This window comes from Victivallis vadensis, assembly GCF_003096415.1.
Taxonomy (GTDB): domain Bacteria; phylum Verrucomicrobiota; class Lentisphaeria; order Victivallales; family Victivallaceae; genus Victivallis; species Victivallis vadensis.
In genome coordinates, this window is the sequence record NZ_QEKH01000030.1 from 1 (window position 1) to 57,671 (window position 57,671).

The 57,671-nt window shown below is 59.2% G+C and carries 48 protein-coding genes, 1 tRNA gene and 1 pseudogene (1 of these 50 running past the window's edge); 32 read left to right on the forward strand and 18 right to left on the reverse strand.

What is annotated here, in order from left to right:
- Window positions 1-728: 728 nt before the first annotated feature.
- On the forward strand, window positions 729-878 hold the full coding sequence (locus C8D82_RS21340; protein WP_165833126.1) for a hypothetical protein: 150 nt from the start codon (window positions 729-731) through the stop codon (window positions 876-878).
- Window positions 879-885: 7 nt separating this feature from the next.
- Here C8D82_RS21340 and C8D82_RS15820 read toward each other — a convergent pair whose 3' ends face one another.
- From C8D82_RS15820 to C8D82_RS15830, 3 genes are read right to left on the reverse strand one after another with little or no spacing between them, the layout of a single operon-like run.
- Window positions 886-2,247 carry an NCS2 family permease gene (locus C8D82_RS15820; protein WP_116885261.1) on the reverse strand — a complete coding sequence of 454 codons (1,362 nt, stop codon included), beginning with the start codon at window positions 2,245-2,247 and terminating at the stop codon, window positions 886-888.
- A 56-nt stretch (window positions 2,248-2,303) separates the two neighbouring features.
- Window positions 2,304-2,756, reverse strand: a complete 453-nt coding sequence (gene arfB / locus C8D82_RS15825) for an alternative ribosome rescue aminoacyl-tRNA hydrolase ArfB (protein WP_207776156.1) — start codon at window positions 2,754-2,756, stop codon at window positions 2,304-2,306.
- Entirely contained in the window at window positions 2,720-3,484 is a 765-nt protein-coding gene (locus tag C8D82_RS15830) for a hypothetical protein (protein ID WP_133245236.1), read from the reverse strand. The genes arfB and C8D82_RS15830 overlap by 37 nt, the downstream gene beginning before the upstream one ends.
- Window positions 3,485-3,877: 393 nt before the next feature.
- Between C8D82_RS15830 and C8D82_RS15835 the strand changes: the two genes are divergently transcribed.
- From C8D82_RS15835 to adiA, 7 genes and pseudogenes are all read left to right on the forward strand, one after another.
- Window positions 3,878-6,193, forward strand: a complete 2,316-nt coding sequence (locus C8D82_RS15835; protein ID WP_116885264.1) for an Orn/Lys/Arg family decarboxylase — start codon at window positions 3,878-3,880, stop codon at window positions 6,191-6,193.
- A gap of 63 nt (window positions 6,194-6,256) precedes the next feature.
- Window positions 6,257-7,702, forward strand: coding sequence for an amino acid permease (locus C8D82_RS15840; RefSeq protein WP_116885265.1), 1,446 nt, complete (start codon window positions 6,257-6,259; stop codon window positions 7,700-7,702).
- A gap of 67 nt (window positions 7,703-7,769) precedes the next feature.
- Window positions 7,770-9,206, forward strand: a complete 1,437-nt coding sequence (locus C8D82_RS15845; protein ID WP_165833127.1) for a hypothetical protein — start codon at window positions 7,770-7,772, stop codon at window positions 9,204-9,206.
- A gap of 13 nt (window positions 9,207-9,219) precedes the next feature.
- On the forward strand, window positions 9,220-10,944 hold the full coding sequence (locus C8D82_RS15850) for a type II secretion system protein GspD (RefSeq protein WP_116885267.1): 1,725 nt from the start codon (window positions 9,220-9,222) through the stop codon (window positions 10,942-10,944).
- A 20-nt stretch (window positions 10,945-10,964) separates the two neighbouring features.
- Window positions 10,965-11,408, forward strand: coding sequence for a hypothetical protein (locus C8D82_RS15855; protein WP_116885268.1), 444 nt, complete (start codon window positions 10,965-10,967; stop codon window positions 11,406-11,408).
- 126 nt (window positions 11,409-11,534) lie between these two features.
- Window positions 11,535-12,983: pseudogene (locus tag C8D82_RS15860) on the forward strand (basic amino acid/polyamine antiporter); the annotation flags it as partial.
- A 177-nt stretch (window positions 12,984-13,160) separates the two neighbouring features.
- The gene (gene adiA / locus C8D82_RS15865; RefSeq protein ID WP_116885270.1) at window positions 13,161-15,446 is read left to right on the forward strand and encodes an arginine decarboxylase; all 2,286 of its coding nucleotides are present in this window, start codon (window positions 13,161-13,163) and stop codon (window positions 15,444-15,446) included.
- 67 nt (window positions 15,447-15,513) lie between these two features.
- Here adiA and C8D82_RS15870 read toward each other — a convergent pair whose 3' ends face one another.
- The gene (locus tag C8D82_RS15870; RefSeq protein ID WP_116885271.1) at window positions 15,514-15,915 is read right to left on the reverse strand and encodes a secondary thiamine-phosphate synthase enzyme YjbQ; all 402 of its coding nucleotides are present in this window, start codon (window positions 15,913-15,915) and stop codon (window positions 15,514-15,516) included.
- A gap of 177 nt (window positions 15,916-16,092) precedes the next feature.
- On the opposite strand from C8D82_RS15870, the gene C8D82_RS15875 reads away from it, so the two are divergent.
- Window positions 16,093-16,560 (forward strand): LURP-one-related/scramblase family protein, encoded by a 468-nt coding sequence (locus C8D82_RS15875; protein WP_116885272.1) that lies wholly within the window; start codon window positions 16,093-16,095, stop codon window positions 16,558-16,560.
- A gap of 34 nt (window positions 16,561-16,594) precedes the next feature.
- Here the strand turns inward: C8D82_RS15875 and C8D82_RS15880 are convergent, their stop codons facing one another.
- Both C8D82_RS15880 and C8D82_RS15885 read right to left on the reverse strand, forming a co-directional pair.
- Window positions 16,595-17,695 (reverse strand): phosphotransferase enzyme family protein, encoded by a 1,101-nt coding sequence (locus C8D82_RS15880; RefSeq protein ID WP_116885273.1) that lies wholly within the window; start codon window positions 17,693-17,695, stop codon window positions 16,595-16,597.
- Between the two features lie 22 nt (window positions 17,696-17,717).
- The gene (locus tag C8D82_RS15885; protein WP_116885274.1) at window positions 17,718-18,632 is read right to left on the reverse strand and encodes a nucleotidyltransferase family protein; all 915 of its coding nucleotides are present in this window, start codon (window positions 18,630-18,632) and stop codon (window positions 17,718-17,720) included.
- A 268-nt stretch (window positions 18,633-18,900) separates the two neighbouring features.
- Between C8D82_RS15885 and nagA the strand changes: the two genes are divergently transcribed.
- The 5 genes from nagA to C8D82_RS15910 all read left to right on the forward strand — a co-directional run bounded on the left by nagA (window position 18,901) and on the right by C8D82_RS15910 (window position 22,119).
- Window positions 18,901-20,040, forward strand: a complete 1,140-nt coding sequence (gene nagA / locus C8D82_RS15890) for an N-acetylglucosamine-6-phosphate deacetylase (protein WP_116885275.1) — start codon at window positions 18,901-18,903, stop codon at window positions 20,038-20,040.
- A gap of 97 nt (window positions 20,041-20,137) precedes the next feature.
- Window positions 20,138-20,227: transfer RNA gene (locus C8D82_RS15895), tRNA-Ser, on the forward strand.
- Window positions 20,228-20,708: 481 nt separating this feature from the next.
- Window positions 20,709-20,942 carry a hypothetical protein gene (locus C8D82_RS15900; RefSeq protein WP_116885276.1) on the forward strand — a complete coding sequence of 78 codons (234 nt, stop codon included), beginning with the start codon at window positions 20,709-20,711 and terminating at the stop codon, window positions 20,940-20,942.
- Window positions 20,943-20,965: 23 nt separating this feature from the next.
- Window positions 20,966-21,739, forward strand: a complete 774-nt coding sequence (locus tag C8D82_RS15905) for a prolipoprotein diacylglyceryl transferase (RefSeq protein WP_116885277.1) — start codon at window positions 20,966-20,968, stop codon at window positions 21,737-21,739.
- Complete coding sequence (locus C8D82_RS15910) at window positions 21,715-22,119, forward strand: NINE protein (protein ID WP_207776158.1); 405 nt, start codon at window positions 21,715-21,717, stop codon at window positions 22,117-22,119. Before C8D82_RS15905 ends, C8D82_RS15910 begins: the two co-directional genes overlap by 25 nt.
- 232 nt (window positions 22,120-22,351) lie before the next feature.
- On the opposite strand, the gene C8D82_RS15915 is transcribed toward C8D82_RS15910, so the two are convergent.
- Window positions 22,352-23,242, reverse strand: a complete 891-nt coding sequence (locus C8D82_RS15915; RefSeq protein WP_116885310.1) for a dihydrodipicolinate synthase family protein — start codon at window positions 23,240-23,242, stop codon at window positions 22,352-22,354.
- A gap of 224 nt (window positions 23,243-23,466) precedes the next feature.
- Here C8D82_RS15915 and C8D82_RS15920 point away from each other — a divergent pair, with 224 nt between their 5' ends.
- Together C8D82_RS15920 and C8D82_RS15925 are read left to right on the forward strand one after the other, a co-directional pair.
- The gene (locus tag C8D82_RS15920; protein ID WP_165833128.1) at window positions 23,467-24,501 is read left to right on the forward strand and encodes a GntR family transcriptional regulator; all 1,035 of its coding nucleotides are present in this window, start codon (window positions 23,467-23,469) and stop codon (window positions 24,499-24,501) included.
- 600 nt (window positions 24,502-25,101) lie between these two features.
- On the forward strand, window positions 25,102-25,713 hold the full coding sequence (locus tag C8D82_RS15925; RefSeq protein WP_116885280.1) for a hypothetical protein: 612 nt from the start codon (window positions 25,102-25,104) through the stop codon (window positions 25,711-25,713).
- A gap of 24 nt (window positions 25,714-25,737) precedes the next feature.
- On the opposite strand, the gene C8D82_RS15930 is transcribed toward C8D82_RS15925, so the two are convergent.
- Window positions 25,738-26,604, reverse strand: coding sequence for a helix-turn-helix domain-containing protein (locus C8D82_RS15930; protein WP_116885281.1), 867 nt, complete (start codon window positions 26,602-26,604; stop codon window positions 25,738-25,740).
- Between the two features lie 174 nt (window positions 26,605-26,778).
- Between C8D82_RS15930 and C8D82_RS15935 the strand changes: the two genes are divergently transcribed.
- Both C8D82_RS15935 and C8D82_RS15940 read left to right on the forward strand, forming a co-directional pair.
- Window positions 26,779-27,561: a ThuA domain-containing protein gene (locus tag C8D82_RS15935; protein ID WP_116885282.1), complete on the forward strand. Its 783-nt coding sequence runs from the start codon at window positions 26,779-26,781 to the stop codon at window positions 27,559-27,561.
- A 30-nt stretch (window positions 27,562-27,591) separates the two neighbouring features.
- Window positions 27,592-28,650, forward strand: a complete 1,059-nt coding sequence (locus C8D82_RS15940; RefSeq protein WP_116885283.1) for a Gfo/Idh/MocA family protein — start codon at window positions 27,592-27,594, stop codon at window positions 28,648-28,650.
- 393 nt (window positions 28,651-29,043) lie between these two features.
- Here C8D82_RS15940 and C8D82_RS15945 read toward each other — a convergent pair whose 3' ends face one another.
- Window positions 29,044-29,565, reverse strand: a complete 522-nt coding sequence (locus C8D82_RS15945) for a ferritin (protein WP_206212694.1) — start codon at window positions 29,563-29,565, stop codon at window positions 29,044-29,046.
- A 448-nt stretch (window positions 29,566-30,013) separates the two neighbouring features.
- On the opposite strand from C8D82_RS15945, the gene C8D82_RS15955 reads away from it, so the two are divergent.
- Window positions 30,014-31,693: a 2-isopropylmalate synthase gene (locus tag C8D82_RS15955; protein WP_116885285.1), complete on the forward strand. Its 1,680-nt coding sequence runs from the start codon at window positions 30,014-30,016 to the stop codon at window positions 31,691-31,693.
- Window positions 31,694-31,933: 240 nt separating this feature from the next.
- Here C8D82_RS15955 and C8D82_RS15960 read toward each other — a convergent pair whose 3' ends face one another.
- The 4 genes from C8D82_RS15960 to tmk are packed head-to-tail and all read right to left on the reverse strand — an operon-like array spanning window position 31,934 to window position 35,906.
- The gene (locus C8D82_RS15960) at window positions 31,934-32,800 is read right to left on the reverse strand and encodes a hypothetical protein (RefSeq protein ID WP_116885286.1); all 867 of its coding nucleotides are present in this window, start codon (window positions 32,798-32,800) and stop codon (window positions 31,934-31,936) included.
- An 18-nt stretch (window positions 32,801-32,818) separates the two neighbouring features.
- The gene (gene glmM / locus C8D82_RS15965; protein WP_116885287.1) at window positions 32,819-34,171 is read right to left on the reverse strand and encodes a phosphoglucosamine mutase; all 1,353 of its coding nucleotides are present in this window, start codon (window positions 34,169-34,171) and stop codon (window positions 32,819-32,821) included.
- Between the two features lie 30 nt (window positions 34,172-34,201).
- Entirely contained in the window at window positions 34,202-35,263 is a 1,062-nt protein-coding gene (locus C8D82_RS15970) for a hypothetical protein (protein WP_116885288.1), read from the reverse strand.
- Window positions 35,247-35,906, reverse strand: coding sequence for a dTMP kinase (tmk, locus tag C8D82_RS15975; RefSeq protein WP_116885312.1), 660 nt, complete (start codon window positions 35,904-35,906; stop codon window positions 35,247-35,249). The genes C8D82_RS15970 and tmk overlap by 17 nt, the downstream gene beginning before the upstream one ends.
- Window positions 35,907-36,030: 124 nt before the next feature.
- On the opposite strand from tmk, the gene C8D82_RS15980 reads away from it, so the two are divergent.
- The 4 genes from C8D82_RS15980 to C8D82_RS15995 all read left to right on the forward strand — a co-directional run bounded on the left by C8D82_RS15980 (window position 36,031) and on the right by C8D82_RS15995 (window position 40,243).
- Window positions 36,031-37,149 (forward strand): IMP cyclohydrolase, encoded by a 1,119-nt coding sequence (locus tag C8D82_RS15980; protein ID WP_116885289.1) that lies wholly within the window; start codon window positions 36,031-36,033, stop codon window positions 37,147-37,149.
- A gap of 39 nt (window positions 37,150-37,188) precedes the next feature.
- Window positions 37,189-37,884 (forward strand): tetratricopeptide repeat protein, encoded by a 696-nt coding sequence (locus C8D82_RS15985; protein WP_116885290.1) that lies wholly within the window; start codon window positions 37,189-37,191, stop codon window positions 37,882-37,884.
- Window positions 37,885-37,888: 4 nt separating this feature from the next.
- Complete coding sequence (locus tag C8D82_RS15990; RefSeq protein ID WP_116885291.1) at window positions 37,889-38,650, forward strand: TrmH family RNA methyltransferase; 762 nt, start codon at window positions 37,889-37,891, stop codon at window positions 38,648-38,650.
- A gap of 447 nt (window positions 38,651-39,097) precedes the next feature.
- Window positions 39,098-40,243 (forward strand): MraY family glycosyltransferase, encoded by a 1,146-nt coding sequence (locus C8D82_RS15995; RefSeq protein WP_207776160.1) that lies wholly within the window; start codon window positions 39,098-39,100, stop codon window positions 40,241-40,243.
- A gap of 35 nt (window positions 40,244-40,278) precedes the next feature.
- On the opposite strand, the gene C8D82_RS16000 is transcribed toward C8D82_RS15995, so the two are convergent.
- Window positions 40,279-41,664 carry a sodium-dependent transporter gene (locus C8D82_RS16000; RefSeq protein ID WP_116885313.1) on the reverse strand — a complete coding sequence of 462 codons (1,386 nt, stop codon included), beginning with the start codon at window positions 41,662-41,664 and terminating at the stop codon, window positions 40,279-40,281.
- A 158-nt stretch (window positions 41,665-41,822) separates the two neighbouring features.
- A complete protein-coding gene (locus C8D82_RS16005; RefSeq protein WP_116885293.1) occupies window positions 41,823-42,101 on the reverse strand; it encodes a hypothetical protein in 279 nt (92 codons plus the stop codon).
- Between the two features lie 206 nt (window positions 42,102-42,307).
- On the opposite strand from C8D82_RS16005, the gene C8D82_RS16010 reads away from it, so the two are divergent.
- From C8D82_RS16010 to C8D82_RS22185, 7 genes are all read left to right on the forward strand, one after another.
- Entirely contained in the window at window positions 42,308-44,089 is a 1,782-nt protein-coding gene (locus C8D82_RS16010) for an alanine--tRNA ligase (protein WP_116885294.1), read from the forward strand.
- A 45-nt stretch (window positions 44,090-44,134) separates the two neighbouring features.
- On the forward strand, window positions 44,135-44,638 hold the full coding sequence (locus C8D82_RS16015) for an STAS domain-containing protein (RefSeq protein WP_116885295.1): 504 nt from the start codon (window positions 44,135-44,137) through the stop codon (window positions 44,636-44,638).
- Between the two features lie 134 nt (window positions 44,639-44,772).
- Window positions 44,773-45,405, forward strand: a complete 633-nt coding sequence (locus C8D82_RS16020; protein WP_116885296.1) for a DUF6655 family protein — start codon at window positions 44,773-44,775, stop codon at window positions 45,403-45,405.
- A gap of 180 nt (window positions 45,406-45,585) precedes the next feature.
- Window positions 45,586-46,356 carry an inositol monophosphatase family protein gene (locus C8D82_RS16025; RefSeq protein ID WP_116885297.1) on the forward strand — a complete coding sequence of 257 codons (771 nt, stop codon included), beginning with the start codon at window positions 45,586-45,588 and terminating at the stop codon, window positions 46,354-46,356.
- A 442-nt stretch (window positions 46,357-46,798) separates the two neighbouring features.
- A complete protein-coding gene (locus tag C8D82_RS16030) occupies window positions 46,799-47,866 on the forward strand; it encodes a LacI family DNA-binding transcriptional regulator (RefSeq protein ID WP_116885298.1) in 1,068 nt (355 codons plus the stop codon).
- A gap of 37 nt (window positions 47,867-47,903) precedes the next feature.
- Window positions 47,904-50,309, forward strand: coding sequence for an endo-1,3-alpha-glucanase family glycosylhydrolase (locus C8D82_RS16035; protein ID WP_116885299.1), 2,406 nt, complete (start codon window positions 47,904-47,906; stop codon window positions 50,307-50,309).
- A 127-nt stretch (window positions 50,310-50,436) separates the two neighbouring features.
- Window positions 50,437-51,180, forward strand: a complete 744-nt coding sequence (locus tag C8D82_RS22185; protein ID WP_116885300.1) for a type II secretion system protein — start codon at window positions 50,437-50,439, stop codon at window positions 51,178-51,180.
- Here C8D82_RS22185 and C8D82_RS16045 read toward each other — a convergent pair.
- Genes C8D82_RS16045 through C8D82_RS16055 form a run of 3 tightly spaced genes read right to left on the reverse strand, consistent with a single transcriptional unit; the run spans window position 51,168 to window position 54,243 of the window.
- Window positions 51,168-52,154 carry a phosphotransferase gene (locus C8D82_RS16045; RefSeq protein WP_116885301.1) on the reverse strand — a complete coding sequence of 329 codons (987 nt, stop codon included), beginning with the start codon at window positions 52,152-52,154 and terminating at the stop codon, window positions 51,168-51,170. The genes C8D82_RS22185 and C8D82_RS16045 overlap by 13 nt on opposite strands.
- A 27-nt stretch (window positions 52,155-52,181) precedes the next feature.
- Window positions 52,182-53,057, reverse strand: a complete 876-nt coding sequence (locus C8D82_RS16050) for a polyphosphate kinase 2 family protein (RefSeq protein WP_116885302.1) — start codon at window positions 53,055-53,057, stop codon at window positions 52,182-52,184.
- Window positions 53,058-53,070: 13 nt separating this feature from the next.
- Window positions 53,071-54,243 (reverse strand): glycoside hydrolase family 130 protein, encoded by a 1,173-nt coding sequence (locus C8D82_RS16055; protein ID WP_187144107.1) that lies wholly within the window; start codon window positions 54,241-54,243, stop codon window positions 53,071-53,073.
- A gap of 199 nt (window positions 54,244-54,442) precedes the next feature.
- Between C8D82_RS16055 and C8D82_RS16060 the strand changes: the two genes are divergently transcribed.
- Both C8D82_RS16060 and C8D82_RS16065 read left to right on the forward strand, forming a co-directional pair.
- Window positions 54,443-56,701 carry an APC family permease gene (locus C8D82_RS16060; RefSeq protein ID WP_133245237.1) on the forward strand — a complete coding sequence of 753 codons (2,259 nt, stop codon included), beginning with the start codon at window positions 54,443-54,445 and terminating at the stop codon, window positions 56,699-56,701.
- 44 nt (window positions 56,702-56,745) lie between these two features.
- A protein-coding gene (locus C8D82_RS16065) for a solute:sodium symporter family transporter (RefSeq protein WP_207776161.1) crosses the window boundary here: on the forward strand, window positions 56,746-57,671 show its 5' portion. It continues 787 nt past the right edge of the window; 926 of the gene's 1,713 nt are visible here — the first part of the coding sequence; the start codon lies at window positions 56,746-56,748; the stop codon falls past the right edge of the window.

A 57,671-nucleotide genomic window follows, 5' to 3' on the forward strand; every position in this document is an offset into this window, starting at 1 on the left:
TCGACTACTGTAAGACTTCCGTCTTATCAAAGTCATTTTCAGGTTTACATCGCACTATTCAATTTTCAATCAACTCTCAACCAGCATACAGCGCCGGTTTCATAATATATCACGCTTTCAGCAACTTGTCAAGCCGAAGTTTTAAGATTTTTAAAACTTTATTTCAGCCACCGTTCCGCCACCATCAGCCGCTACGCTCCGTAACTCGTTGCGCAACAGATCCTTAATGTAGCACGGTTTCCAAAACTTGCAAGCCCGATTCTGAAAAATATTCCAAAATCTCAGCCGAAGCAATATCCAATTTTTTTTCATCAGCAGCGCTCCCTCTAGCAAGAGGCGCAACAGGGTTTTATAATATCATCAATTCCAGGTTTTGCAAATCAAAAGCAAAACTTTTTTCAAAATTATTCGCAGAGCCTGAACGCTGAATATTTAAACAACCGTCACGATTAACGCGCAACAGAATTATAAAATATCACCGTTTCCGGCAATGTCAAGCTCAAACAACGCTTTTTTGCAGGTTTCTTATCGGAAACCGGAAAGTTTACACCGATGGCGACAGGAAGAGCAGGTTCGGTCCGCCTGAAAATACTGACGCCGGGGAGACTGAAAAGCGGAGATGAATCTCCGCACTCCAAGGGGGTTACGCGATCCCATATCAATGATATAGTCTGTCGCGGCTGCACGCCGTCACTGCCGGATCACGAACGCCAACAGGCCGGGGCGGGATGACGCGCATAGGCTCATCATATTCCATTATCAATACCCACGCCGCCGGCAACGGCGCATCGGACATCTGCATCGCGATGGCCACCGCCCGCATCGACCGGCTCGTCGAATACTGTCTGGCCCATTCGCCGGATTCACCGGAGCCGTGAGGTTCCGTCACCGGGCCGCCATTCCCAGATACAGCAGCAGCAGGGCTGCCGTGAGGTAACTGAACCACCCCAGTTCCCTCCCCTTCCCCGCCAGCAGCTTGATGACCGGATAAACGCCGAGGCCGACTGCAATGCCGCCGATGATACTCGAACTCAACGGGATTCCGGCGATAACCAGAAATGCGGGAATCGCCTCGCTGTAGTCCTGCCAGTCGATGTCGGTGACATTGCGCATCATCATCGCGCCGACCGCCACCAGCGCCGACGAGGTGATCGGCGCATATCCGGCCACCGAACTGATCACCGGGAAAAAGATCAGCGCCAGCAGAAAACAGATCCCGACCACCACGGCGGTCAGCCCGGTCCGCCCGCCGGCCTCCACGCCGACCGTGCTTTCCACATAGGAGGTGACGGTGCTGTGCCCGCCCGCGGCTCCGACGATCGTCGCAATCGAATCGGCGGCGAACACCCGTTCCGCCCGTGGCAGCTCTCCGTTCCGGATCAGCCCGGCGTTGGTGCTGACGCCGATCACGGTTCCCATCGTATCGAAAATATCCATGAACATGCAGATCACCACCAGCGGAATCAATTCGGCGGCATGGCGGAAGACCGCCGCCATATCCGCTTTCGCGACGACCGGCATCGGGTTCGCCGGCAGGCCGCAGATGCCGGTAAATTCGATCCTGCCCCAGGCCAGCGCAATCAGCGCCCCCGCCCCCATCCCGATCAGGATGCCGCCCGGAATGCGCCGGATCAGCAGCACCGCAATCACGACCAGCCCCGCCCCGAAGATGATCACGGCGGGATCGGTCAGCGCCGTGCCCAGCATCAACTGCCCCTCCTCAATCCGGATGATATGGCCGTTTTTCAGTCCCAGTGTGGCAATGAACAGCCCGAGACCGGCGGCGATCGCATTTTTCATCGAAGGACTGATCGAATTCAACAGTGACTTGCGCAAATTCGTAAAGGAAACCGCCAGAAACAACACGCCGGAAAGCAGCACAACGCCGAGGGCGGCATGCCATACCTCGGGAGTTCCGATCGCCATCCCGGTCGCGGCCGCACAGCCGCACAGCACATTGAATACGAAAAAGAAGTTCGATCCCATGCCCGGCGCCAGCCCGATCGGGTAATTCGCAACCACTCCCATCAGGATCGAGCCGAAAGCCGACATGATACAGGTCGTCGTCAGCAGCGCCCCGAACGGCATTCCGGTCGGATGCCCACCCATCACACCGGAAAGCAGCGCGGGCTGCACGCAGATGATATAGGCCATCGCGGCGAACGTGGAGAGGCCGGCGATCACTTCGGTCCGCACGCTGCTCCCGGCGGCGGAAATCCTGAAAAAGGCATCCAATCGGTCGTTCATTCTGTCTGATCCGTCTTATATTAAAAAGTGTAAAGGTATTTCCGTTGTCTGTCCTGTTATTCGTCGGCGGAAGGAGGCGCGGAACGGGCGCGCTTCAGCTCGGAACGGCGGGATTTTTCGGCAAGGCGGCGACGGACGCTGCCGGCGGTCGGGCGGGTCGGGCGCCGTTTTCTGCGCACAACCAGCGCTCCTGAAATAAGCTCCGCCAGCTTACGCCCGGCTTCACGCCGGTTCTGACTCTGGCTGCGCGATTCATGGCAGACCACCACCAGCTCCCCGGCGGCGTTCAACCGTGAACCCAACCGTTCAAGCAACCGCGCCTTGATTTCAGGCGGCAGCGAAACCGAATCCGCGAGGCGGAAAGTCAGCCGCGCCGAAGTCGCCACCTTGTTCACATTCTGCCCTCCCGGACCGGGCGACTGCACAAACTGCCACTCCAGCTCGAAATCCGGAATAAAAATTCTGCCGTCGATCAGCATCGCACATAGTTCCTGAAGCAAGCCAGCCATTCGGCGTGGATTTCGGCGGGCGTCCGCATCGGCTCACCGGCGGTCTCCCCGTCGGCCGCCGGAATCCGGTAGGTATTCGCAATGAACAGATCGCACCACAGGAAGGCTTCGGCGTTCAGGGTCATCATCGCCTCGCCGAAGCTCTTCCAGTCGCGGACCTTGTTCAGGAACTTCAGGCACATCGCGTCCCGCTTCGCTCCGCCGACCCGGATCGAATCGTCCGCCGGATCGTAGACCAGCGTATAGCGGTCGCGCTTGCGCAGCTCCGAATCCGGATTGAACAGGCCGGGATCGTCCACGTAGCCGCCTTCAAAGATCAGTTCGAGTTTGTGGCCGATTCCGGCTCCGGCGGTACGCAGCAGTTCCGCAAGCTCGCCGCGCATCATCGCCGGATAAAAGCCCTGCCAGCCCCAGTTCTCCTCCATCAGCAGCCGCCGGCCCTTTTTGCTGGGATAAACCTTTTTCAGCATCGGATCCAGCCCCTTGGTGACTCCGAAACCGCATTGCAGCGTATCACGCTTCTTCTCATCCCAGGTAAAAAAATATTTGCCGAAACGGAAGAACGGCAGTTCCAGCGACGGCACGATCCACCAGTCGGTCAACGCAGGCGCATAATGGTTGAAGGGGCGGCGCACCAGCCGCTCCCCTTCCCGGAGTTCCAGTTCAGGCTCCACCCCTTCGCAGAGCCGCCGCGGCGAACGCGCCAGCGTACAGGCCAATTCCATCATTCCGATCCTTTCCCATAGAAATTCCCACCTGCTTACTATACTCCGGTCCCAGGCGATATGCAATCCGCAAAATGGCCGTCAATAACTGATAATCAGTACTGTTTATTCAAACAAATTAGCTATTTTACGCTTTTTATTGCCATTTTTAGTTGACAATATATGAAACGGAGTTAAATTTAATAATGTATAGAGGAAGAAATTGCAATATCCCTGCATGCGGTTGAACCTGGAGAATTCGATCGCGGGCGGATCGGCGGCCATTGACCAAGGAATGTGATGGGCGGCGCCGCAGCATTGCAGGATTTTTCATAGGAGGCCGCCGACACATACGCCGGGGCCGCAAAAAACAGCGCGCCCGTTTCTGCGCGCAATTGAAATTACGGAGGAGTAATTATGAAGATGTCCAAAAGTGCCTGGCCTGTGATGATCGTATCGCAGGAGCTGAATCTCGGAAACGACAACGGCGTTCGGCTGCGCGAGATCGCCGCCGAACTCGAACACGTTCAGGAGTGCAAGGTGATCCCGTCCTTCACTTATGAAGATGCGTGGGAGCTGTTCCTGTCGCGCGCCGACCTCGGCGCGGTGGTTGTGGACTGGGACCTGCCGTTCGACGACGGCGAGGAGCACATGACCCCCGATGAATTCGTCCACAAAATGCGCGAACGGAACAAGAAAATCCCGATCCTGCTGATGACCGACCGGCTCGAAACCGAGAACATCCCCACCGGCGCCCTCGGAGAGATCAACGGATGCCTGTGGAAGAACGCCGACACCGCCGAATTCATCGCCGGACGCATCGAAATCCACCTTGTCGAATACATCAAAAGCGTTTTCCCGGTCTTTTTCGGCGAACTGGTCAAATATGCCGAGGAGTACAAATACGCCTGGCACACTCCCGGCCACCTCGGCGGACAGGGCTTCCTGCGCAGTCCGGCGGGCGTCGCGATGTACAAATTTTTCGGAGAAAACACTTTCCGCGCCGACCTCTCCATTTCCGTGCCGGAGCTCGGTTCGCTGCTCGACCATGAGGGCGTGGTCGGCGACGCCGAGAGGAATTCGGCGCGGGTTTTCGGCGCCGACCAGACCTATTACGTGCTGAACGGCACTTCCACGGTGAACCAGATCGTGTGGCGCAGCCAGCTGGTCCGCGACGACATCGCCTTCGTCGACCGCAACTGCCATAAATCGCTGAACTATGCGATGGTAATCACCGAGGCGCTGCCGGTCTACATGGTTCCGCGGCGCAACCGGCGCGGCATCATCGGTCCGGTGCGGCTCTCCGAATTCAGCCCCGAATCGATCCATGCGAAAATTCAGGCGAGCAAGCTGATCCCCGACGCACTCAAGACCCATACGGTCAAAATGTCCGCCCTGACCAACTCCACCTACGACGGCGTCTGCTACAACGTGATCAACATCAAAAGCCAGCTCGAGAAATCAGTGGAAAACCTCCACTTCGACGAAGCGTGGTACGCCTACGCCCGGTTCAACCCGATGTACAAAAACCACTACGGCATGGCCGACGGCCCGGTGAAGCCGGACGATCCGCCGATCTTCTGTTCGCAGTCCACCCACAAGCTGCTGACCGCGTTCAGTCAGGCGTCGATGCTGCATATCAAGGACGGCGGCACCGTGAAAATCAATCCGGACGAATTCAACGAATCCTACATGATGCACGGCTCCACCTCTCCTCAGTACAATATGATCGCCTCCCTCGACGTCGCGACCCAGATGATGGACGATCAGGGCGAACTCCTGATGCACGACATCATCCGTGAAGCGGTCCAGCTCCGCAAAAAGGTGGCGGAACTCAACCGCGAATTCAAGGACAAGGGCAGCTGGTTCTTCGACATGTGGCAGCCGCGCATGGTCGAAATCGACGGCAGGAAAGTGCCGTTCGCGGACGCCGACATCGACTACCTCGCCTCCCATCAGGAGCCGTGGGTGATGAGCGCCGACAACAACTGGCACGGCTTCGACGACATCGAACCGGACTACGTGATGCTCGACCCGATCAAGCTGACCATCACCACGCCGGGCATCGACGACGCGGGCGTGATGGCGGACTGGGGCATCCCGGCCTCGATCCTGACCAACTACCTGATCGACCACAATATCGTGTGCGAAAAGACCGACTACTACTCCTTCCTGATGCTGAACTCCCTCGGCACCACCCGGGCGAAGCAGGGCACGCTGCTGGCGGAACTGCTGAAATTCAAGGAGGCGTTCGACGCCAACCTGCCGCTGGCGCAGGTGCTGCCCGAACTGGTGAAGAGCCATCCGGAGCGTTATGCCGGAACCGGCATCAAGGATCACTGCGTCGAAATGCACCGCTGGATCAAAGAGCATCAGCTGCTGGACAAGATGCAGGACGCCTTTGAAGTGATTCCGGATCAGGCGCTGAAGCCCGCCGACGCCTACCACGAAGTCGTGCGCCGCAATGTCGAATACGTGCGGCTCGACAAAATGGGCGGCCGGATTCCGGCGGTGATGATGGTGCCGTATCCGCCGGGCATTCCGATCATCATGGGCGGCGAAATCCTGAACGACCGCGCCAGACCGATCCACGACTATCTGCTGGCCCGCCAGGCGTTCGAGAACCATTTCCCGGGCTACGAAGGCGACATTCACGGCGTCGAACGCGAGGTCGTGAACGGTAAAACCTGCTTCAAGACCCTCTGCGTGAAGCAGAACCTGATCGAGAAGTAATATCCGGCCCATGCCGCCCCCGCGGGGGCGGCGCCGGCTCCAATCCAAACCATGAGGTGCAATATGTCGGAATCAACCAAATCACAAGCTCCGGCCAGACGGGCCGCCGGCCTGAGCGTCTTCACCATGACGATGCTGACCGTGGCCGCCGTGCTGTCGCTGCGCAATCTGCCGTCCCAGGCGGAATACGGTTACAGCATCATCTTTTACATCACTGCCGCCGCGATCTGCTTCTTCGTGCCGTCGGCTCTGGTATCGGCCGAACTCGCTTCGGCCTACCCCGAAGACGGCGGCGTCTACCTGTGGGTGAAACAGGCGTTCGGCCCCCGCTGGGGCTTCGTCGCGATTTTCATGCAGTGGGTGGAAAACCTGCCGTGGTTCCCGGCGGTGCTGACCTTCGTCGCGTCGTCGATCGCGTATGTGTTCAACCCGGCGCTGGCGACCAACCGCTGGTTCGTCTTCGGCACGATCATCGTGACGCTGTGGTTCGCCACCTGGATCAACTTCAAGGGCATGAAACTGTCGAGCTTCCTGAGCAGCTCGGGGGCGCTGCTCGGCACCGTGATCCCCGGAATCCTGATCATCCTGATGGTGGTCGGCTACCTTGTCGCCGGCAAACCCGCGCAGATCAGCTTCAGCTGGGGATCGCTGGTGCCGGACCTCGGCAACCTGAACCAGCTGATGCTGCTCTCCGGCATGATGGTCGCCCTCTCCGGCATGGAGATGTCGGCGGTGCACGTGACCGAAATGGCCAATCCGGGGCGCCAGTTCCCGAAAGCGATCTTCTCGGCCTGCTTCCTGGTGATCCTGCTGAGCGTATTCGGCGCTCTGGCGATCGCGCTGGTAATCCCGCCGAACGACATCAGCCTCGCGGCCGGAGCGGATCAGGCGTTCGCGAAAATCTTTGAAATCTTCCATATCTCGTGGATGACCCCCATCATGTGCTTTTTGCTCGCCTACGGCGCGCTGACCATGGTGATCACATGGGTGCTCGGCCCCTCCAAGGGTGTGCTCGAAGTGGCCAAAGAAGGGTATCTGCCGCAGTACTGGCAGAAGCGCAACGCGCAGGGCATGCCGACCCGCATCCTGATCCTGCAGGCGTCGCTGTCGAGCGTGCTGGCGACCACGGTGCTGTTCATGCCGACCATTTCGGGAGCATTCTGGGTGATGTCGGCGCTGACCGCCCAGCTCTACATGGTCATGTATCTGCTGATGTTCGCGGCGGCGATCCGGCTGCGCTACACCCAGCCGGACAAGGTGCGCCCGTACCGGATTCCCGGCGGCAGGCCCGGCATCTGGATCGTCTCCGGCATCGCGTTCCTGACGGCGCTGCTGGCGATCGTGGTCGGCTTCATCCCGACCGGCGGAGTCCGCAGCGACGGCGACCTCGCGGATGTGGGATATGTGCTCTTTTTGTTCTTCGGCATGGTGGTGTTCGTCGGAATGCCGCTGGTTTTCTACCACATCTACGAACAGAAGAAGAAAAAGATGGAAACGGCGGCGAAGTAATCGCCCCGGCCGGGTCCCGGGGGGCCCGGTTTCCAACCGTCAATTCATGATTGCAAGGGAAAAAATTATGAAATTCAGAACAATGCTTTGTTCGACAGGCGCGCTGCTGCTGGCGGCCGTCGCGCTGCACGGCGACGAGCCGGGCACCCGGAAGCTGCGTTTCGTACAGGACGACGCGCAGGATTACATGGTCTCGAAGATTTACCATTTGAAGTACGTGCAGTCCAACGACGTGACGCCGTTCCTGCTCGGCATCGTCAAGCGCTACAACATGAATTCGAGCGTGAACAACATCGAATACGGCGCGGACAACACCCAGCTTCTGACCGTGACCTGTCCGGTCAAGATGATGCCTTATGTCGATGAATTCATCAGCAAGATCGACCGCAACATCACCATCGACGGCAAGGTTCCGGGCGACATCATCAAGGGAACCGGCATCACCCGGGCGGTCTACCGGCCGAAGTACCGCTCCGGCCAGAACATGCTCAATGTGCTGGTCAACTCGATCATCGGCGAAGGCCCCTACGGGTCAGTGTACGCATGGGACCAGAACTCCAACCAGATCTACTGGAAGGACAACAGCTCGAACACCCAGTACGTCTATCAGTTCCTGAGCTGGATCGACCGTCCCGCACCGCAGATCACTTTCAACTTCACGCTGTATGAAGTCCGCGAAAGCACGCTGCGGGACATCGGCATCGAATACCTGGCCTGGAAGAACGGCCCCGGGTTGAACATCTTTTCAGTCGGCTGGGATGCATTCGGCCTCACTTCGGGCGGAACCGCCGCGATGCAGGCGATGTCCGGCCCGCTGGGCGGTTTCCTGTTCGCGCCGCAGTTCGACGCGAGCTTCATCCGGCTGCTGCAGCAGAGCGGCAAGGCGGAAATCAAAAACTCCGCGAGCATCACCGTCAGCAACTCCGACACGCAGAGCAGCGAACTCTACTTCAATCCGCAGTTCGAGAATATCACCAAGAGCGACAACGACAAAACCAGCGTCGGCGTCGGCACGCTCGGCCTGACTCCCGGACTCAACCAGCTTTATTTGAAAATCATCCAGCCGATCGTGAATCTGCATTACGGCCTGCCGCAGGACGGATATCCCGCAGCCGAGGAGTTTTCGATGAACGTCTACAAGCCGGGGGCCTACGCCAAATACCCGGGAACCGTCTTTTTCGGTTACGACGTCCAGGCCGCCAACGTGGTCGAACGCAACAACGTCGGCGCCGAGCTGGTCGAAACCAGCCAGATCGTCGGCAACACCCTGATCCAGCTCAACCACGAGACGATCCTCGCGGAGTGGAACCGGGATCAGGAGGTCGAACAGACCATCGGCGTACCGTTCCTGATGGATATTCCGATCCTGAAATACCTGTTCAGCACCACGACCACCAGCACCGAAAAGACCCGTTTCTACCTCTCGGTGACCGCCGAAATGCTCAACACCGCGGTTCCGGCTCCGAAAAACGGCGTGGTCGGCGATTTCATCAAATTGAAGTAGGGAGAGCATCATCATGAAAAAATCTCTGTTATACGCAACGATGGCGGCCGCCGCGCTCTGCCCCGCCGCCGAAATTCCCGGCGTTCCGCGCGATTCCAATTTCAACAACACCGGCGGCTACGACAGCACCCGGGTTGAAGCCCAGCTGCTGGTCGCGGTCAAGGAGGACACCAAGGTGGTCCATTTCATCCGCGACAACGCAGACCCGCGGGTCATCACCAAGACCTATGAACTCAAGCATGTCGATCCCTACGAATTCCGCGACTACCTGCGCCAGATGGTGCAGTCCAAGCGGGTCGGCAACACCAGCTTGCAGCAGGCGTATCCGGGCAACACCAATGCGACGCCGCCGGTGATGGCGACGGTCAGTTCCCCCGAACTGACCACGCCGCCGAACGCCCAGCCCAGCTACAATCCGCCGGTCCAGCTCGGCAGCAACACGGCGGTCGAATGCCTGAAATATGTGGACGGCACCGGATTGCTGTTCGTCAGCGCGGAGGATTACCGCTTCAAGGACCATGAAAACGGCATGGGAATCGATTCGCTGGTCGCGATGCTCGACAGCCCGAAACTCGGCGCGATCAATTACGGTTCGCAGATGTTTTTCTACCTGCCGAAATTCGTGCCGGCGCGCAACCTGATGCCGCTGATTCAGAACATGGGCATGAACATCTCCGACGTGACCGAACTGTGGCAGGGGCAGGACGTGGTCGCCTACGATCCCGACCTGAACTGGCTGATCTTCGACGTCAGCAACTACTCCTGCGACAACGTCGCGAAAATGCTCGCGCAGTACGATGTGCCGATCCCGCAGGTCCGGCTCAACATCAAGGTCTATGAAGTCTACAGCGAAAACAACGACAAGATGGGCATCGACTTCCAGTCGTGGAAAAACAACGAGGGAGCCGACTTCTTCTCGGTCGGAGGCCGTTACCGCAACAACTGGGCCGCGGCCTACAGCGGCGGCATGGCGCGCAGCTTCGGTTCGGAGCGGACCAGCTTCTACAACTTCAACCCGAAGTGGAACACCCGTTACCTCGACTTCCTGGCCAGCAAAGGGCGGGCGAAGGTGGTGCATACCGGCGAGCTCTGCGTGCGCAACAACACCTCGGCCCAGCTTTCGCGCACCACCCAGATTTTCTATATCGACACCTCCAAGCCGGTCAACAACGCGATCATCCCGGGCACGACGCTCGATCCCTCCGGGAATCCCTTCCCGGATACCGGCGTAGGGCCTTATGAGCTGCTTTCCGGGCTCGCCGGCAAGCTGTTCGACAAGAGCATCGACAAACCCGGCAAGGACAGCGCGGACCTCAGCTACGGCAAGGGCAACCAGCAGATCACCACCGCCTTCACCGGTTTCGGCTTCACGATGACCGTGAACAACGCGTCGGTGAACCTTGAGGAGACCCGGTTCAACGTGACGCTGAACAACACCAGCCTGATAGGCTTCGCGTCGAACGGCACTCCGCGCATCTCCAAGGGAAATGCGGTAACTCAGGATGTCAGCCTCCCCCACGGCAAGGACAGCTTTGTGATCGGCGGGCTGCGCAAGCAGGAGACGGTCAAGTCCAGGACCGGTGTGCCGTGGCTGATGGACATCCCCTACCTGGGCTATCTGTTTTCGACCGAATCCAATTCGGTCCGCCACGCCGAACTGATCGTGGTCGGCGAATGCTCGTGGGATTCCCCGAGCGACAGTTCCGCCGCCGCCCGAAGCACCCGAACCACCTGGTAAAAGTCAAGGAGAACCATATCATGAAATCATATCTTGCAATACTTCCCGCCGCGCTGCTGCTTCTGGCCGCCGCCGGCTGCGCCTCCGCGAAGCCCGGCGAACCGGCGGAACCGGTCTGCGCGGTGCGTGCCGCCGACGTACAGCTCGGCGACAAACTCCTTGAAGCGCTCCGCACCCATGACTACGATACGTTCGCGAAACTGTGGGGGAATCAGGATAAGAAGATGACGCCGGAGGAGTTCAAAACCTCCTATGAAACCATCGAAAAACAGTTCGGCGAGATGCAGAGTTTCAGCTACCTGACAGAGCTGAAGACCCCGTTGGTGCAGAACCGGATCTGGACGGTCCGCTTCGAGCGCAAAGCGGATCAGGGCAAGGAAACGGTCGAACAGGACCTGCTGTTCCGCCTGGTCACCGGAGAGGTGGACGGCAAATTACAGGTCCTCGGCATGGGATTTCTGTAAAAACGGGATACGCATCCCGCTCGGAGTAAACACAGTATGAAAGGGAAAAACATGAAAACGAAAACAAAAACGGTCCGGGGCTGCCCGCTGCCGGAATCACAACACCGGAATGAGGAGGAATAGATCATGGCCGACTCGAACGACAACAAAAAACTCGGCGTAATCGCGCTGGCGGCCCTCGTCGTCTCCGCGATGATCGGCGGCGGCATCTTCAGCCTGCCGCAGAACATGGCCGCATCGGCCTCGGTGATGGCGGTAATCATAGCATGGGTGATCACCGGCATCGGCATGTATTTCATCGCCAACACCTTCCGCATCCTGGCCGATGCGCGGCCCGATGCGACCACCGGCATCTATGCGTATGCGCGGCTCGGCTTCGGCCGGTTCGCGGGCTTCCAGATGGCGTGGGCCTACTGGCTGTGCAACATCTTCGGCAACGTCGGTTTCGCGGTGCTGCTGATGGATGCGTTCAACTACTTCTTCCCCGGCACTTTCACCGGCGGCAACAACCTCTACTCGATCATCGGCGGCTCGATCGTGATCTGGGGCATGAACTTCATGGTGCTGGCCGGCATGAAGCAGGCGGCCTTCATCAACGTGGTCGGCACCATCTGCAAGCTCGTGCCGATCGCGCTGTTCATCCTGATCATGCTCTTCGCGTTCCGCTGGGCATTCTTCACGACCGATATGTTCGGCACCGAGACGATCCCGGCGCACAACATCAAGCCGCTGGGCAGCATGCTCAGCCAGATCCAGTCCACGATGATGGTGACGCTGTGGGCGTTCATCGGCATCGAGGGCGCGGTGGTGGTCTCCGGCAAGGCCAAAAGCCAGAGCGCGGTCGGCAAGGCGACGCTGCTCGGCTTCCTCGGCTGCCTCGCGATCTACGCGCTGCTTTCGATCCTGCCCTTCGGCCGGATGTACCAGCCCGAACTCGCCAAACTCGCGAATCCGTCGACCGCCCCGCTGCTGCAGGACGTGGTGCACGGCGCGTGGGCCGGCGATGTGATGAATGCCGGCGTGATCGTCGCGCTGCTGACCAGCTGGCTCGCCTTCACGATCATGATCGCGCAGATTCCATACGCGGCCGCGATGGACGGCACCTTCCCGCGCGTGTTCAAGAAGGAAAATAAAAAAGGCACTCCGAATGTGTCGCTGATCGTGACCAGCGCCGTGATGCAATTGACCATGATCTTCGTATACTTCGCGAGCAATGCGTGGAATACGATGCTGACCATCACCTCGGTGATGATCCTGCCGCCGTATCTGGCGTGCACGCTCTTCCTGTGGAAGATCTGCGCGAAAAAGCAGTACCCGGAAAACATGCCCGTGAAGTTCCATTTCGCGTTCTTCTGCGGCGTGGCCGGTTCGCTGTTCGCGCTGTGGATGATCTACTCGGCCGGGCTGAGCTACCTGATGATGGCATTCATCTTCCTGCTGGTCGGCATCCCGGTCTTCGTCTGGGCGCGCCGGAACTATCTCGACGACAACCCGGAAGAACAGGACCGCAGGATGTTCACCAAAGCCGAAGCGATCGGCGCGGTCATCGTCGTGGTCGTCGCCCTGATCTCGCTGATCACGATGGCGGCGAAATCGCCGGCGGTTGAAAAACATTTCCACAAGTGGGCCAAGTGGCCGGTCGCGGAAGCGAAGGCCATCGAACACGACATCGAAAAACTGTAACCGAATGAATCCGGCCGTTCCGCGGAAAAACGGAACGGCCATGCAACCCAAAGAATGAGGAGAATTATCATGAAAGACATCGCAATCCGGCAAGTCCTGATCGTCGCCGACGAATCCATCGACAACAGCTGCGTGATGAACAAGGCGATCGACGCGCTCGCCGACGAACTCGAAGAGCGCAATCTCCAGGTCACCATCGCCGAATCCTATGACGAAGCGCGCCCGATCGTCGCCAACAATATGGACATCGACTGCATCCTGCTGGCGACCGACATGCAGCTCAACCTCGATGAGGAGAACAAGGCCCGCCAACTGTTTCAGTTGATCCGGCAGCGCCAGTCCAGCGTACCGGTCTTCCTGCTCGCGGACCACGACACCACCAGCGAAGCCATGTCGCCCGAACTGATGGCGGACGCCAACGAATTCATCTGGATCTTCGAAGACAGCCCGATGTTCATCGCCGGCCGCATCGAAGCCGCGATCGAACGCTTCCGGCAGCAGCTTCTGCCCCCCCTGATGAAGGCGATCTGGGACTACAACGAGGAGAACCACGAATACTCCTGGGCGGCTCCCGGCCATCAGGGCGGACGCGGTTTCACCAAAAGTCCGGCGGGCAAGAAGTTCTACGACTTCTACGGCGAGAATTTGTTCCGCACCGACACCGGCATCGAGCGCGCCAGCATCGGTTCGCTGCTGGACCACTCCGGCGCGTTCGGCGAATGCGAAAAGAACGCGGCAAAGGTGTTCGGCGCCGACCAGTCCTATTCGGTGGTCGTCGGCACCTCCGGCTCGAACCGCACCATCATGCAGGCGGCCCTGACTCCCGGCGACATCGCGATCTGCGACCGCAACTGCCACAAGTCGATCGAACAGGGGCTGATCCTCTCCGGCGCGGTTCCGGTCTACATGCTGCCGACCCGCAACCGGTACGGCATCATCGGGCCGATCCTGCGCTCCGAAATGACCGCCGCCGCGATCAAAACCAAGGTCGCCAAAGTCAAGCTGCCGCACAACGACGAGGCGATGCCTCCGTATTCGGTGGTCACGAACTGCACCTACGACGGGCTTTGCTACAATTCGGCCAAGGTCGAAGCCGAACTGGACCATTCCGCCGACCGCATCCACCTCGACGAGGCGTGGTACGGCTACGCGCGGTTCAACCCGATGTACGAGGACCATTTCGCGATGCGCGGCGATCCGAAGGACCACAAGGGAGCGACCGTATTCGCGACCCACTCGACCCACAAGCTGCTGAACGCGCTGTCGCAGGCCTCCTTCATCCACATGCGCCAGGGACGCAAGCCGATCAATTTCGACCGGATGAATCAGGCGTACATGCTGCACGCGACCACGTCGCCGCTGTACGCGATCTGCGCGTCGAACGACATCTCGGTCAAGATGATGGGCGAATCCGGCGAATCCCTGACGCAGGAGGTGATCGACGAGGCGATCGACTTCCGGCAGGCGATGGCGCGGCTCTACCGCGACTTCACCAAGAAAGGCAGCTGGTTCTTCAAGCCGTGGAATGCGGAAAAGGTCACCAGCAGCCAGACCGGCAAGACCTACGACTTCGCCGACGCCCCGCACAAGCTGCTGGCGCACGACCAGAACTGCTGGCGGCTCGCCCCCGGCGACAACTGGCACGGCTTCAAGGATCTGGAGGACAACTGGGTGATGCTCGACCCGATCAAGGTCAGCATCCTCGGCCCCGGCATGGGCGACGACGGCAGGATGCTCGACTCAGGCGTGCCGGCGCAGCTGGTTTCGGCGTACATCTATCAGGAAGGCATCGTGCCGACCCGGACCACCGACTTCCAGCTGATGTTCCTGTTCTCGATGGGCATCACCAAGGGGAAATGGTGCACCCTGATCAACAGCCTGCTGAAATTCAAGGAGTTCTACGACCGGAACGCGCCGGTGGCGGAAGTGCTGCCGCAACTGGCGAAGGACCATCCGGAATTCTACGGCAATATCGGAATCAAGGATTTGAGCGACAAGATGTTCCAGTACCTGAAGGAGAACACGCCGGGCGCCCGCCTCGACGCGGCCTTCAGTTCGCTGCCGGAACAGGCGATGACGCCGCGCGACGCCTACATGGAAATCGTCCGCGACAACATCGAACTGGTCCCGAGCGACAAGCTCGCGAACCGCGTTGCGGCGAATTCGATCATCCCGTATCCCCCGGGGATTCCGATGATGATGTCCGGCGAACGGTTCGGCGGCGACGACAGCCCGCAGATCGGCTATCTGCACGCTCTCGAAGCGTGGGACAGGCAGTTCCCCGGATTTGAACACGTCACGGAGGGCAGTGACGCGATTGACGGCATCTACCATGTGATGTGCGTCAAGGAATAGCCCTCATTTCCCCCGGCGGCGGCCAGCTCCTTTTCCCGGCTGGCCGCCGTTTTTTTATCCCCCGGGATTATTCCTGCGCCATCTGGAAAAAGAGCTGGACGCGGCGGGTGCGCGGCCCGTCGAATTCGCAAAAATAGATTCCCTGCCATGTCCCGAGCAGCAGCCGTCCGTTCCGGATCGGCACGGCCAGCGAAAAACCGAGCAGCGCGGCTTTCAGATGTGCGGCGCTGTTCCCTTCATAGTGCCGGTAATAGGCTTCCCGCTTCGGCACGAGTTCGTCGAGCTTGGCGAGCATGTCGCGCTTCACATCGGGGTCGGCGTTCTCGTTGACGGTGATTCCGGCGGTGGTATGCGGGCAGAAGATATGGCAGATGCCGCACTCCAGCCCGGCGGGAACCCGTTCGTTGATTTCGCGGGTGATATCGATGATTTCGCAATCCTTATGCGTGACGACGTTGAATTCGGCCATCGGGAATCCTCCTTTTTTTCTTTTCGGCAAAATACCACCTTTTCCGTTGCCTGTCAAGAGGTCCCGGAACTGAACGGCTTCGGTAAACGAAAAAGTTTTCGCTGTTTTATCCGGCTTCGGCTGGATTCCTCGCGAACGGCACGCTATATTCCAACCGGAACAGAAAGGAAAACTGCGATGAAAATGTTATTCCGGCAACGGTTTTTCTCATGGCTTGACAGTTACGATGTCCACGCCGAAGACGGCACCGTGCTGTTTACCGTCAAAGGGGTGCTGTCGTGGAGATACACCCTGAAGATTTTCACTCCGGACGGGCGGGAGGCCGGCATGATCAAGGCCCGGATGATAACCTTTCCGAAACCCGTTTTCGACCTGACCGTGAACGGTGGGGCGGCCGGCTGCATCACCCAGGAGTTTTCCCTGTTCCGTCCCCGTTTCACCCTCGATTTCCGCAACTGGAAAATCTCCGGCGACTGGCTGGAGTGGAACTATCGGATCATGTGCGGCAACACCCCGGTCGCCGTCATCGCCAAACGACTCTGGAACCTGACCGACACCTACGAGATCGATGTAACGGACCCGGACGACGCTCTCGGAGCCCTGATGGTCACCCTCGCGATCGACGTGGTCAAAAGCAGCAAATGAACTTCCTGAAAACCAACTGCTGAAACAAGCATGATTACGCCTGTTTCAGCAGTTTTTTCATCTCGTTCATCTGGCTCTCGATCGATTCGACGATCTTGAGCTGGTTGCGGCAGCGGTCGAGGTTGTGATGGGGGCGGCGGGTCTTGAAGTAGACGTCGCCCTCCAGATAGTCGGTCAGAAACCGGATCGCGGTTTCAAGCGTAATCAGCTTTCCGGCAAACGGCAGGTTTTCCCGCTCCGCCGGAGTCAGGAAGCCGCCCGCGCTGCTCAGGAACCCCCGGAACAGCGCTTCATACATCTCGAAACGCATCCCGACCTTTTCGAGGTTCACTTCGTCCTCCTCGGCGGCGCTGGTTCCGGCGCGCACCATGTCGCCGAAATCGTACAGCGCCAGTCCGGGCATCACCGTATCAAGGTCGATCACGCAGATCCCCTCCCCGGTCAGGTCGTCGATCAGGATGTTGTTGACCTTGGTGTCGTTGTGGGTGATCCGCTCCGGGATCGAACCTTCCGCGTTGAGCTTCAGCAGCTTCTCGGTCTCCTCGCGGCGCTTCATGATGAAGTCGATCTCATGGCGCACCTGCCGGGCGCGTCCGGCCTTATCCGACTTGATCGCGGCTTCCAGCGCTTCGACCCGCTTCGGAGTATTGTGGAAATTCGGAATCGTCTCGTGGAGCCGCGGCCCCGGCAGATCGACCAGGTTGCACTGGAAGTCGCCGAACGCCTGCGCCGCCATATAAGCCTGTTTCGGATTCTCCAGCACATCGTAGGAACGGGCGTTCTCCACGAACACATAGGCGCGCCAGTAGTTGCCGCGGTGGTCCTGCACACAGGGCTGGTTGGTATAGGTCCGCAGCAGCCGCAGGGTGCGTTTTTTGGTTTCAATCCGCTCAGCATGGATTTTGTTCAGCAGATGGCGGGTCACGCGGTCCATATTCTCCATCACCTGTTCGGGGTGGTGGAAGACCGCGTGGTTGATCCGCTGCATGGTGTAGTGAAGACGAACTCCGCCCTGATCGTAAGTCAACTGATACGTATCGTTGATATGACCGGAACCGAACGGCACCGCGACCAGAAAATCACCGTAAATAACAAATTTCGAAGCGATATCGCGAAGCTCATCCTGTGTGTACATCAAAAATTTCCCATTCCCGAATTCAACTGAACAACTTTGCCGGATAGGCTCCCTTCGCGACCAGTTCGCGCAGCGCGGCCTGCACCAGGGGCTTATCCTCACGATAGGTGACGCCGAACCAGCTGTCGGCGCTGTGCAGCACCTTCACCTCGGCTTTCCCGGCGCGAATCAACGTATCCACCGCGAACGGCAGATAAAATTCACTCTTCAACTCGGTTCCGTGCGCTTTCAGGAACTCGACGAACAACGCCTCAAGCTCCCCGACCAGTTCCGGCCTGAAGCCCCAGCTGTTCATCGAAACCGGCTCCTCGCCGGTCAGAACCGCCTCGGAACCATCCTCCTGCACACTGACGACGCAGCCGTCATCGCGGCGGAAGATTTTCGTATTTTCGACGACCTTCGCCAGATTTCCGGCGGCGTCGACCGAACAGATGCCGCGCGAAACCGAACCGTTCTCACTCAGCGTATTGGCGAGCACGAAACTGGCGATGCAGCCTTTGATTTTGCCGTCGGCGGCGGAAACGCCGCGCAGGTATTCGGCCAGCTTGCGGTAGCTGTCCCGCCCGTAGAAATCGTCAGCGTTGATCACCGCGAAAGGTCCGGTCAGGAGCTTGCGGGCCGCATAGACGGCATGGCCGGTTCCCCACGGCTTGGTGCGCCCCTCAGGCACCGTGAAACCGGCGGGAAGGTCGCTGGAATCCTGAAACGCATACTCCACTTCGATCTTGTCGGAATACCGCTTGCCGATCACGCTTTTGAACGCCTCCTCGATATCCCTGCGGATCACGAAGACCACCCGTTCAAAACCGGCGCGCATCGCGTCGAACACCGAATAGTCCATCACGGTTTCTCCGGACGGCCCGACTTCGTCGAGCTGTTTGAGCCCGCCGTAGCGGCTGCCCATTCCGGCGGCAAGAATCACAAGCGTCAGTTTCATTTTCTCATCCTTTTCTTATTATAACGTAACACCAAATGCTTCCGGGGTCAAACCGGCCGCGCGGCAACGGCGGCAAAAATCCCGCTTTTTACCGACGGATTCAATATAGACCGCCCTCCCCTTCCCCGCAACCCGAAATCCGCGTTATGGAATCCGTTTTGCCGAAAAGTCCATATTTATTGTTGATAACTTCATTTGGGAAAAATCCGGAACGGTATATATTCTTCCATATAAAAGAAACCCTGTCATGATATAAGGAGCCGTTTCCATGAAAACTCTGATCAAAAACTGCCGTCTGGTCTCCCCGGACCTCGATCTCGCCGATGCTTCCATCCTGATCGAAGCCGGAAAAATCGCCGGAATTTTTACCGCTTCTTCCCTGCCCGCCGCCGACCGGACCGTCGACGCCGCCGGACTGACGGCGATGCCGGGCTTTGTGGATGTCCACTGCCACGGCCGGAACAACTTCGACTTCTGCGACGCGCTGGTCGACGGCGTGAACACCATCGCCCGCGAAAAACTCGCCGAAGGCGTGACCACCCTGCTGCCGACCACCCTGACCCTGCCGGAAGCCGACCTCGTGGCCACGCTGAAATCGGTTGCCGCCTACGACGGCAAGGGGTGCAAACTTCCCGGCGTCCACCTCGAAGGCCCCTTTATCAATCCGAAATGCACCGGGGCACAGAATCCGGCTTTCGTGCGCAAGCCGGATGTGGAGGAGGTCAAACGCCTGAATGCGATCTATCCGGTGCTGAAGGTCTCCTTCGCGGTCGAGGAGGAAGGCGGCGACCGGCTCTGCGAGGAGCTTCGCAACCTCGGAATCACTCCCTCCTGCGTGCACAGCGCCGCCAGCTACGGCCAGTTCAAGGCGGGCTACGCGAAAGGGCTTCGCAACCTGTCGCACTTCTGCAACCAGATGACGCCGCTGCATCACCGGGATATCGGGCTGGTTGGCGCCGGTCTGCTGAACGACGGAGTTTTCATCGAATTCATCTGCGACAAGCTGCACATCTCGCCGGATATGATTGCGCTGGTGTTCAAGGTGAAGGATGCGGGCCACATCCAGCTGATTTCAGACGCGATGCGCGCCTCGGGAATGCCGAACGGAGAATATACGCTCGGCGGCCTGCCGGTGATTGTGCAGGGCGGAGCGGCGCGGCTGAAGGAAGGCGGCGCGCTGGCCGGCAGCACTCTTCAGATCATGGATGCGCTGCGCAACGTCGCCGAAATCACCTCGTTGCCGCTGAAAGAGCTGGTCAAATCGACCTCCTTTGCGCAAGCGCAGGCGCTCGGTCTGCCCGGAATCGGCAAGCTCGAACCGGGTTATCAGGCGGATATCGTGCTGCTGACCAGAGAGTTCAAAGTCAGCAAGACGCTGGTCGACGGAGAAATCCGTTACGAAGCCTGACGCGAACCGTGGAGAGTGAAATCAAAAAATTTCGATTTTTCTCGAAAAATAATTTGATTTAAGCTCAGCATGTGTTATTTTAAGGCATGCACTAAGCGGAGAGATGGCTGAGTGGCCGAAAGCACAGGTTTGCTAAACCTGCGTGGGAGAAATCTCACCGAGGGTTCGAATCCCTCTCTCTCCGCCATTTTAAGTTCAAAAATACCCGAAAGGTATCGTTCAGTACCGTTTCGGGTTTTCTTTTTGTCAAAACATATCTATATTGGCTAAATCCGGTACTTTCAAACGAAAGGACAGAACATGGCCATCCCCAAAATCAAACTCGACCCCGGAACCGTCTACCAGAAAGAGGAAGGCGGAATCTATTATTTCCACATATCAGGTCAACGGAGCACGCAGGGCAATCAGCCTCAAAACTCGTAACCAGAAAGAAGCAAACAACAGATTCCACTTCTGAAATCATGGAAAAAATCCACTTTGTAACCGTTGCTGTCCTGAATCCCATCAGTGTCATATGCTATTCAATCTAACAGGGAACTTAATAACATTCGTGCTTATGTGCAACGGTTTGTGCAGCCGTCGGTGCCGGTATATCCGCTGCAGCCGCTACCCACAATGCAACAACTCAAGCAGAAGTGGAATCTGCAGTAAATAATGCCGGAGAATCCATGGCTGGTGCTTTAGTGCTCTTTATAGTAATCAATATCCTCTGTTTTATTTTTTCGTTTTTCGGAAAATCAAAAATTTCCGTAATCACGGGTATTCTTTTGATTCTGGGGGCAATTTTTATCCTGATTAACGGTTTCGTAGGTCTTGGCTCAATGTTATGGGGTAGTGTTACCGGCATACTCTATTTGATTGGCGGGATTTTTTCTATTATCAACAAAAAACGTATTGCTTAACAGTAGTACAGGAGAACAAAGGGATGCACCAATATATTCATATTTTTTCTTTAAGAATAGGTGCTTTCCCTTTATTTATCGGGTTAGGGCTTCTTTTTATTGCATTATTAGTTTTTGACACATTACGATCATTTAAGATTAAAAATAAGTTTGAAACAAAAATAATGGTTTGTATTCCACTCTCTCTACTTTTCGGCTGTGTTACTGGTTATTTTTCTGATGTTATTTTTCGGGGTGGAATACAAGCCGTATTTCGTCCATATGGTTTTGGAGTCACCTTTTACGGATGGTTACTGGGAACAATCATATTTTATCTTGCATATTCAAAACTGCTCAATATATCATCATGCTTTCTTTTGAATTGTTTTCTTCCAACCTTTTCTATTGCACAAGCATTTGGAAGAATCGGCTGTTTTTTAGGGGGTTGTTGTTACGGTATTCCTTGCAACTGGGGAGTACAATATCCTGCTGGCAGTCTGCCATATATAAAATATGGCAGCACTTACTTATTTCCAATACAACTACTCGAAAGTTGCTATCTTCTCATTATATTCTACATCTTATTCAAGAAAACACGCTTTCAAGATAGGGCATTATGGTATTTAATAATGATGCCATCAGGACGGTTCTTCTTTGAGTTTTTAAGAGGAGATAATCGAGGAACAATAGGTTATTCCATTCTTTCACCGGCTCAAAATATTAGTATTATTATTTTCTTTATTGCCCTCATCATATTAACTGAAAAACAAATAACACAAGGAAACTCATCATCTTGGAAGAAACTCAGAATGAAGTAAAGGAATGTCCATTTTGTGCACAAAAAATAAACATTCGTGCAAAAAAATGTCCATTTTGCCGTGAAGCAATAGACCCGGTCTTGATAATGTTGGAGAAACAACAAAACACACAAGGACGAGAAATAAATATTACCTTAGATTCAGGAAGGCCAACTGTTCATATTCCCAAAAATCGAACAAGTTATATTTTACTAGGAATCTTTTTAGGTGCATTAGGCGTCCACAATTTCTATGCCGGATATCAAGGACGTGGTTTGGCTCAATTATTGATTACAATTTTCCTTGGATGGACTATTTTATTTCTTCTTATTACATCTTTATGGGCAATCATAGAAGTATGCGTAGTCACAAAAGATGCTGACGGCATTAATTTTCAATAACTCCCAATCAGCTAAAGATATAGAATTACAGCAGACCAGCTCCGGAATTTTGGATTTCCACCATACAGTCGGCAGAACGGATTCCGATTGCCAGCCTGCGTTTCATGCGGCATAACAGTTTCTCCTTTCACCCGTTTCGCGGGTTCGGGAGTTAATATATCACAGGCAAATGCCGATTCCATGCCGGCGGCGAAATTATCCGGGAAATCGACCCGCCGCCGGCAGCACCGGCTCAGCGCGCGACAATCCGCCTGAATTCCTCCACGATCCGCCGCTTGGTCGCGTCGTCCAGTCTGTCCAGCGGCGGACGCGGATCGCCGCAGTCGACGCCGTGCGCCAGCATCATCGCCTTGCCCGCCGCCACGCCGCCGTGCTTCACCAGGATGTCCACGCCGAGGCACGCCTTGCGCATCCCCCGGTCGACGCCGGACATATCCCCCCGGCGGAACGCCTCCCACACTTCCAGATAGGTCGGCGCCATATAGTTGTAGGTGCTGCCGATGAAGCACTCCGCCCCCAGCGCCAGCGCCCCGGCGAAGAACTCGTCGACGCCGTAGACGATGTCGTACCTGCCGTTGCAGGCGTGGCGGCAGTTCTGGTACATATACAGGTCGGGGCTGTTGAACTTGATGCCCGCGAGGTTCGGGATCACCCCGTCCGCCGCCTCCAGAAATTTGTCCATCGGGAAAGTCACGCCGGACATCACCGTGTGATAATAATAAAACGCGGTGTCCGGAGCCGTCGCCGCCGCCAGCGCGCAGAACCGCACCAGCGACGCCAGCGAAGCCGGTTTGAAATAGTTCGGCGGCACCACCGAAGTCGCGTGCACCCGCAGTTCGTTCGCATGGCGTCCCAGCGTTTCCACATCCCGGATCGACAGCGCCCCGATATGCACGATCAGTTTCAGCCGCCCGGCGGAAGCCTCGCTCCACGCATCCATCACCTTCAGCCGTTCTTCGACGCTGCAGGAAACCCCTTCCCCGGTCGTTCCGCTGATGTAAGCGCCGGTCACTCCCTGTTCCAGAAGCAGTTCCGCCTGTTGCCGGATCACCGGGTACGCCACCATGCCGTTCCGGTCAAACGGGGTGTGCGGCGCGGCGATCAGGCCGCGCAGACGTTCGATTTCCATTTTGCTTTCTCCGTATTTTTCCCGTGCCCGCTTTCACCGCTCCGGCGGAAATCCCTTGATCACAGCACCGGAAACCGACGGCGATGCGCGGCATAGTTCTATATGTTTATATAGAATTATACTCCAATCTCCTCCAAAAAGCAAGGGCACGGCGCGGAAAAAATTGCATTTTCCCTCTTTTCCCCTTATATTACGCGCATCAACCCGGAGAAACAACCATGCCGCGCATGCTCAAATATCAGGAAATCGAAGGATGGCTCCGTCAGGAGCTTTCCGGCGGGCGCTTCGCCCCCGGCGACCGGTTCCATTCCGAAAACGACGCGGCGCGCCGGTTCGGCGTCACGGCGGTCACCGCCCGCAAGGCATTCGCGCCGCTGGAACAGGCCGGATATATCGACCGCAAGCGGGGCAGCGGCACCTTCGTGCTGCGCCTCCCGGACCGTCCCGAGCAGATCCGCCTCTTCCGCCGCTGTCTCTTCGGCATCATGATCGCCGAAGCCCCGCTCGACAACCGCCTGAAAACCGGCCAGATGCTGATCGAACTGCACCGCGCCGTCGAAGCCGCCGGATACCTCGCGCTGCTGACCGGAGACGATCCGGCCCCATTGCTGGAAGCCGGAGTGGACGCGGTCATCGTCTTTCAAGTGCCCGCCGCCGCCACGCTGAAACAATTCCGCGACGCGCAGATTCCGGTCGCGGGGCTGCACACCGACCGCGCCCCCTACCCGGTCCTGAAGCCGGATTTCGACGGGGCCGCCGGACAGATGGTCCGCCTCTTTCACCGGCGCGGATTCCGACGCCTGCTGGTCACTGGAGCCGGGGCCGACGCCGAACGGGTCGACGGCGAGTTCCGCGCTCCCCTCGACCGTGCCGCCGCAGCAGCCGGAATCGAATGCTCCCGGCTGATCGCTCCCTTTGACTCTCTCACCGGCGAACTGACGGAACAGTTCCGCTCCGCCGAGCGGCCCGATGTGATCTTCGCTCTGAACTCCTGGTGCCTCGACCAGCTCTTTACCGCGCTGCGCCGTGCCCGGCTGCACATTCCCGGCGACGTATCGCTGCTGGTACACGGTTCCAACTCGCTGGCGATCCCCAGCGAACCGCCCTGCTCGATCATCGATTTCGATCCCGCCGCCGCCGCTGCCGAAACCGTGGGTGCTCTGATCCGCCAGCTTCGCCACTTCCCCGAGCCGCCGCCGCACCGCCCGATCCCCTACCGGATCACCGACCGCGGCTCCATCGCCCGCCGCTGACGCTTGCCTCCGGCGGCCGGGGACGCTTCGCCCCCCGGTCCCCCAGACCGGCAAGGTGCCGGTGCCGCGTACGGTTTTGAATTTTTACTATGTAAAAATTGCAAAACCGGGGTTATTATCTATAAGCCTGTCGGGTCCATCCGCGATATACGCCACCGGGTGCTACCCGGTCGTGATCCAACGGCGAAACCGTTGGCCGTCGGAGACATCTTGTGCGCTACAGCGCCCTGCTACCGGTGCCTGATTGAAAATCAGGCCGCGTTGCGCACAAGGTCTGGAGGCCGCAAGGCCGCAAGACCCGCCTGCCTTCAAAACGGCAGGCTTCCCCCGGTGAACCGTTTTCGGAGGCCGGGGTTGTTTCGTTCTTTGCCATCCGACATCGCCATCCGGAATAAACAATGCCCGAACCGGGCCGACCGTTTCACAGCACACCATTAATCCGAAATACCAGACAGGTTGAATATCAAATCAAATTACACGATCAATCCGGTCTGCCAAGGGGACAGCCGGTAAAAGTCCGATAATATGATGCGGAACCGCTTGCAAAACTTCCGGAAGAGGCTATCAGTAACATTATCGAAAAAAGAAAGGCGGTTCATTATGGTTCGTTCCTTCTCTCTGCTGCTGTTGCTGACCGGTATTCCATTGCTTGCGGCTGATTACACACTCGAAATCGGCAACCGGAGCGTGCCGATCCGGGAAGGCCAGACCGTCACGCTCCCGAACCCGGGCGGCAGCCAACTCCAGATCACCCTGAAACCGGCAGCCGACGCCTCCGGCATGCGGACCTACAGCGCCAACGGCATCACCTTCCAGTACCCGGCAACCGTCAGGCCGCAGGAAGTCGACTTGGCGAGCGGCCAGGCCAAACTGATCAAATTGACCGATCTGACGATGTTTCAGGTTCTGCCGAAACTGGATGCCGCCAACCGCAAAGGCTTTATCGACGGTACGCTCAAGGGATTCAAAACCACTTTCCCGGGGAAGGTCAGCGACCGCCTCTATCCGGCCTCGCTCACACTCGGCGGCAAGAAGTGGACCGGCAGCTATTTCAAGGCCACTTTGGACAATCAGGAGTTCCGTTTCAACTCTTATTTAATCGATCATGGCGATCACACCTATGCACTCATGCTGCTGGAGCTGTCCGGCCAGGCCGGTCCGGATGCGGCGCTGGTCAAACAACTGCGCGACACCTTCCGCTTTCTGGAGTGACACCGCCGCGCCCGCCCTCAGGCGTCAGATATCCGGGCGGTAGCCGGCCTCGCGCAACGCTTCGGGGGACATGCCGATCCGCTTGCGGAAAGCGCGGTAAAAGACCGAGTACTCCGTGTAGCCGCACTTTGCGGCAATCTCCTTCACGTTCAGCCGGGTCTGCAGCAGCAGGTTCACCGCGAAGCGCAGCCGCGCCCGGGTGATGTAGGCGTGCAGCGGCGTGCCGGTCTGCTCGCGGAACACCCGCGACAGGTGTTCGCGCGACACCCGGAAATGGCGCGCCATGCTCTCCACGTCGAGCCGTTCCGAGATATAGTTGGCGATCCGGTTCTGCACGTCGCCGACCAGCGAGCTGCGCGGCGATTCGCGCAGCTCGTTCTCCACCGGCGAACAGAGCTGGTCGATCACGTCGATCACCAGTTTGCCCCCTTCCAGCGGCGTCATCATCAGCACCTCGTTGCGGTACTGACGATAGTTCGACAGCCGCTCGACCAGCGGCGAATTCAGCGGCACGTCAAAGATGTAGCCGTAGGTTCCGTTGATCTCCGAAATCAATTCGTACAGCCCATCGCCGTAAAACGCCATCCACAGGAAGTTCCACGGTTCCGTCCCGTCCGGCGGGTAGTAGTAGCACACCTGCGGATCGTTGTGGTTGTGCAGGAACGCCTTTCCGGGCGTCAGCTCGTAATCGGTCCCGGCGATCCGCAGCCCGCCGCGCCCGCCGAGCGTGATCGAGAGCTGGCCGCCGCTGTCGCCGCGCAGCCGCCCGTCCAGCCGGTAGTTCCGGTCGTTCTGCACCTCCTCGACCACGATCTCCGGTACCGGCAGACTCCGCAGCTGGCGGTGAACCTCGAAGTTGACCTGCCATTTCCTGACTTTTCTGAAATCCATAGATTTGTCCTTTCACACCTCCTATACTACACGAAAAAAACGAATTTTCAACCGATTCTCACAAAAGGTTTTTGAATATCACAAAATGCAATCGCAAAAAAACTTGTTTTTTACTCATGAAGCCCTTATACTAAAACAGACAGAATCGGGCAACATCACAATAAGGAGTGAAAAATGGCCAAAATCAACGTCACCATCTGGAATGAGTTTCGTCACGAAAAAGAGCATGAAGGCATCCGTAAAATCTATCCGGAAGGCATCCACGGCGCGATCGCCAAAGGCATCGCCGCCGACGACCTGAACATCCGTCTCGCCTCCCTCGACGAGCCGGAACACGGCCTCACCGACGAAGTCATCAACTCCACCGACGTGATGATCTGGTGGGGACACTGCGCCCACAGCGAAGTCCGCGACGACATCGTCGCGAAGGTCCACAAGCGCGTGCTCGAAGGCATGGGGCTGATCGTGCTGCACTCCGGCCACTTCTCGAAGATTTTCCGCGCCGTCACCGGCACGAGCTGCTCGCTCAAGTGGCGCGAGGCGGGCGAGAAGGAACGCCTCTGGAACATCGCCCCGTTCCACCCGATCACCCAGGGAATCGGCGAATATTTCGAGCTGGAGCATGAGGAGATGTACGGCGAACGCTTCGACATCCCGCAGGACGGCCAGCTGATCTTCGTGAGCTGGTTCGAAGGCGGCAACGTGTTCCGCAGCGGCGTGACCTTCGAGCGCGGCTACGGCAAGGTTTTCTACTTCCAGCCCGGCCACGAATCCTATCCGAACTTCTACAATGAAAACGTGCTCAAAGTGATCGGCAACGCGGTCCGCTGGGCCAGACCGGTTTTCTTCCGCGAAATGAGCGCGCCGTGCTATCCGGCGCTCGAAGAGATCCGTTCGGTCGATCCCAACGCGATCAAGGCGGGCGTGATGCAGAACGCCGACGGCAGCAACAAGTAATCAATCAGCGATAAAGGAATCCGAATCATCATGGCGAAATTGAAGGCAGGCGTAATCGGCCTCGGCATGGGCTACAACCACCTCCGCGGCTATATGACCCACCCCGACGTCGAAGTCGTCGCGATCGCGGACCGGCAGGCGGACCGCCGCGAAAAGGCGCAGAAGGAGTTCAATCTCGACAAGCTCTATGTCGAAGGCATCGACATGATCAGAAACGAGAAGCTCGACATCCTCTCCGTCGCCGTCCCGAACAACCAGCACAAGGAGCTGACCATCGCCGGTCTCAAGGCGGGCGCCCACGTCCTCTGCGAAAAACCGATGGCGATGAACACCGCCGAAGCCGAGGAGATGCTCGAAACCGCGAAAAAGCTCAACCGCCAGCTCGGCATCGACTTCAGCTACCGCTTCACCCCGCAGTCCCGCGCGATGAAGGCGCTGGTCGAAGAGGGCCGTCTCGGTGAAATCTATTACGCCCGCAGCGTGTGGCTCCGCCGCCGCGGCGTGCCCGGCGGCACCAGCTCCGGCTTCAACACCGAAGGCGCGTCCGGCTCGTGGTTCTACGACAAGAAGCAGTCCGGCGGCGGCCCGCTGATCGACCTCGGCGTGCACCGGCTCGACCTCGCCCTCTGGATGATGGGCTATCCCGAACCGGCCTGGGTGATGGGCAGCACCTACAGCAAGATCGCCCCGGCGCTGGTCAAAAACTACACCGTCGAGGATCTTGCCTGCGCGATGATCAAATTCCGCAACGGCGCCACCCTCGAACTCGACGCCTCGTGGGCCAGCAACATCAAGGAAAACGAACAGATGTCCACCCGCCTCCTCGGCGACAAAGGCGGCATCTACCAGTACAACCTCGATGAAGGCTACACCTACGACGTGGAATACTATCAGGAGATCGAAGGCAAGCAGTACGACTGCAAACTTCATCCCCCGGTGCCGGAAGTCAAGAGCGCGTTCCACATGTTCGTGGAAGCCGTCCGCGACAACAAGCCCTTCCTCGCCACCGGCGAACAGGGCGTGACCGTAATGCGCCTGCTGGACGCGATCTACGAATCCGCCGCCACCGGCAAACCCGTCCAGTTCTGACCCGGCACACATGCCTCCGGCGGCCTCCCCCTATTCGGGAATGCCTCCGGCGGCCGGGGGCGCTTCGCCCCCCGGTCCCCCAGACCGGCAAGGTGCCGGCGCCGGGTACGGTTTTGAGATTTTTGCGCAGCAAAAATCTCAAAACCGGGGGGACTATCTATCAGTTTATTTGCTCTGTCGGGAGTACTTGCCCCCGGGTGCTACCCGGTCGGGTTGCAAGGGCGAAGCGCCTTGCCCGTCGGAGACAGTTGTGCGCTACGCGCCCAGCTACCGGTGCCTGATTGCAAATCAGGCCGCGTAGCGCACAAGGTCTGCCGCCCGACAGGGTGGACAGACCCGCCTGCCTTCAAAACGGCAGGCTCTCCCCCGGCTCGCCCTGATCGGCAGCGAAACCTAAACAGTCGCGGCGGCGGCGGGAGCGGTGGCGGCGGCACGCGCGGCCAGCTTGTTGTCGATGAACAGCAGCGCTTCTTTGGAGTTGCCGGCAAGCTCAAGCTGGTCGATGATTTCCTGAACGCTCTTTTCCTCCTGCACCTGCTCGGTGACGAAGAAGTTCAGAAAGTTCAAAGTCGCGAAACTGTTGTTTTTCATCGCGAGGGCGGCGAGCTTGTCGATGCGGGAGGTCACGATCTTTTCATGCTTCAAAGCGCCCTTGAACACCGCAAGCACACCGGAGCTGTCGAATTCCGGCTTCGGAATGGCCTGAAGTTCGACGGCGGCGCTGTTGTCGTTGATATAGCGGTAGAAGATATCCGCATGGATCAGCTCCTCGTCCGCCTGAATGCGCATCCAGTGGGCGCAGCCGGGCAGGTTCATGCGTTCAAGGGCGGCAGCCATGCCCAGATAGATATAGGCGGATGAGATTTCAAACACCATCTGGTCGTTCAATGCCGCGGTCAGTTCTCCATTCAACATATTCGTTTCCTCCATAAAATAATAGTAGTGCCTGCCCGGTATTTCCGGGAAGCAATATCTATAATAGATCAAAAAAATAAAAAATCAATACGGGCCGGCTTGCTTTTTGCGGAAATGCGGTTAGATTAAAAGTAACAGGAGTTATCAATCTTATGCAGTTCGGTCGAAACATCTACAGCCAGATTCGCCGGGGCGCCTATCGTGGGCGGCCTCTGTTTGCTGCTGCCGAAACTCCTGCTCTGCTGCGACTTATTTGCGCCGGTCCGGTGCAGACAGGTCGTTGACGTTTTCATTTCCCGCCTGTTGCAAGCCGCCGGTCCGGCGTTGAAGGAATCCGTATTCAATTCCGGCAACGCGTACTGTGATGTGTTTTCTCCGTTGAATTGTTCGGATTCCGCTCTTACCGTGCGAAATTTCCAAACCATTATTCATTTCAAGGAGAATTATCATGGAACAGTATCCGAAGTACCGCGCAAGCGAACCCGTCGCCATCGAAAACCGCGTCTGGCCGACCCGCCGGATCACCCGTCCCCCGGCCTGGGTTTCAGTCGATCTGCGCGACGGCAACCAGGCGTTCGCCCGTCCGATGAACGTGGCGACCAAGATCCGCTATTTCCAGATGCTGACGCAGATCGGCTTCAAGGAGATCGAAGTGGCTTATCCCGCATCCTCGGCGGAGGAATTCGAGTTCGTGCGGCGGTTGATCGCGGAGAACCTGATCCCGGACGACGTCCGGATTTCCGTACTCACCGCGGCCCGTGAAAACCTGATCGCCCGCACCATCGAATCGCTGCAGGGCGTGCGGCAGGCGACTATCCACTGCTACGTCGCGACCAGCGACCTCCATCGGGAGTTCGTCTTTCATAAAACCGAGGCGGAAATCACGGAGATGGCGGTTTCCGCGACGAAGATGATCGCCGAAGCACTGGAGCAGAACGGCATGCGCGACGCGATCCATTATGAATTTTCGCCGGAGGAGTTCAGCGACAGCCGGTTGGGATTCATCGTCGATCTCGCCTCGGCGGTCCACGACGCGTGGCGGCCGAACGGCAAGGCGGATTTCATCCTGAACCTCCCCGCCACCGTCGAGCGCCGTCCTCCCTACGAGTATGCCGACATGGTCGAAGCCTTCACCCGGAGCTACCCGTATATGGCGGACACCACCTTGAGCGTGCATACCCATAACGATCAGGGCGGCGCGGTCGCGGCGGCGGAGATGGCGGTGCTGGCCGGGGCGGAGCGGGTGGAGGGAACCCTCTGCGGCCACGGCGAACGCACCGGCAATATGGATCTGGTGATGTTCGCGTTGAATTTGAAGTCGCGCGGCGTCGATCCGGGGCTGGATTTCTCGAACCTCCCGGAAATCGTCGAATTCATCGAGGAGGTGTCGGACATCCGGATTCATCCGCGCGCGCCGTACACCGGGGAACTGGTTTTCACCGCATTCTCCGGCACCCATCAGGATGCGATCCGCAAGGGGATGGCGCAGCGCGAGGAGATCTCCGCCCGTTTCAAACAGGGTTGGAAAATGCCCTATCTGCACCTCGACCCCGCCGACATCGGCCGGAACTACGACGGGCTGATCCGGATCAACAGCCAGTCCGGCAAGGGCGGCATCGCCTACATCCTCGAAAGCGTCTACGGCATCAGCATTCCCAAACTGATGCAGCCGGTGGTCGCCCGCGAGGTGCAGCGCGCCGCCGAAGCGAGCGGCAACGAGGTTTCCGCCGTCGAAATCCACCGGATTTTCATGGAGAAATTCGTGGATGCCGGCGGGAAAGTCAGGATCGGCGGTTTCCGCATCCAGCGTCCCGCTCCGACCGGCGTGGACCAGACCGGCGTGGAGCTGGAGCTTAAAGTAGGCGATTCAACCTACGCGGTGCTCGGCACCGGTTCCGGGCCGATTGAAGCGGCGGTCGCGGCATTGAACCGCTGCCCCGCCCTGCCCGATTTTCAGGTGGAAAGCTATTCGGAACATGCACTCGGGCGCGGTTCCTCCGCGCAGGCCATCGCCTTCATCGGGCTCAAGTTCGAGGATTCGGAGACGATCGTCTACGGCGTCGGCGTCAATGCGAACATCAACCTCGCCGCGATCGGGGCCATCGCGGCGGCGCTGAACCGCCGCTGACCGGCACGCCAGGAAACTGGCGCAAAGCGTCTTTGGAAAGAGGACACAATCGCGAAGTATCGCTTATAGACTTATCACAACCCATTAGTAATAACCCCGGTTTCGAGATTTTTGCACAGCAAAAATCTCGAAACCGTACCCGGCGCCGGCACCTTGCCGGTCGGGGGGACCGGGGGGCGAAGCCCCCCCCGGCCGCCGGAGGCGAGTCGTGAGGGGGGAGGCCGCCGGTGGCGTACTCCGTCACTTCGAGCGGGAGACGACTTCGCCGGGCGTGGTGCAGCTCCCCGCGGCAAGGCTGCGGCCGGGATAGATCGAAGTGTGGATTCCGGTGTGGACTCCTTCGCCGATGATCGCGCCGAACTTGCGGCGGCCGGTGTCGAGGAACTCCTGGTTTTCCAGCCAGCGGTGGTTGCGGCCGTCGTGGCGCAGATTCGAGATGATCGTGCCTGCGCCGAAGTTCACGCCGTCGCAGATCACCGAGTCGCCCGCATAGCTCAGGTGACCGACGCTGACCTTGTCGCCGAGCAGGGAGTTTTTGATTTCGACCGCCTGCCCGACGTGGCATTTATCGCCGATCGAGGTGTTGCCGCGGATGTAGCAGTTCGGGCCGATCTTGCAGTTTTCACCGATCACGACGTTGCCTTCGATGTAGACGCCGGGCAGGATCACGCTGTTCGCGCCGAGCTTCACGAAACCGTCGAGGGTGGCTCCGGCGCGGACGGTGCCGCGAATGTCGTTGCTGGTCATCGCGCCGACCAGACGCTCGTTCAGCGAAAGCAGGTCCCACGGATGGCGGATGCGGGTGGAGTTTTCATCCAGCGGCAGTTCGGTGACGCCGAGCCTGCCGGGAATGGTGACTTCCGCGAGGGTGGCGCCGTCGCTGGCGTCCTTGACGACGCAGTTGCCGGCGCCGGTCGCGAGCAGCGCCGCAAATTCGAGCGAAGGCAGGAAGTCGCCGCGCACGGCGACGGTGCGATTGTCCGGCAGCGCGGGGAAACGCGAAAGGATCAGGTCCGCGATGCGGATTCCGCCCACTTTGATCGTATTGACTTCCGCGGTGATCGGCCAGAGACTCGGAACTTTGGCGGCGATGATTTCAACAGCCATGATGCTCAACCTCCCTGATTATTTGAGTTCATCCTGCGCGACGGCGCAGAGCTTTTCGATCCAGGCCGGCACGTCGGCGGGATTTTCGGCTTCGACCAGAATGCGCATCTTGTTCTCGGTGCCGGAGTAACGCACAATGGTGCGGCCGGAGTCGCCGAGCGCGGCCTTGCATTCGGCGATCGCCGCCGGCAGCTTTTCCAGCTGGTCGAGCGGCACCTTGCGGCCGATCGGGAAGGAGCGGATCTCCTGCGGAAACACCGACATGAAGCCCGCCAGCTCCGCCAGCGGTTTGCCGGTGCGTTCCATCAGCTGCAGCACGTGCAGCGCGGAGATGATCCCGTCGCCGGTGGTCGCGTAGTCCATGAAGATGATGTGGCCGGACTGTTCGCCGCCGACGTTGAATCCCTTTTCGCGCATCCGTTCGATCACGTAACGGTCGCCGACGTCGGTGACTTCGACGCTGATGCCGTTCTCCTTCATCGCGCGGTGCAGCCCGAGGTTGCTCATGCCGGTGACCACGACGGTATCGGCGGCGAGGCGGCCGCGCTTTTTGAGGTCGAGCGCGATCATGCCGATGATCCGGTCTCCGTTGACTTCGACGCCGTCGGAGTCGCAGAAGATCACCCGGTCGGCGTCGCCGTCGAGCGCGATGCCGCAGTCGGCCTTGTGCTCAAGCACCAGCTTGCTGATGTTCTCCGGATGGGTCGCGCCGCAGTCGTCATTGATGTTCAGCCCGTCGGGACGGACGGCGGTTTCGATCACTTCGGCGCCGAGTTCGCGGAAGATCAACGGGGCGATCGAATAAGCGCCGCCGTTGGCGCAGTCGAGCACGATCTTCAATCCGCGCAGACTCAGGTTCCTGATCGAACTTTTCGCAAATTCGATGTAGCGGCCGCGGGCGTCGTCGATCCGGTAGGCCTTGCCGATCCGGTCGCAGGGCACATGCCGCTCCCTGAGCTCAGGATCAAGGATGTGCTTTTCGATCTCAAGTTCGACGTCGTCCGGCAGCTTGAAGCCGTCGGCGGCGAAAATCTTGATCCCGTTGTCGCAGGCCGGATTGTGGCTGGCGGTGATCATGATGCCGCAGGCGGCCCCCATCGATTTGGTCAGGTGGGCGACCGCCGGAGTCGGCATCGGCCCGACCGAAAGCACATCCATGCCCATGCCGGTCAGCCCGGCGGTCAGCGCATTTTCAAGCATATAACCGGAAATGCGCGTATCCTTGCCGAGCACGACCCGCTTGCGGCCGTCGTTGCCGCCCGCTCCGAGCACCAGCGCGGTGGCCTTGCCGACCAGCAGCGCGAGCTCCGGGGTAATCGGATAAACATTCGCCTTGCCGCGGATGCCATCGGTTCCAAACAGTTTTTTCATGATGTTCTGACTCCTCAATTGCTGTGGTGATTACTGTCTCTTTGTCGCGAGATTGACCGCGAAGGTCCGCAATGCGAGCTCTTCGTTGACGTTGAAGCGGAGGGTGAACAGCAGTTCCTCCGCTTCGCGCAGCGCGACCGCACCGCGTGCCGGGGCGATTTTTTCCGGCAGGTCGATGCCTGCAAAAATTTCAGGGTTGGCCAGCTGATCGAACCGGATCCCCTCCGAAAGCTGGAAAACCTGCTGGCAGAAGGTCTGGATCGCGGTCAGGAACTGGCCCCGCTCTTTCATGTAAGCTCCGGCGGCGGCGTCCGCGGCCTGCTGCTCGACCCGCTTGACCAGCGCCGGGTCTCCGGTCTGGGCGGCGGCGGTCAGCCGGGCGGTCCACTCCCCGGCGGTCCGCCCGCCGGCGTCGCTGTTGAGGCCGGAGGCGACCTGGATCAGCTGCGCGGCCCCGGCTTCGGCTTTGGCGAGGTCGCCGCGCGCCTCGAAAAACAGCGCCCCGAGCGCCGCGAACACCTGCTCCTTGCCCGCGAAATCGAATTCGCAGCGGTTGGTCAGCAGCGAAATTTGCTGGCAGCGGCTGCGGGTGGTCGGCAGCAGCGAAGCCGGGTTGCCGGTGGTCAGGATCAGCAGAGTCTCCGGCGGCGGCTCCTCCAGCGTTTTGAGCAGCGCGTTCTGGGATTCGTCGTTCATCCGGTCGGCGTCGTAGATCACGCCGACCTTGCGGTTAGCGCCGCCGGTGCTGGTCAGATGGAACTGCTCCTCGAAATAGCGCAGCGTATTCGGCTCCGGCTTGCCCCGTTCACCGATCTTGATGAAGTACATCTTTCCGACCGGGCTGAGCGTGTAAAATTCGGAATAGGTCCCCTGCTCCAACTGGCGGCAGACCCGGCAGACCGTGCAGGGGCGCCCTTCCCGGCTGTCGGGACACGCCGCGATCTGCGCCAGCACGACCGCGAACTCCCGGCGGGCGCGCTCCGTATCGGCGTGAACCAGAAAGGCGTGGGCGAGGCGGTGATGCTTCCGGGCGTTTTCGAGATGGCTGACCAGCGCGGGGTAGTTGGAGGCGTAATTATCGTATAAGCTCATCGACCAGTTTCCTGACTTCGGTCTGAATTTCCTGTGCGGGGCGGTCGGCGGCGACCACCCGGACCCGTTCCGGCTCCCGCGCCGCGATCGTCAAATAACTTTCCCTGACCTGCCGGTGAAATTCGAGTTTTTCCTCTTCAAAGCGGTCGTGCTCGCCCTGCGTTTCGGTGCGGGTGCGGGTGCGGGCAAAGCCCGCCTCCGGCGTCAGGTCGAAGAGCAGCGTCAGGTCGGGCGCGCACTCCGCGATCGCGAGATCGTTCAGCGCGTCGATCGCTTCGGCGTCGAAGCCGCGCGCCCCCCCCTGATAGGCGGTGGTCGAATCGAAATACCGGTCGCACAGCACGATCTTCCCGGCCGCCAGCGCCGGCCGGATCACTTCGCGCACATGCTGCGAACGGGCCGCCTCGATCAGCAGCAGTTCGGTGGTGTTGTGCAGCTTCTCCTCCCCCTCAAACGCCTTGATCACGGCGCGGAGCCGTTCGGCGAGGGGGGTGCCGCCGGGCTCGCGCGTGGCGATCACTTCGAACCCTTTTTCCTCCAGGTATCCGGCAAGCAGCTTCAACTGGGTGCTCTTGCCGGCGCCCTCCGGGCCTTCAAAGGTGATCAGCCGCCCCGGATGGGTGTGTTTGAGTCGTTTCTTCATCGTAAAATTCTCACTTTTTTCCATAAAAGAACAATACCGCCATTTGCCCTAAAGTTCAACCGGTGTTATATTCCTTAATACGATTTTTTCAGGTTTTTAATTCAGTAAAACGGTATAGTTCAAAATGGCAAAAGAATTGACCCGCGACAGCTATCTTTCCAAACACGTCGGCGACTTCCCGGCTGAAATCACCATCGGTTCCCGGCGGTACGTGAAGGTCGACGATCTCCGTTACGGCACCAATCCCCACCAGGCGGCAAGTTACTACAAGCCCGCGGATGAAGCGTGCGTGATCGGCGACATGAAGATTCTGAAGAACGGCAAGAGCGGGCTTTCACAGACCAATCTCGAAGACATCTCCTATGCGCTGAACATCGTGAAGTTCTTCGACACCCCGGCCTGCGCGGTGATGAAGCATGTGAATCCCTCCGGCGCGGCCGCGGGCCGTCCCGGCGAATCGCTGAAAACGGTCTACCTCAAGGCGCGTGACGCCGACGCCCGCGCCGCCTTCGGCAGTTCGATCGCGTTCAACAAGGAGGTCGACCAGGAGACCGCACGCGAAATCATGTCCACCTTCGTCGAATGCGTGGTCGCCCCTTCCTATGCGCCCGGCGTGCTGGAAATCTTCAACGACGGCGAAACCTACAAGCTCAACAAACATATCCGCATCATCCAGTGCGGCGACCTGTCGAAGCTGCCCCGTTTCACCGGCGAGGCGAAGGATGAACACAACACGGTCAAGGTGCTGGCCGACGGTTCGCTGGTGATCGCCCAGCCGCTGATGACCTCGATGAAAAGCGTCGCGGACCTGGTTCCGGCGGAAGCCGAAAACAAGCGGTGCGGCCGTCAGGTTTCGACCGTCGCGGCGACCGACGCGCAGAAGTTCGACCTGCTGTTCGCGTGGTACGTGAATCTGAGCGTCCGCTCCAACGGCGTGGTGATCGTGAAGGACGGGCAGACCCTCTCCGTCGGCACCGGCGAGCAGGACCGGGTCGGCGCGATCGAACAGGCGATCGCGAAGTTCAAGCAGAAGTACAGCGGCGAAGGCACGCTGCAGGATTCGGTGATGGCCAGCGACGGTTTCTTTCCGTTTGAGGACGGAGTCGAAACCGCCGCCGCAGCCGGAGTCACCGCGATCATCGCCCCCTCCGGCTCACTGCGCGACGCGGATGTGATCAAGCGCGCCAATGAGCTCGGCGTGGCGTTGTTCCATGCTCCCGAGCGGATTTTTTCGCATCATTGATCTTTAAAAAAAACAACAATAATCAAGGAGCCACCGACTATGGCGGACAAGAAAAAACAGCTGGATGCCGCACTTTCCCATGCGCTGATGAATGATATGGAACGCATTGAATACGGCTTCGCCACCTATTGGAAACAGATCGTGATCGCCGCAGTGGCCGTCGTGATCGTGATCGCCGCGGTATTCGGTTATTTCGCGGTCAGCCGCAACGCGGCGCGCGAGGCCGCTTTCGCGCTGGCCGACGCCGCCACCGTCGACGAACTGAACGCCGCGCTGGATAAATACGCCGACGCTCCCGGCGTCGCCGCCGCCCGCTTCCGGCTGGCCAAGCTGCTCTCCGCCGACAAGAAGTACGACGAAGCGCTGCAGGAGCTGACCGCCGTGAAAGCGGCCAAACCGGGCGAACCGCTCCTCGGCATGGCGATGCTCTCAATGGCCTACATTCAGGAGCTGAAAGGCAGCTATGAGGCCGCGGCGGCCGAATTTGAAGCGATCGGCGCACTTCCGGAGGTTTCCGCCGGTGTCCGCGCCGAAGCCTGCACCAATGCCGGACGGCTCTACCTCCAGCTCAAGGAGCTGAACAAAGCCGCCGCCGCGCTGAAGCGGGCGGATATTCCCGACCTGCGTTCCACCACCGCCGCGGCCTGGAGCATGGACGCCAAGTCGCTGCTGGTCGCCCTCGAAAGCGGCGAATACGGCCCCTATAAGCCCGAAACGGCTCCGGTCAAGCTGTAACACAATGGAACTCACCCGGAAACTCGAAACGCTGCTCCGGTCGCTGTACACGCGACACGGACGGCGCAAATCCGGGTACTGTGTCTGCGAAGGCGTGCGGGCCGTCGGTGAACTTTTCGCGCGCCGCCCGGAGCTGGTGCGCTTCACGGTCGCCACGGAACGCGGCCTCGCGGAGTACGGTCCCGTCTCCGGCGCTCTCTATTCGCTCAGCGAATCCCGCTTCGCGGAGTTCGCCGGGACCGTCAACTCACAGGGAATCCTCGCCGTCGCCGCGATCCCCGCTCCGCCCGGAGAAGAAACACCTCCCGAAGTCCCGTTCATTTTCGCGCTCGACGGCCTCGGCGATCCCGGCAACTTCGGAACCGTCTGCCGCACCCTGCGTTCCACCGGCCTCGATGAACTCTGGTACACCAAAGGCTCCATCGATCCCTACGGCGACAAGGCGATCCGCTCCGGCCTCGGCGTCCAGTTCGCGCTGAAGCTCCGCTGCTTCGAAAACCTCGAAACACTCCGCGCCGCCGCCGCAAGATTCGGTTACGATAAAGTTTTCCTGACGGACCCGCATCAGGGCGAAAGCTGCTTCACCGCTCCCGACCTTTTCCAGCGCAGCGTCGTCGTGATCGGAGGCGAAGCCAACGGCGTCAACGATCTTGCCGCCGCCCGGCGCGTCACCATCCCGATGCCCGGCAACTACGAATCGCTGAACGCAGCCCAGGCCGCCACCGTCTTTCTCTTTGAATACGTCCGCCGCCTCACTACCGCATAGGCGGAACTTTGCCTCCGGCGGCCGGGGGCGCTTCGCCCCCCGGTCCCCCAGACCGGCAAGGTGCCGGTGCCGGGTACGGTTTTGAATTTTTACACAGTAAAAATTCAAAACCGGGGTATTTAAAAGACGGGGATAGCAATGCAATAAGGTCGTCAGGTGATCTTGGAATGCGGAAGTCCGAAAGGTTTGTCCGGCAAAGCCGGATAAGTTTCAGCTCCGCTTTCCAATTACACATGACATTTAATAAAACAACGGTTTAAAATTGTTAACGACAATAAAATAAAGATGCCCGGTTTTAAGATTTTTGCTATGCAAAAATCTTAAAACCGTACCCGGCGCCGGCACCTTGCCGGTCTGATGGTCCGGGGGGCGAAACGCCCCCGGCCGCCGGAGGCACTCCCGGCAGGGGGGAGGCCGCCGGAGGCATCTTCGGAGGTAAATATGAGTATGTGGAATCAGATTTATTTGTTTGCGTTTCTCGGGGGCGTGATTCTGACGCTGGTAGATACGCCGTTGTTTCAATGGCTGGCGGAAAAGACGGATTTCATGGACCGGCCGCAGGCGAACCACAAGGGACACCGGAAGGCGACGCCGCTGCTGGGCGGCGCGGCGATGTTCACGGCGTGGATTCTCTGCCTGACGGCGGGGGTGACGGCGGCGACTTCGGGATGGGTGCCTTATTTTTCGGAGGTGCTGTCCGAACACCTCGCGGGGATGCAGGCGGTTTCGCGGCCGCTGCTGTTCATTGCGCTCGGTGCGTTCCTGTCGGTGATGCTCGGGCTGATCGACGACAAATGGGCGCTGACGGCGGCGCAGAAGTTCGGGGGGCAGTTCGTGATCGCGCTGATCGCGGTATGGTTGGGCGGCGTGCGGATCAACGTGTTCATCGACAACAACTGGATCACGGGGGCGCTGACCGTTTTCTGGATCATGCTGCTGATGAATTCGATCAATTTCTTCGACAATATGGACGGTCTCGCGGTCGGAACCGTGACGATCGCGATGGGCTTCTTCACGATTCTGGCAGCCCTGAACCATCAGTTCTTCATCGCGGCGCTGGCGGCGCTGACCTGTGGTGTGGGAGCCGGTTTCTGGTTCTACAACTTCAATCCGGCGACGATCTTCATGGGGGATTCCGGAAGTCACTTTCTCGGTTATATGGCGGCGGTGATTTCGGCGGGGATCACCTATTTCGGCATTGATTTTTCACATTCGCGTTTCCCGATTCTGCTGCCGCTGTTCATTCTGGCGCTGCCGCTTTTCGACACCGCGATGGTGGTGCTGATCCGCACCAGAAACCGCAAGCCCTTCTGGATCGGCGACCACAACCACATTTCGCACCGGTTTGTGCGGATGGGGCTCTCCCGCAAGCAGGCGGTGATGCTGGTGCATCTGATGGCGCTCTGTATCGGGCTCGGCATTCTGCCGGTATTCTGGGGCGACTTCCGGACGGCGGCGATTCTGGTGGCGCAGGCGTTCCTGCTGCTGCTGATCATCACGATCCTGCAATTCACGCTGTCCGACCGGCAGGACACCCGCGAACAGCCCCTGCCCCCGCCGGAGACACCCGGCGGCAAAGAACGGCGCAAGTAGCAAATCCCGGTTTGGAAACCTGCACACGGCGTGAGTTATTGGAGCCAACGCCGGTAAAAGCCGATTGCGAAGAGGCCGAAGATCAGCAGCGGAATGATCCAGCAGACGTAGACGCGCACCCAGCCGGGGAATTTGACGCCGTGGCCGGAGTTGGCTTCGGCGATGAAGTTTTTCCAGCCCCACCCCGCGGCGATGAAGAGCACGATGTAGAGCGAACCGAGCGGCAGCAGGTTGTCGCTGACGATGTAGTCTTCGAGATCGAGGATGGTGCTGCCCTTGCCGAGCGGTTCGATCCACTTGAGCAGGTTGTAACCGAGCGCGCAGGGCAGCGACAGCACTCCGATGCCGACGCCGTTGAGCAATACGGCTTTGCGGCGCGACAGACGCCATTCGTCGATCATGAAGGCGATCAGGTTTTCAAACACCGCGATCACGGTGGTCAGCGCCGCCGAGCTGAGGAACAGGAAGAACAGCACGCCCCACCAGCGTCCGCCGGGCATGTGGTTGAACACGTTCGGCAGCGAGATGAAAACCAGCCCCGGCCCGGAACCGGCGTCCACTCCGTAGCTGAAACAGGCGGGAAAAATGATCACGCCGGCCAGAATCGCCACGATGGTGTCCAGCGCGATGATCACGAGCGATTCCTTGGCGAGCGAATGGTCGCGGTCGATGTAGCTGCCGAAGATCGCGATGCTGCCGACGCCGAGACTCAATGTGAAAAAAGCCTGCCCGAGCGCGGCGACGATGATATTGAACAAGCCGACGGTTTCCAGCGGCTCCAGCGACGGCTTCAGATAGAAGCTCAGACCGGCGGAGGCGCCGGGCAGCGTGCAGCTGCGGATGCAGAGGCCGAGCAGCAGCAGGAACAATCCGGCCATCATCAGCTTGGTGATCCGCTCCACTCCCTTCTGCAGTCCGAGGTAGCAGGTGACCGAACCGATCAGAACGGTCAGCAGCATATATCCGACATTGCGTCCCGGAGAGGCGAGAAAACCGTTGAAATAACCGATAATTTCCTTCTCATTCCCCAAAGCGGCCACCGAACCGTTCAGGTAGTTGACCGCATAGGCGATCATCCAGCCGGTCACGGTGGTGTAGAAGATCATCAGGAAAGCGCTGCCGGTGAAGAACACCGCACCCGGCCAGTGCCACTTGAAGGAACTTCCCTTCGGCAGGGTCTTGTAGGCGCCATAGAGATTGCGCCTGCTGGCGCGGCCGAGCGAAAGCTCCATCACCATCACGGGAAAGCCGAGCATGAACAGGAAAACCAGATAGATCAGTACGAAAAGCGCGCCGCCGTTCTGGCCGGTCACGAAAGGAAAACGCCAGATGTTGCCGAGACCGATCGCGCATCCCGCGGTCAACAGGATGAAGCCGAGCCGGGAACCCAGTGTTTCCCGCGAGGAACCGTTATCGCCCATGATGTATCTTTCATAACTGTGATTGAAATTCATGCAAAAACAGAAAATACACCGGAACCGCGTTTTCGTCAAGGCGGTGATAAAAAAACCGAAGCGGAAAACGCTCACTTCAGAAGTAAGCCCTTCCGCTCCGGCTCGATCGTATGGAGGCGGGTGCGTTACTTGGCCATCGCCGTCGCACAGGCGGTGCAGCCGGCGCCCGGACACTTGTCGCCGCACGGACAGGCCTTGGAAGCCTTCTTCGCGGCGCAGGCTTTCGCATCCGCCGGACAGGCCTTCACATCTTTCGGGCACTGCTTCGAGTCTTTCATCGGACAGGTCGCCTTGACCGGGCAGCCGGAGGCAGCCTTGTCACAGCTGCCTCCGGTACTGCAGCAACCGGCGGCGAGGAACATCACGGCACCGGCGAACATCGCGAACAACATCACTTTTTTCATTTCTTCTCTCCTCAATTTGAGTTTGTTTCGCAGCCGCGTCTCCATAACTGCGGCCGCTCATATCAGGAATATAGCTTTTTTCCGCTAAAAGTCAAGAAAGTCCCCGGCTGCGAGGCTTGAAATTCCGGGAAAGCAAGGTAGATTAATCAATTGCGATTGAGTTTTCAGAACTTCAACATTTTTGTTTAGGATATCAGAAGAAAATCATGAAAGAAGCAGACATCCGCCGCAAATATATCGAATTTTTCAAAAGCAAAGGCCATCAGGAGATCAAGAGCGCGCCGGTCATCCCAGAAAACGACCCGACCTGTCTGTTCACCACCGCCGGGATGCACCCGCTGGTCCCCTATCTGCAGGGCGCGAAGCACCCGGCCGGACGTCGCCTGACCGACTTCCAGAAGTGCATCCGCACCGGCGACATCGACGAAGTCGGCGACGCCGTGCACCTGACTTTCTTTGAAATGCTCGGCAACTGGTCGCTCGGCGACTATTTCAAAAAAGAGGCGATCGGCTTCAGCTTCGAATTCCTGACCGGCAAAGAGAACCTGAATATTCCGGTGGAGATGCTGGCCGTCACCGTGTTCGCAGGCGACGAGGACTGCCCGTTCGACGCGGAAGCGTTTGAAATCTGGAAATCCCACGGCATTCCCGAAGCGCGCATCGCGAAACTCGGCAAAAAGGACAACTGGTGGGGCCCCGCCGGCGTCACCGGCCCCTGCGGCCCGGATACCGAGATGTTCTACTGGACCGGTCCGCTTCCGGCTCCCGAAGTCTTCGATCCCGCCGACAAACGCTGGGTTGAAATCTGGAACGACGTGTTCATGCAGTACAACAAGACCGCCGACGGCACGTTCGAGCCGCTCGCCCAGAAGAATGTCGACACCGGCATGGGCCTTGAGCGCGTGACCGCCATCCTGCAGGGCAAGACCAGCTGCTATGAAACCGAAATCTTCGCGCCGATCTTCGCGAAGCTCGACGAAATCCGCAAGGTCGAACCGGTCGAGGGCGCCCGCTCCAGCTCCGAACGCATCATCGCCGACCACCTCCGCGCCGCGACTTTCATCCTCGCCGACGGCATCACGCCCGGCAAGGTGGACCAGCCGTATGTGCTGCGCCGCCTGATCCGCCGCGCGATCCGCGAGGGGCGCAAGCTCGGCATCGAAGGGCATTTCACCTCGCAGATCGCCGAAGCGGTGATCGGGGAGTTCGGCGACGTCTATCCGGAGCTGCGTGAAAAAGCCGCCGTGATCAAAGAGGAGCTTGACCGCGAGGAAAAACAGTTCGCGATCACGCTGGAAAAGGGCACCCACGAATTCCAGAAGCTGATCGACCGCGTGCCGCCGCACATCACAAAGAAGGTGATTTCCGGCAAAAACGCATTCAACCTCTACGAAACCTACGGCTTCCCGATCGAACTCACGGTCGAAATGGCCAAAGAGAAGGGCTTCGAGGTGGACCGGGCCGGTTATGACGCCGCGTTCGCCAGGCATCAGGAGCTGAGCCGCGCCGGAGCAGAACAGAAATTCAAGGGCGGCCTGGCGGACAGCTCAGAGGAAACCGCCCGGCTGCACAGCGCGACCCATCTCCTGCAGGCGGCGCTGCGCAAGGTGCTCGGCGAACATGTCGAGCAGCGCGGTTCGAATATCACCGCCGAGCGGCTGCGGTTCGACTTTTCGCACGAGGAAAAGATGACGCCGGAACAGCTCAAACAGGCCGAGGATCTCGTCAACGACGCGATCCGGCGCGACCTGCCGATCACCTGCGAGGAGATGAGCGTCGAGGAGGCCAAAAAGAGCGGCGCGATGGGACTGTTTGAAAACAAGTACACTGCCAACGTCAAGGTTTACACGATGGGCGACGCCAGCAAGGAGATCTGTGGAGGCCCCCATGCGTCGCACACCGGGGAACTTGGTCATTTCCGGATCGTCAAGGAGGAGAGTTCCAGTCGCGGCGTACGCCGGATCAAGGCGGTGCTGGAGCACAACTGACGGTTCCCCGGCGGCCATCAACCATTGAACACGAGGAAACTGAAGATGAAAGAAACCGACCTGTTGATCTCGCACCGCGACGGCGTCTATTCCGTCAAGGCGGCGGGACGCGCCAATTTCGAATACGCGGTGCCGCTGCGGGAGCTGGCCAAGACGCTCGAAACGTTCAAATGCTTCCGGATCGATCTCGGCGAGTGTGTCGCAATGGACAGTACGTTCATGGGCGTATTGTCCATGATCGGATTGAAGGCGCGCCGCTTCAAGGCGGGCGTCGAACTGTATAACGCGAACGACACCCTGAAAAAACTGCTGCGCGACCTCGGCGTCAATAAACTTTTCACCTTTATCGACGGCGCTGATCCGGATGCTCCGGCGGAGTGGGCAAGCGCAAGCCACGACCGCCGGGACCTCCTGACCACCGCGGAAACCGTCACTGAGGCGCACCAGACGCTGGTGGAAGCCGACTCCTCCAATGCCGCCAGGTTCGATCAGGTGATCGAATTCGCGAAACAGGATGTGGAGCGTCTCAAAGAACAGAACAATAAATAGATCGGCACTGTCAGAAAAACACCGTCCGGGGGGGACGGCCGGAATCGGAGAATTCCTGTTTTTTTTCCCCGGCTTTACCGTAACCCTGGGGCAACCCGTACATTTGGCAAGCCTCGCATCAAACAGGATCAATCATGAAAGGCTTTTCCCGGCTCCTGCTCGCCGGCGCAGCCGTGGCCCTGCTGGCCGCGGGATGCGCGGACCCGAACATCACCAACACCTCCCGCTCGGCAATCGAGCAGATGCTGCTCTCGTCAGTCGTCGAACGCAGCATCGGCAGCGTGAATGTAGAGGAATTCAAAGGGAAAAAAGTCTGGATGGATTATGCCAACCTGGCCACGCAGGTGGACAAAGCCTATGTGCAGGGTTTCGTCGAATTGCATTTCAGCCAATCCGGTGCGATCGTGCTGAAAGACGAAAAAGAAGCCGAGGTGATCGTTCAGGTGATCTCCGGCGCTCTGGCGACGGACAGCAACAAATTCATGATCGGCACTCCCCAGCTGCCGATTCCGCTGCCGAATACGGACCTGAGCTTCGCGATTCCGGAAATTCCGCTGTTCAAGCGGATCATCCGCAGCGGCTACGGCAAATTCAGCCTAGTGATGCTCGAAGCGAAAAGCCGCCAGCCGATCCGGGTGGTGTCCGACATCATCGCCAAATCCGAATACGTCAACTGGACCATCCTGCTGCTGCCGTTCACCAGCCGTGATATCGACATGGCGGAGGCCACCGGCTTCACGGACATGTCTTACGATATATTCGATTAAGAGCTTATCAACTAATAAAGAAAGGTTATGACGCCGCGCCGAAATTTCAGTTGCGAAACCTGAAAAAATCGGCAATCATGGAATTATCGATGATTTTTACGGACAAGCGGATGGATTTCCGCCGCAAGTCAGAACGTTTTGGTTTATTAGTTGATAAACTCTAAATAAAGGGGCCGGAAAATGCTCGGCTTTATCCGCGAAATCGCAGTGGAGGCGGGAAAAATCGCAGTGGAAGGCGGCAGCCGCCTGACCGCCTCCGAAATCCACGTGAAAGGGACGCCGACGGATCTGGTGACTGAGACCGACCGCAAGGTCGAAGCGTACCTGACCGGCCGGATCCGGGAGCGCTTTCCGGATCACGGCATTTTCGGCGAAGAGAGCGGCGAAACCGCCGGGGCCGGTGAGTACCGCTGGGTGATCGACCCGATCGACGGCACCGTCAACTTCATCCACGGTTTCCCGTACTACTCGATCTCCATCGCACTGCAGAAGCAGGGAAAAACCGTGGCCGGAGTCGTCTACTCCCCCCGGCTGAACGAACTGTACGCCGCGGCTGCCGGGCACGGAGCCGCCCTGAACGGCCAACCGCTCCGGGTTTCCGGCTGTGCCGCGCTCGCGGATTCGCTGCTGGCCACCGGCTTTGCCTGTGTACGTGCCGGAATCCGGCCCGACAATCTGGAACTGCTGCCGGGCATTGTGCGGCAGATTCAGGGTATCCGTCGCAACGGCTCCGCCGCGCTGGACCTCTGCAACGTCGCCGCCGGACGGTTCGACGGCTACTGGGAGTTCTGCCTCAACCTCTACGACGTCGCCGCCGGCGCGCTGATCCTGCAGGAAGCCGGCGGCCGCGTCACCGACCTGGCCGGCCGAAACCGCTGGCCGGAGGCCGGAATCTGCGCCACCAACGGCCTGATCCACGCCGAACTGCTCAAAGAACTGCAGCGTCAGTGACCTGCCGCCATATCGTAAATCGCAACAGGCGCGCTTCGCGCCGCTGTTGCTGATTCCCCCGTACCGCGGCGACTTCGCCGAACAACATCCGCTGCCGGGCGGACACATGCGTATTCTACCCGACGATCTGTCCGCCGCAGGTGTCGCGCTTGCGTCACCGGAATCCCCCGCCTCCCCCCGGATCGGCTCCCGCAGCCGGGCCGCGACCGGCAGATATTTGCAGACGCAGCCGACAGAGGTCACGGGATGCTTCGCGGCGGCCGGAATTTTGCAACAGCCGCAGTCATCACTTTTCCCGATAATTTTCCATTTGTCTCTTGACATTGACAGCAGAATATAGTATAATATACTTAGTTGGCCTAAATTATTCTTCCGTTATCTTCCCGGATTTCAATTCAGGTTGACTTAAATAGAATAACTTTAGTCCGACTAAGGAACCGATATGCCGAAATTGCTGAATGAAACCAAACACTACCGGGCGGCGGTGCGAATCCGCGAGCTGGCCAATACACTGCCGCCGGGCGAAAGCCTTCCGGTGGCCAGCGAACTGACGCGGCGGCTGGGGATTTCGCACGGCACGGCGATCCGGGCGCTGAAAGTCTTGTCCGACGACGGAGTGATCTACCGGCCGCTGGGAAAGCAGCGTTACCGGATCGCGGAACGGTTCGAGCGGGCATCGGCCCGGATCAGCATGGTCCGGCCTGACTTTTCCTCCGGCGATCTCGACGCAATCACTCAAAGCGTCTATGAAGCCGGGCAGAAGCGGAACTGGAAATTCAATCAGTACTGTTTCCGCTCCGGCCGCGAACTGGATTTCTGCCGGGTCATCGGCGAATGCGACGCAATGGTCCTGATTCCGCCGGCGGAATACCTGACCGATGAATTCGTGAAACTTCTTCTGAAACCCGCGCGGCCGGTTGCCGTGTTGCTGCAACATCTGCGCCATCCTCAAATCAACAATGTGTGCACCAACGATTTCCGGGTCGGCGAACTGGCGGCGGAGACATTGTACGAACACGGCCATCGCCGCATCCTGTTCCTGAAAGACCAACCGGATGAGACCACGATGCGGGAACGCCGGCGCGGTTTTCAATCCGCCGCCGACCGGCTGCGGATTCCGGCGGGCGACGAACTTTATTTCGACAGCCATCCGCATGTCTTTGAAGATCCGCTCGAGGGGACCTATCAGGGGCTTTTCAGGCTTCTGCGGAGCGGCAAAGCGGATTTCACCGCGATCTTTTCCGCCTCGCTGGTCGGAGGGATGGCGGCATTGCGGGCGGCGCATGAGCTGGGGCTGAAAGTGCCGGAACAACTGGCGGTACTCTGTTTCAGCGGAGAATCCAATCTGGCTCCCTATTTCCAGCCGCCGCTCTCCTGCATCGAAACCGACCGGACCAAATTCGGCGAGTACACGGCGGAACTGCTGACGGCCGCCCTGACCGGCGCAAACGGAAAAATGCCGCAGCAACTGAAAATCGAACCCAAACTGGTCATGCGGAGCTCCATTTGACTTCAGAATGGATTTCAATCAACCGAAAGGAGAATAGATGAAACACAAGCGATTCATGATTTTATGCAGCCTGATCGGATTCCTGGCCGTATTGACTGCGGCGGAAGATCCCCGACGACAGAAAATGTGCTGGGCGCATTATGTCGGCTGGGGCTTCAACCAGACCGACGGCTATGATCTGGCGATGCGTTCGCCGGGAAGCTGGATGCTGGCGCCTTTCGGAGACCGGACGCTGCTGGGAAAAAACCTCCAATGGGATTCCGGCATTTTCTTCGGCGCCCGTAAACAGATTGAAACGGCGCTCGCCTACGGGGTGGACGGCTTCTGCGTGGACATCGTCAATCCGAACAGCTATGTCGGCGGCCTGAACCGTTTTTTTCGGGACGCGGAAGGTACTCCGTTCAAAGTGGCGCTGTGCATAGACCGTCTGGATTATGACAATGCGTACCTGATCGAGCATCTCGGCAAATTCATCGCGACCTGCAAAGATCATCCCAACGCCTGCCGGATCGACGGGAAAATGGTGATCTTCGTGTACAATATCGCGGGAAAGAAGATCGACGACTGGCTGGCGGTCCGGGCGGAATTGAAAAAACAGGGGCTGGATGCGTACTATCTGGTCCAGCCGGCCCATGAAACTTCAATGTGGAGCGAGCCGGACAAACTCGCGGATGCGCTGCGCGGTTTCGAGGGGTTCTACGATTTCGGCTGCAACGGCTTCACTCCGGATGAGATGAAACAGCGCCTCGCCAACGGACGCGCCGCCCTGAAGGCGCACCGTCCCGACGGGATTTTCGCCGGCGGCATCGCAATCGGCTATATCGGCCAGGGTTCCTCCTACTACCGCCCCTTCCTGAACAGCGGCACGCTGCGTCATAACTGGGAGGCCTCCATCGCGAACAACGTCGACTGGGTCTGCCTGACCACCTGGAACGACTACATTGAAAGCACCCAGTTCGAACCCTCCATGATCAACCGCGACAACCTGCTGCGGATCAACCGGGAATACGTCTCCAAATGGCGCGGCGAACCTGCCCCGCAGCGGACGCCGCAGGTCATCTACACCTACCACGACGAAACGGTCCTCGGCGACGACCTGACGTTTGAAGTGATGAATTTCAGCTACACCACGGCCCCGGCTTCGGCGCTGGTACGGCTGCTCGCCCCGGACGGCAGGCTGCTGAAGGAGTTCGCGCCGGTTCAGCTGAATCCGAAAAAACTGGCCGTCAAGACGTTCCGGCTCCGTCACGAGGAGATGAAAGACTGGAAGGTGATGCGCGTACAGGCCGCCGTGGTCAGCAACGGCGAAAAACCGCAATACAAGGAGCTGCATCCGATCGTCCGCCGTTCCGGCCGCACCGAAAGCGTGCGCACCCTCCGGCTGCGTCAGGACGACATGACCGGCCCGGAAACGGAGCTGCGGATCGAAGCGGGGCCGGACGGCAGGTCCGTCGCTAAAATCATGCTGAAAAGCTGGATGTTCGCCGGAAAAGCCGAATTGCTCCGCAACGGCTGGCCCGTCGCGGAACTGGAGATCAACCACCTGCATAAGCCGGTATGGGAGCGGACCGTGCCGCTGGAGTGGCGGCGCTCGCCTGAAGATGTGTATGTGGTACGGGTGACCGATGTCTCCGGCCGGCTCGGATTCAGCAATCCGGCGCTGCACCGCGCGGAAGGCTTCGACGGCAAAACCCGGCTGCCGGTGATCGTAACCGGTTCGGACTTCGATGAAAACTGGCCGTTGTGGAAGAAGCGCATCTCCCGCCTGAAACGGCCCGGAGTGGTCGCCATGCCGGTCGCGGATTCCGATATTTTCTCCGTCCGCTACGATTTCGATAAGCCGGTAGACGGCATGTTGATTTCCACCTCCGGCTGGTCGATTCCGGCGCAGCTCGGCAGCTCGAAAGGCTGGTGGCAGGGGTGTGACAAAGATACCGTGCCGCAATGGGAAAACGCAGCAGGACCGGATGGTACGGAGCGGACAGTGCTCGCTTTCGACGGCACGGATGTGGTCGCAATCGCCGCCCGCGCCATGCCGACCGGCCCCTTCACCATCGAGCAGTGGATAAAGCCGGAGCGGAAAGAGGCGGATATGGTCCTGTTCGAAGACCAGATGGGAGTTCAACTCCTGCTGGACGCCCAACTCCGTCCCCGCCTGACGCGCGGCGGACACATCGCCGGTGCGTCCGTCCAGTCGGACAAAGCGGTTCCCGCCGGGAAATGGACCCATCTGGCCGCCGTTTATGACGGGAAATCCCTGAAAATCTATCAGGACGGCCGGAAAACAGCAGAAGCTCCGGCTCCGACCTGCACGAATCCGGTCAATTCCCTGTCGCGCATCGGCAATTCCATGAATCTCGAACGCGGTTTCAAAGGCCGGCTGGCCGGCTTCTCGCTGGAGGGAGCGGTCCGCGCTCCCGGCAGTTTCCGCCTGAAGAAGTAAATGACATCCCCCCGCTCGTGGCCGGTAACGGTACGGCAAGACAGACAGAGCTTACGTATCGTGATACGGTCACGTGCGAACGGCATCAAACCGGATAAATAAACATAATTTTGACAAGGAGTCGCAAATGCAATCTGAAAAATCTTCCCGGCACAGTGACATGCCGGACGCTGTATGCAAAAAATTTACGCTGATCGAGCTGCTCGTGGTGATAGCGATCATCGCGATTCTGGCGGCGATCATGCTGCCCGCACTGAACAAAGCGCGCTCCCGCGCACACGATACCTCCTGCAAAAGCAATCTGAAACAGCTGGGGAACTATGCCGTCCTTTACGCCGCCGACAACGACGACTATGTCGTGACCCAGATGGGCAACTATGCCTGGGACAATACGGCTTTCACCATGTTTCTCCAACCTTACAGTTCCCCCTGGGAAAACAATATCCCTCCTTCCGGAAGCGCAGTCCGGAAAATCGGTTACTGCCCGGGTGACAAGAAACCGGATTTTTACTGTCCCTCGTACGGCACACTTTCCCTGGAGCAATTCATGTATCCGCAGGCCTACCAGACGGGTTGGAGAGCCGAAAAAGACAACTACTATTTCGGCAAACTCGGAACGATCGGCAAAGTCGGAAACGTCCGCGCGAATTTCGCGCTGATTGCCGACGATCCGGCTTTGAACAACCATCAGTCCGGCAATTCAGTCTGGCTGAACTACTGGCGCGTCGACGGCAGCGTCAACGCCTTCCGGGAACATGAGGGAAATTTGCCGTATCCGGCGGATGTGGACCGGGGATTCTGGTCAAACTTTAGCTGCTATGCAAAGTGCTGGGATAGGATGTCAGGCTTCACGGTACTTTACTGGCTGTAACGGAGCAGGCAATCCAGAATGATGCTTTTCATGCGGTGATAGTACGCTGCGTGCGCGATTGTGGCGCGGACCTCGCCGACGCCGATTTCCCGCTCATCCGCACCGCAGTCGACACCAAGCGCCCGCCGCAGGTTGTATTCCAGCCACTCAAGGCGGCCGCAGTCGGCATCGTAGAGAAGCTCCCAGTCCGCCGGCAGCTTCCCGCCCGCTTCGGCGTAGGAAGCGACGAAAGCGCAAAGCAGCTCCGGCTCCAGGCGGCACTCCTCATATCCGGCCCAGCAGAGCGCCGTCTCATACAGCTCCAGAAACGGATGCCAGTAACCGAGGCACTCCAGATCGATGATCCGGAACTCCCCGCCGCGCCACAGCACGTTTTTGCAATCCATATCCCGGTGGCAGACCGCCAGCAGCGGCGGCATGCGCTCGGCGGCTTGGTTGCCGTTCCGCTCGCTCTGCTCCAGAATCCCGCGATTCTCCTGCAAAAGCCGGTAAAGCTCCTCGTTCTCACGCCTCAGCGCACCGGCCAGGGACTCCCAGTCGATGTGCATCTTTTCCCGCTCAAACGGCGCCTCCTTCCGGTCAACCGCATGGATACGGGCGAGAACGCGGCCGATCTTCCGGCAGTGTTCCGGCGCGACCTCCACGCCTTTCAACGCCGTGCCGCCGTACCAGTCGAACAGGTAGAAAAAGCGCCCGTCCAGCTCCTGCATCTTCCGGCCACCGAATTCCAGCGCGGGCAGGATCGGCAGCCGGTGTTCCTCCAGAAGCGTTTCCAGCCGTTCGGCGGTCCGGTAGTTCGCCATCGCGGTCGCCCGGCGCATCACGTGCGGATTGAGCAGCTTCAGCGCATATCGCCCCCGCGCGGCGGACAAGGCGTACATTTTGTGCATAAAGCCGCCGGTGAGCGGAACCGGGGAGCACTCCAACTCCCCCAGTCCGTACCGGCGGCATATCTCCGCAAACAGCGGCTCCATCCGTTTTCCCCCGCTCCCGCCGGAGCCTCAGCCTCTGGCTTTCAGCTTCAACCGCTTCTTTTCGTGGCGCTGCCGGGAAAGCTCGATCGCGGCGAGGCGCCGGGTCTCCTGCAGGTCCACCGACGGCGCGGGCAGTTCGATATTCATCGATTCGAGCGTCTGCAGCAGGATCTGCGACACCACCAGGTTGCGGAACCACTTATGATTGGCCGGCACCACGAACCACGGAGCGGCTTTGGTCGAACAGCGCGACAGCGCGATTTCAAACGCCTCGATATACTGATCCCAGAACTGCCGCTCCGGGTAGTCGTTGCTGGAGATTTTCCAGTGCTTTTCCGGGCGTTTCAGCCGGCGCACGAAGCGGCGCAGCTGTTCATCCTTGTCGATGTGCAGATAGAACTTCACGATTTTCGTGCCGCTCCCGGCCAGCAGCTCCTCGAAACGGTTGATCTCAAGGTAGCGCCGGTCCAGCTCGGCGGGCGTCGCGAATTTATGCACGCGCTCCACCAGCACCGCCTCATAGTAAGAACGGTTGAAAATCACGATTTCGCCCTTCTGCGGCGCTACCGCGTGGACGCGCCACAGAAAGTCGTGCGACTGCTCGATCCGGGTCGGCGTCTTGAAGGACTGCACCCGGCATCCCTGCGGATTCATCGCGGCGAACACGTTGTTGATCGTGCCGTCCTTACCGCCCGCGTCGAGCGCCTGCAGCACGATCAGCAATGACTGTTTGCCCTCGGAATAGAGGTCGTTCTGCAGCCGGGCGATCCGGCGGTTGTTCGCGGCCAGCAGCTCCAGCCCCGCCTCCTTGTCTTTGAAGTCGAGCGTGTCGTCGGGATCGTATTTGGCGAGCGATACGCGCGTATCCGGCGGAACGATGTATTTTTTATAAAACCGGTTCATGGCAGCATCCGTTTCAACAGTTTTTGAGCAGAGCGAGATTGCGGTCGATCAGGCTGTCGAGCGCTTCGACCGACAGCGCGGAGCGTCCGCCGTCCGGCGGAGTGTTCATACAGTAGTCCACCAGCCGCTCGACGCTTGAAACCGCCACGTGCATGCGCGTATCGCTCGACGCGTAATAGATGTAGACCGTGCCGTCGTCGTCCGCGATCCAGCCGTTGGAAAAAACCACGTTGGAGACGTCGCCGACCCGCTCCTTGCCCTGCGGCACCAGGAACGCGCCGCCCGGGGAGGCGATCACCTTCGACGGGTCCTCCAGCGAAGTCATGTACATATAGAGCACATACCGAAGCCCCGCCGCGCAACCCCGCACTCCGTGCGCCAGATGCAGCCAGCCCGCGCCGGTCTTGATCGGAGCCGGGCCTTCGCCGTTCTTGACCTCCTTGATGGTGTGGTATTTGCGGAAGTCGATGATCTTTTCTTCCCTGATTTCGGCATTCGTGATGTCGTCGACCAGCGCCCAGCCGATGCCGCCGCCCGAACCGGCGTCGATGAAACCGTCCTGCGGGCGGGTGTACAGCGCGTACTTCCCGTCCACGAACTCCGGATGCAGCACCACGTTGCGCTGCTGGCTCTTCGTTTTCAGGTCGGGCAGCCGCTCCCAGTTCACCAGATCGCGGGTACGGGCGATGCCGGCGGCGGCGACGGCGCTGGAGAGATCGCCGGGAGCCGCGTTCGGGTCGGGGCGTTCCGAGCAGAAAATGCCGTAAATCCAGCCGTCCTCATGGTGAACCACTCGCATATCGTAGACGTTGGTGTCGGGGTCGTCGGTCTCCGGCATCGTGACCGGATAATCGCGAAAGCGGAAGTTGTCCACTCCATTCGGACTCTCCGCCACCGCGAAGAAGGATTTGCGGTCGGCCCCCTCCACCCGGACCACCAGGCAGTAGCGGCGGCCGAACTTGATCGCGCCCGAATTCAGCGTCGCATTCACGCCGATGCGCTCCATCAGGAACGGATTGGTCTCCTTGTTGAGGTCGTAACGCCAGAATACCGGCGCATGTTCCGCGGTCAGGACCGGATATTTGTAACGGCAGTAGACGCCGTTGCCCTTCTCCTTCACATTTTTGCGGCTGACCAGTTTTTCATGTTCGGTGAACAGGGTGTTGACTTTCTTGTAAAAGCTCATGATACTCTCCCCGGTTTATTGCTTGCTTGAAGTCGTTTTCCATATCATATCAGGAGAAAGGCGAAAATGCAAGAAACTGAAATGAAAATTTAACGAATCGTTTGCAAAAGCACATTGATTCGGTTATTTTAAGAATACGGGAATAAGGAAGAGGGCAAGGGAGAAATGTGTACAGGATCTGGAAAATCCGGGAGTGAAAATGGAAGAAACCAAGCATACGGAGCCCGCCGCTGCCGGCGGATATAATTTCGGCACCTTCGCCGGCGTCTACACCCCTGCCCTGCTGACGATTCTCGGACTGGTGATGTTCATGCGCACCAACTTCGTGCTGGGCAGCGTCGGACTGTTCCACATGTTCCTGATCCTGGTCGTCGGCGGCAGCATCACGCTGGCGACCGGGCTCTCCATCTCGGCCATCGCGACCAACACCGATATGGGCGGCGGCGGCGCGTATTACCTGATCAGCCGGGTGCTCGGCCCTTCGTTCGGCACTTCGATCGGGCTGACGCTCTTCGTATCGCAGTCGCTGGCGATCCCTTTCAACATCCTCGGCGCCTCCGAAGCGATCGTCTCCGGCTGGCCGGTGCTGCGCCCGTGGTTCCCGGCGATCAACCTCGCGCTGGGGGCGATGATCTTCCTGCTGGTCTGGAAGGGAGCGGACTGGGCGATCAAGGCGCAATACGTGATCATGACGGTGCTCGGATTGTCGATCCTCTTTTTCCTGCTCGGCCCGATCGGGAACTTTTCGCTGGAGAATCTCCGGGCGAACTGGGGAGCGGCGGAGGGCGTGACTTCGCTGATCCCGTACTTCGCGATCTTCTTTCCGGCGGTGACCGGCATCATGGCCGGAGTGAACATGTCCGGCGACCTCAGGAAACCGCATATTTCCATCCCGCGCGGCACCCTGTACGCCCTCGGCACCGCGATGGGGCTTTACCTCGTGCAGATCATCGTCGCGGCGGGCTGCTTTCCCCGCGAGGAGATGATCAAAACACCGTACCTGATCCTGACCCGGAATGCGCTGTTCGGCCTCGGCTTCATGGTGCTGGCGGGCGTGCAGGCCGCGACGCTTTCCACCGCGCTCGGCTGGGCGCTCGGCGCGCCGCGCGTGCTGCAGAGCCTCGGCGTGGACAACGTGCTGCCCGGCATCGGCATGTTCCGCGCCGGAGTCGGGCCGCAGAACGAACCGCGCCGCGCGATCGTGGTGGTGCTGATCATCGTGACGCCGATCCTGATCTGGGCCGGCATCAGCGGACGCAACTCGACCGGGGCCGAAAATTCGCCGATCAACGCGATGAGCGAACTCGTCTCGCTGTTCTTTCTGTTCACCTACGCGATCATCAACCTCGCGGCGTTCGTGGAGTCGATCGGCGCGAACCCGTCGTTCCGACCCCGGTTCCGCTACTTCCACTGGTCGGTGGCGGTCTACGGCGCGGCGGCCTGCATTCTCGCGTCGTTCCTGATCGACTTCTGGCTGTCGGTGGTGGCGCTGCTGGTGATTTCGGGGTTGTACGTCTGGACCCGGTTCCGCAACCTGTCGATGACCTACGGCGACGCGCGGCGCGGCTTCGTCTATTCCCGGATTCACTCCCTGCTGCTCCAGCTGCCGCAGCTGCCGCTCCATCCCAAAAACTGGCGGCCCACGATCGCGGTGCTCTCCGGCGATCCGGTCCGGCGCGGCGCGCTGATCGACTATGCGATACTGTTCAGCCAGCGACGGGGAATCCTGAGCGTGATCCAGATCATCATCTCCGGCGACACCCGGCATATCGGCGAACGGCGCACCCCGCAGCTGCAGGCGCTGCGCAAATTGGCCCAGGAGCGGGACTGGCCGATCTTCCCGTCGGTGGTGATCGCGCCGGAATTCGACAGCGCGTTGCGGATCATCCTGCAGAGCCATTCGCTCGACCCGATCCGCCCAAATATCGTGATGATGGGATGGCCGACGAAAGCGGAACGGATTCCGCCCTTCTTCTCCCACCTCCAGATGATCGTCGAGGACTTCCGGCGCAATGCGCTGGTGCTGGCCAACGAACGCACCACTTTCACTCCGCAGCGGTACGACGGCGGCACCATCGACATCTGGTGGCAGAGTTCGGCGGGCGGTTCGCTGATGACGATTCTCGCCTATCTCGTGCAACTTGATCGCAACTGGCGCAAAAGCGTGCTGCGCATCTTCCTGCCGATGGACAAGGAGAAGGTCAGGCGCATCCGCAAGGTATTGGACGCCGCCCGGATCGAGGCGGAAATCGTCGGCCTCAACGAAGAAGTCAGATTGCGGACCGTATTGCCGAAATACTCCTCCGGCGCGGAGCTGATCTTCATCGAATTTCCCGACTACAGCACCCGCGACGAACGCCGCCAGCTGATCACCCACGAATTGATCAAACGCGACCTCGGGCATCTGCCGCCCTGTTTCCTGGTGGTCTCGAACGGAGAAGCTGACCTGCTTGCCTGATCTGGAAATGAACTGTTGACATATAACTATGGAGAGTATGTAAAATGCCGGATTTTTTACAACTGCCGCACCTGTTCGCCGCAGCCGGAGCCGCCGTGGAAACCACACAGAAGGGTCTGGACTGGATCACTCCGACCACCTTCCTGCTTTTCACCGGTCTGGTGGGCCTGATCACCTGGATCATCACCCACAAGGACAACCTCAAAACCAATGAAGGCTATTTTCTGGCCGGGCGGTCGCTGACCTTCCCTTTCATCGCCGGTTCGCTGCTGCTGACCAACCTCTCCACCGAACAGATGGTCGGCCTGAACGGGGACGCCTTCACCTACGGCCTCAGCGTGATGGCGTGGGAGGTGGTCGCGGTGGTCGCCCTGGTCGCGATGGCGCTCTTTTTCCTGCCCCGCTTCCTGAAAAGCGGCATCGCGACGGTGCCGCAGTTCCTTGAACTGCGCTTTGACCGCGCCACCGGTTCGATCGCGAACCTGATCTTCCTCGCCGCCTATATGGTGATCCTGCTGCCGATCGTGCTCTACACCGGCGCGCAGGGACTGATCAGCATCCTCGACCTGCGCACCATGACCGGCATGAGCGACCTGCCGCTGCTCTACGTGATCGTGATCGCGATCGGCGTGATCGGTTCGATCTACGCGCTGTTCGGCGGATTGCGCACCGTCGCGGTCTCCGATCTGCTGAACGGCATCGGTCTTTTGACCGGCGGTTTCATGATCGTCTACTTTGCGTTGAAGGTCGCCGGTGACGGCCAGGGGCTGATCGCCGGTTTCCAGAATGTGAAGAACTACGAGCCGCAGATGTTCAACAGCCTCGGCGGCGCGCAGCAGGCGGTTCCTTTCACCACGCTCTTTTCGGGCGTGCTGCTGATCAACGTGTTCTACTGGTGCACCAACCAGCAGATCATCCAGCGCACCCTCGGCGCCAGCTCCCTCGCGGAAGGGCAGAAGGGCGTACTGCT

Bases quoted from the DNA above. Each gene is read 5' to 3' on its own strand.
- tmk (WP_116885312.1), bottom strand. From the start codon at position 35,906: ATGAAGAAACGACTCAAACACACCCATCCGGGGCGGCTGATCACCTTT.
- C8D82_RS15990 (WP_116885291.1), top strand. From the start codon at position 37,889: ATGGAACTCACCCGGAAACTCGAAACGCTGCTCCGGTCGCTGTACACG.
- C8D82_RS15970 (WP_116885288.1), bottom strand. From the start codon at position 35,263: ATGAGCTTATACGATAATTACGCCTCCAACTACCCCGCGCTGGTCAGC.
- C8D82_RS15900 (WP_116885276.1), top strand. From the start codon at position 20,709: ATGGCTGGTGCTTTAGTGCTCTTTATAGTAATCAATATCCTCTGTTTT.
- C8D82_RS15850 (WP_116885267.1), top strand. From the start codon at position 9,220: ATGAAAAAATCTCTGTTATACGCAACGATGGCGGCCGCCGCGCTCTGC.
- C8D82_RS21340 (WP_165833126.1), top strand. From the start codon at position 729: ATGACGCGCATAGGCTCATCATATTCCATTATCAATACCCACGCCGCC.
- C8D82_RS16055 (WP_187144107.1), bottom strand. From the start codon at position 54,243: ATGAGCTTTTACAAGAAAGTCAACACCCTGTTCACCGAACATGAAAAA.
- C8D82_RS15995 (WP_207776160.1), top strand. From the start codon at position 39,098: ATGTGGAATCAGATTTATTTGTTTGCGTTTCTCGGGGGCGTGATTCTG.
- C8D82_RS15920 (WP_165833128.1), top strand. From the start codon at position 23,467: ATGCCGCGCATGCTCAAATATCAGGAAATCGAAGGATGGCTCCGTCAG.
- nagA (WP_116885275.1), top strand. From the start codon at position 18,901: ATGAAAACTCTGATCAAAAACTGCCGTCTGGTCTCCCCGGACCTCGAT.
- C8D82_RS16060 (WP_133245237.1), top strand. From the start codon at position 54,443: ATGGAAGAAACCAAGCATACGGAGCCCGCCGCTGCCGGCGGATATAAT.
- C8D82_RS16025 (WP_116885297.1), top strand. From the start codon at position 45,586: ATGCTCGGCTTTATCCGCGAAATCGCAGTGGAGGCGGGAAAAATCGCA.
- C8D82_RS15840 (WP_116885265.1), top strand. From the start codon at position 6,257: ATGTCGGAATCAACCAAATCACAAGCTCCGGCCAGACGGGCCGCCGGC.
- C8D82_RS15980 (WP_116885289.1), top strand. From the start codon at position 36,031: ATGGCAAAAGAATTGACCCGCGACAGCTATCTTTCCAAACACGTCGGC.
- C8D82_RS15955 (WP_116885285.1), top strand. From the start codon at position 30,014: ATGGAACAGTATCCGAAGTACCGCGCAAGCGAACCCGTCGCCATCGAA.
- C8D82_RS15930 (WP_116885281.1), bottom strand. From the start codon at position 26,604: ATGGATTTCAGAAAAGTCAGGAAATGGCAGGTCAACTTCGAGGTTCAC.
- C8D82_RS15985 (WP_116885290.1), top strand. From the start codon at position 37,189: ATGGCGGACAAGAAAAAACAGCTGGATGCCGCACTTTCCCATGCGCTG.
- C8D82_RS15845 (WP_165833127.1), top strand. From the start codon at position 7,770: ATGAAATTCAGAACAATGCTTTGTTCGACAGGCGCGCTGCTGCTGGCG.
- C8D82_RS16045 (WP_116885301.1), bottom strand. From the start codon at position 52,154: ATGGAGCCGCTGTTTGCGGAGATATGCCGCCGGTACGGACTGGGGGAG.
- C8D82_RS16000 (WP_116885313.1), bottom strand. From the start codon at position 41,664: ATGGGCGATAACGGTTCCTCGCGGGAAACACTGGGTTCCCGGCTCGGC.
- adiA (WP_116885270.1), top strand. From the start codon at position 13,161: ATGAAAGACATCGCAATCCGGCAAGTCCTGATCGTCGCCGACGAATCC.
- C8D82_RS16035 (WP_116885299.1), top strand. From the start codon at position 47,904: ATGAAACACAAGCGATTCATGATTTTATGCAGCCTGATCGGATTCCTG.
- C8D82_RS16015 (WP_116885295.1), top strand. From the start codon at position 44,135: ATGAAAGAAACCGACCTGTTGATCTCGCACCGCGACGGCGTCTATTCC.
- C8D82_RS16005 (WP_116885293.1), bottom strand. From the start codon at position 42,101: ATGAAAAAAGTGATGTTGTTCGCGATGTTCGCCGGTGCCGTGATGTTC.
- C8D82_RS16030 (WP_116885298.1), top strand. From the start codon at position 46,799: ATGCCGAAATTGCTGAATGAAACCAAACACTACCGGGCGGCGGTGCGA.
- C8D82_RS15855 (WP_116885268.1), top strand. From the start codon at position 10,965: ATGAAATCATATCTTGCAATACTTCCCGCCGCGCTGCTGCTTCTGGCC.
- C8D82_RS15945 (WP_206212694.1), bottom strand. From the start codon at position 29,565: ATGTTGAATGGAGAACTGACCGCGGCATTGAACGACCAGATGGTGTTT.
- C8D82_RS16020 (WP_116885296.1), top strand. From the start codon at position 44,773: ATGAAAGGCTTTTCCCGGCTCCTGCTCGCCGGCGCAGCCGTGGCCCTG.
- C8D82_RS15830 (WP_133245236.1), bottom strand. From the start codon at position 3,484: ATGATGGAATTGGCCTGTACGCTGGCGCGTTCGCCGCGGCGGCTCTGC.
- glmM (WP_116885287.1), bottom strand. From the start codon at position 34,171: ATGAAAAAACTGTTTGGAACCGATGGCATCCGCGGCAAGGCGAATGTT.
- C8D82_RS15835 (WP_116885264.1), top strand. From the start codon at position 3,878: ATGAAGATGTCCAAAAGTGCCTGGCCTGTGATGATCGTATCGCAGGAG.
- C8D82_RS15820 (WP_116885261.1), bottom strand. From the start codon at position 2,247: ATGAACGACCGATTGGATGCCTTTTTCAGGATTTCCGCCGCCGGGAGC.
- C8D82_RS15925 (WP_116885280.1), top strand. From the start codon at position 25,102: ATGGTTCGTTCCTTCTCTCTGCTGCTGTTGCTGACCGGTATTCCATTG.
- C8D82_RS22185 (WP_116885300.1), top strand. From the start codon at position 50,437: ATGCAATCTGAAAAATCTTCCCGGCACAGTGACATGCCGGACGCTGTA.
- C8D82_RS15875 (WP_116885272.1), top strand. From the start codon at position 16,093: ATGAAAATGTTATTCCGGCAACGGTTTTTCTCATGGCTTGACAGTTAC.
- C8D82_RS16010 (WP_116885294.1), top strand. From the start codon at position 42,308: ATGAAAGAAGCAGACATCCGCCGCAAATATATCGAATTTTTCAAAAGC.
- C8D82_RS16050 (WP_116885302.1), bottom strand. From the start codon at position 53,057: ATGAACCGGTTTTATAAAAAATACATCGTTCCGCCGGATACGCGCGTA.
- C8D82_RS15905 (WP_116885277.1), top strand. From the start codon at position 20,966: ATGCACCAATATATTCATATTTTTTCTTTAAGAATAGGTGCTTTCCCT.
- C8D82_RS15935 (WP_116885282.1), top strand. From the start codon at position 26,779: ATGGCCAAAATCAACGTCACCATCTGGAATGAGTTTCGTCACGAAAAA.
- C8D82_RS15870 (WP_116885271.1), bottom strand. From the start codon at position 15,915: ATGGCCGAATTCAACGTCGTCACGCATAAGGATTGCGAAATCATCGAT.
- C8D82_RS15880 (WP_116885273.1), bottom strand. From the start codon at position 17,695: ATGTACACACAGGATGAGCTTCGCGATATCGCTTCGAAATTTGTTATT.
- C8D82_RS15960 (WP_116885286.1), bottom strand. From the start codon at position 32,800: ATGGCTGTTGAAATCATCGCCGCCAAAGTTCCGAGTCTCTGGCCGATC.
- C8D82_RS15940 (WP_116885283.1), top strand. From the start codon at position 27,592: ATGGCGAAATTGAAGGCAGGCGTAATCGGCCTCGGCATGGGCTACAAC.
- arfB (WP_207776156.1), bottom strand. From the start codon at position 2,756: ATGGCTGGCTTGCTTCAGGAACTATGTGCGATGCTGATCGACGGCAGA.
- C8D82_RS15885 (WP_116885274.1), bottom strand. From the start codon at position 18,632: ATGAAACTGACGCTTGTGATTCTTGCCGCCGGAATGGGCAGCCGCTAC.